The sequence below is a fragment of the Candidatus Ozemobacteraceae bacterium genome (assembly GCA_035373905.1).
Classification (GTDB): Bacteria; Muiribacteriota; Ozemobacteria; order Ozemobacterales; family Ozemobacteraceae; genus MWAR01.
The window spans coordinates 1-57,671 of record DAOSOK010000034.1 but is presented as its reverse complement, the minus strand read 5'-3'; the positions used below and the strand labels follow the sequence as shown (position 1 = coordinate 57,671).

The following is a 57,671-nucleotide window of genomic DNA, read 5'->3' as shown; positions in this document are numbered from 1 at the left end:
CTCGAGCAGGAATACGGGATGCGCCGCGGCGAGCTCGAGGCCGCCGAAGCGGCCCTCGCCGATCTCCTCGCCGGCTCGCGTCCGGAAGAGATCGCCCAGGCCGAAGCGGCCCACCTGAGGGCGCGGGCCGTGCTGGACGAACTGTGCGCGGGCTCGAGGGCCGCCGACATCTCGGTCGCCGAAGCCGCCGCCCGACGCGCGCGCGCCGACCGGGAGCAGGCCGAACGCGATCTCGCCAGGATCAGAACCCTTCACGCAAAACAGACCGTCACCAACCAGGATCTCGAACGAGCCGAAACGGCCGAACGGACCGCCGCAGAGCGCCAGAACGAAGCCGAAGCCCGACTGAGGCTCGTCCGGGAAGGCCCCCGCGCCGAGCAGATCGAGCAGGCACGACAGGCCGAAGCCGAAGCATCGCAACGGCTCGCCCTTCTCCGACGAGGCCCTCGGACGGACCTGGTCGCACAGGCCCAGGCGCGCGTCCGCATCGCAAGCCACGCCGTTTCCCTCGCCCGCATCCGGCTCGACAACGGCACCCTCGTCTCCCCCGTCGCGGGCACGGTTCTCGCGCACCACGCGGAGCCGGGCGAGTTCCTTGCGGCCGGCACGCCGGTCGTCACCGTCGCCCCGCTCGACCGCCTCTGGATGCGCGCCTATCTTCCCGAAACCGATCTCGGGCGGGTCGTCCTGGGTCAGGCGGCGTCGGTCACGATCGACACCTGGCCGGACAGATCGTACCCCGGCACGCTGTCGTTCATCTCGCAGCAGACCGAATTCACCCCGAAAACGATCCAGACCGACAAGGAGCGGATCACACTCGTCTACCGCGTGAAGATCCGGCTCGACAATCCTGCCGGCGAGCTCAAGCCCGGCATGCCGGCCGTCGTGACCCTGCAGGCACGCTGATGCCGTCGACGCCGGCCGTCGCGATCCGTCTCGATGGCCTGACCAAATCGTTCGGCACCGTCACGGCGGTGGACCGGCTCACGCTGACCGTCGACGCGGGGGAAATTTTCGGTCTCGTCGGCCCGGACGGGGCCGGCAAGACGACCTGCCTCCGCATGCTGGCCGCCATCGTCTCACCCACTTTGGGTTCGGCCCATGTCAACGGCCGCCATATCGTCGACGAGGGCGATCGGTTGAAACACGAAATCGGCTACATGAGCCAAAAGTTCGGTCTTTACACCGACCTGACAGTTCTCGAAAACCTCGATTTCTACGCCGACCTGTACGGCGTTCCCTCATCCGCCCGCCCCGCGGCATACGATCGGCTGCTGGGCTTCAGCCGGCTTCTGCCGTTCAAGGACCGACGGGCAGGCCATCTTTCGGGAGGCATGAAGCAGAAACTGGGCCTGGCCTGCGCGCTGGTTCACACGCCGCGCGTCCTCCTGCTCGACGAGCCGACGAACGGCATCGACCCTGTCTCGCGCCGCGATTTCTGGCGCATTCTCACGGGGCTTCGCCGGGAGGGCGTCACCATTCTCGTCTCGACGGCCTATCTCGACGAGGCCGAGCGATGCCACCGGCTCGCCATGCTCCATGAAGGGCGCCTTCTGGCCCTTGGCACGCCGGCCGAGATGAGGGCCCTGATGCCGGGCACGCTCCTGGAACTGGTCGTTCCCTCTGCCCGAAGGGCGGCGGCCGTATTGAAACCGCATTTTCCCGCCGGCCGCGTCAACGCGTTCGGGGACCGGATCCACCTCGTCACGAGCGATCCCGGCAACGACGTTCGGGCAGCGTATGACAGGCTTTTCGGGGCAGGCCTGCCGGTCAGGGAGCATCGGGAGATCTCCCCCACCCTGGAAGACGTGTTCGTCGCCCTCGTCACGAGCAACGGCCGCGAAGGGAGCGCAGCTCATGCCGTCTGACGTCTTGCGCCCAGCCGTCGAAGTCGAATCGCTTTCGAAGCGGTTCGGCGAGTTCGTGGCGGTGAACCGCCTCAGTTTTTCGGTGGCGCCGGGCGAGGTCTTCGGGTTTCTCGGGCCGAACGGTGCCGGGAAGAGCACGACGATCCGCATGCTGTGCGGCCTGCTCGAGCCCGACGAAGGCCGCGGCACCGTCGGCGGCCTCGATATCGCCACACAGCCCGAGGCGATCAAGGCAGCCATCGGCTACATGAGCCAGCGATTCTCGCTGTACGAAGACCTGACGGTCGAGGAGAATCTCGATCTATATTCTGGAATATATGGTGTTCCCGTCTCACAGCGGAGCGCCCGGAAAACCCGGGCGATCGAGATGGCCGGGCTCGGCCGGCACCGGCGCAGCATGACCCGCGACCTGGCGGGAGGCTGGAAGCAGCGGCTCGCGCTGGGGTGTGCGATCATGCACGAGCCCCGCATCCTGTTCCTCGACGAGCCCACATCCGGGGTTGATCCCCTGAGCCGTCGCCGGTTCTGGGACCTCATCGCCGAGCTTGCCGCCGACGGCGTGACGGTTTTCGTGACGACCCATTTCATGGACGAGGCCGAATACTGCGACCGTCTGGCGCTGATCTATCACGGCGACATGATCGCCCACGGCTCCCCGGCCGACCTGAAGCGGGATCACGTGGCGGGCCTGTATGAACTCAGGTGCGGCGCACTCGAAGTGGCGCTGGAACTGGTTTCCTCGTTTCCGGAGGTGCGCGATGCGGCGCCGTTCGGGGCGACGCTGCATTTCACGCCCCGCCCGGCGGCGGACGTCTCGGCCGTCGGCGCCAGACTGCGCTCGGCGGGCATCGCCGATGCCGTCATCACGCCGATCCGACCGTCGCTCGAGGACGTGTTCGTCGAGTTGATCGAAGCCGACAATCGAGCCCGGGCGGGCCGGGACTGAAGCGATGATCAGCCTGATGCGGCTCCGGGCCGTCGCGCGAAAGGAATTCCTGCACATCGTGCGCGACCCGCGAAGCCTCGGCCTCGCTCTCGCCCTGCCTATGGTCTTGATGCTGCTGTTCGGGTATGCTCTCTCGCTCGACGTCGACCGGGTGGGACTACTCGTTCTCGACCAGTGCGATACCAATCTCAGTCGCGACTTCGTCTCGAGGTTCACCGGCTCGCGATACTTTCAACTCGCCAGGTATATATCATCATATATAGATATAGAGCGGGCGTTCGACCGCCGGGAGGCCGTCCTCGCGCTCATCATTCCGCAGGCGTTCCATCGCGATCTCGGCGCCGGCCGTTCGGTGACGGTCCAGATCGTCGCCGACGGCAGCGACGCCAACACCGCGACGATCGCCCTCGGCTACGCCGAGGCCGTCATCGCCGCCTTTTCGGGCGACATTCTCCTCGAGCAACTCCGCCGCCAGGGCCGCAAACCGCCCGATACTCCCGTCGAGATGCGACCCCGTGCCTGGTACAACCCCGACATGGAGTCCCGGCTGTTCATCATCCCCGGCGTCATGGCCGTCGTGCTGATGATCATCGCCGGTCTCCTGACGCCGCTGAGCGTCGCGCGCGAATGGGAGACCGGCACGATGGAGCAACTGATCTCGACGCCCGTTTCCCGGGCCGAACTCGTCCTGGGAAAACTCTCGCCGTATTTCGCCATCGGCATGCTCGACGTCGTGCTGACGCTGTTCGCCAGCCGGTTCCTGTTCGCGGTGCCGATGCGCGGCAACCCCCTCCTGCTGCTGACGATCGCCGCGGTGTATCTCGCCGCAGGCCTCGGCCTGGGCATCTTTCTCAGCATCGTGACGCGCAACCAGCTTTTGGCGAGCCAGGCGGCGATGGTCGCAACGTTCCTTCCCGCCATGCTGCTTTCCGGTTTCATCTCGCCGATCAGCCAGATGCCGGGCTTCGTGCAAGCGGTCACTCGGGCGTTCCCGGCCCGGTATTTCGTCACCGTGCTCAAGGGGATCCAGCTCAAGGGCCTCGGCATCCAGGCCCTGCAAGACGAGATCCTCCTTCTGCTGTTGTTCGCCTCTTGTTTTATATTACTATCTATTTTTTTCTTCCGGAAGAATCTCGAATGAGCGCCGCCACGCAGGGCTTGTCCCGGCGCATCGAACGCGTGCGCCGCCTCGTCGTCAAGGAGTTCATCCAGATTCTCCGCGACAACCGGATGAAGGGCGTCATCTTCGCCCTCCCGTTCATCCAGTTGTTCGTCTTCAGCTACGCCATGGCGACCGACGTTCGCCACATTCCGACGGCCGTCTGCGACCGCGACGGAACGCCCCAGAGCCGCGAGCTTGCGGCGAGGTTCCTCGGGAGCGGCGTTTTCGCGGCCGCCGCCTCTCCCCGCACCGACGCCGAACTTCGGAACGTCCTCGACCTCGGAAAAGCCCTGGTCATCCTGCGCTTCGAGCCAGGCTTCGGAGCCGGCATCGCCGCCGGCCGGACGATGCCGCTCCAGATTCTCACGGACGGCACCGACTCGAACACGGCCGGCATCGCCCTCCAGTATGCGACCCGCATCATCCGCTCGTTCAACGGAGACCTCCGGCGCGACCGAGCACGGCGGACGGCGGGCGCGCTTCCGCGGGTCGGCGAGGTGACGCTCGAAAGCCGTTCCTGGTATAACCCGAACCGGGAGGCCGTCTTCTTCTTTGTCCCCGGCGTCGTCGCCCTGATCGTGACGCTCGTCTCGCTGATGCTGACCGGCATGGCGATCGTGCGCGAGAAGGAGATCGGCACGATCGAGCAGATCATGGTCTCGCCCATCACGCCGTTCGAGTTCATCCTCGGCAAAACCATTCCGTTCGCGTTGATCTGCGTCGGCGAGATCGTCCTCGTCATGAGCGTAGCGGTGTTCTGGTTCGGCATTCCCGTCAGGGGCTCGATCGCGCTGCTGTTCGCCGCCGCCGGGCTGTACATGCTGACGACCCTGGGCGTCGGACTCCTCATCTCGACGCTATGCGAAACCCAGCAGCAGGCGATGATGAGCACCTTTTTCTTCTTCACGCCGGCGATGTTGCTTTCCGGCTTCGCCTTCCCGATCGCCAACATGCCGGAGGCGATTCAGGCGCTGACGCTGATCAATCCGATGCGGTATTTCCTCGTGATCATCCGGAGCATCTTTCTGAAGGGAACCGGACTCGCCGTCCTCTGGCCCCAGTTCGGGGCTCTCGCCCTGATCGGGTTCACGACGTTCTTCCTCTCGGCCCGACGGTTCAAAAAAAACTTCTCGTAAGGATCAGAAGATCGGCATGCCGCACTTGGTGCAGAACTTGGTCTGCATCTCGTTCTCGGTGCCGCAGTTGTGGCATTCGATGACCTTTGGCTTCCCGTCGATCTGCACGTTCTGCTTCAACTCTTCACCCGCCATCCCGGGAGGAAGCATGCCCGGCCGGGCCGAGGCGGCCGCCGCGGCATGCGGCGCCGGTTCGCTCCCGGCCAGCGTCAACGAACCGATTCCCTGGCCGATGATCTCCCCCAGATCGACGCCGGGCCGGATGCCTTTCACCAGATATATGTCGATCGGCATGGATTTTCCCTTCACCATGATCGGCTCGAGCGGCGTCGTGACGAAATACTCCTTCACGAAATCGTAGACGCTTTTCGTGATCAGCAGCTCCATCGGCTTGGCGTTCGCCATGACGCGCGCCGCAAGGTTGACGTTGTCGCCGATGACCGTGTAGGAGAGTTGTTTTTCCGAACCCATGTAGCCGGCCGTGACTTCGCCGGTGTTGATGCCGATGCCGATCTGAATGATCGGCCTGCCTTCCCGCTCCCAGGTTTTCTGGAGCTCTTCGAGGGCGGCGAGCATCTTCACGCCGCACAGGACGGCGCGGATCGGGTCGTCGGGCCGCGACACGGGGGCGCCGAACAGGGCCATCAACTCGTCGCCGACGTATTTGTCGAGGGTTCCGTCCAGTTCCATCAGGATGTCGGTCATGCGGGTAAAATACACGTTCAGCTGCTCGACGATCGCGGTCGGATCCATCTTTTCCGACATCTTGGTGAAGCCGCGGATATCGGAGAAGAACATGGTGCATTCGCACTTGCTGCCGCCGAGCTTGAGGGCCGACGGGTCGCGCATGATCATGTCGGCAACGCTCGGGGAGACGATGCGCGAGAGGCTTCCCTTGAGCTCCTCGTTCCGGCGGAGCTGTTCCTCGCTGATCTTCTTCGTCGAAACGAGGTCCTCCATCGTCGCGGAGTAGAGCTTGGCGTTCTTCATGACAAGGCCGGCCACGTCGGCGCAGGTTGCGAGCAGGTTCTGATCGTCGCGCGTGTAGTCGGGGTTCTGCATCTTCTCGACGTTCAGCACGCCGAACACCTTGTTCTCGACGTAAATGGGCGCGGCGATGACCGATTTGAGCACGCCCTGGCCAACCAGCCCCTTCGTCTTCGGGTCGATCTCGCACTCCTTGACCCCGAGGGCGCCCCCCTGGGCCTTCTCGCTTCCGCCGCTTCTCGCCAGGAACGCGATGATGCTGTTCTCCTCGTGGGGAATGACGAGGTCCTTGTATTCCTTGGCCGACATGCCCTCTGCCCTGACGACGCGGAGCTTGCCTTCGGCCTCGTCGTTCAGGAGCAACTGGACCCGGCTCGCGTCGAGACCCTTGCTCACGATCTCGAGCATCGTCGTGAAGATCTCGTCGCGGTCGAGACTCTTCGAGAGGTTCTTGATCCGCAGCAGGGTCGTCGAGAGCTTCATCGACTTCTTGCTGAAATCGTCCTTGATCTGTCGGATCTCGCGCTCCATGCGCTGTTCGGCGGTTTCGTTCGGGTCGACCTGCTCCGCAACGGCCTTTTCCCGGGCCCCCTTCAACTTCTTCTCCTCTTTCTCGACCTTCCCGGCAAGGCCGCCCAGGTCGCCCTCTTTCGCGGCCTCTTTCCGGGCCTGATCGTCACGATACCGGGCGGCGGCGTTCGGATCGACGCGGGCTTTGAGACTTCCCTGATCCCCCCCCTTCAGCTTCTTCACCGCTTCCCATTTGAAAAACAGGTAATACAGGAAGCCGGCGCTGAACAGGACCAGCACGGAATACGCTTCCCACCAGTCCTCGATCGGGAACCGGTCGGGTCTGTATTTCAACGCCAGAGTCGCCCCCCCCACCAGCAGAGGCAGGAAAAAGGCCAGAAAGGCCGTGGCGATCCGTTCCCCCATCACCCCGAGGACGCCCACGATCGCCAACACATAGAAATAATTATACACATATCCATATAATTTCGGTATCTTGTTGGTGAAAACGAGGTAGGCGAGGGCCCCGATACCGATACTCCCGAGAAACGCGAGAATATCCGTTATCCGGGAAGGAACCTTCGTCTCATTGCCGATCTCGTCCGCCATACACGCTCATTATACCCTCTCTGAAGCGTCATTGCCATGGGCGCGCGCGGACTCATCCGAGGCTGGTAATCTCCTCCATCAGGCGGTTTCCGGCGGCCATTCCGGGAGTCATCTTCTCGAGGAGGGCCTGGGCTTCGGCAAACCGTCCCATGACGCAGAGCAGATGGCCATACCAGGCGAAGGCGGGGCCGCATCGGGGAAATGCCAGACACGCCTGGGTGGCCGCCTGTTGGGCGTCATCGAGGCGATCCGCGATGAAAAAATCGATCGACCGGATCATGTGCGCGTATGCTGCCGTCTTGGCTCCCCCGCCGATGACCTTCGCCGCCGCCGACCATGTTTCCCGCCCGTCCTGCCGGTTGTCCGACACATCCTGAAGGGCCAACTCGGCAAGAATGGAAGCCCGGGCGAGCGGCAGTTTCGCGTATTCGAGGGCCCGCGTCCAGTCCTGGCGCGCCTGCTGGGGATTCCCGAGCGCGGCATGGCATCGTCCCGTGACGAGAAGGCTCAGGGCCGTATCGTCTCCCCCGAACGACGCCGCGCGCGACTCAGGAATCGTATTGATCGTCTTCAGCGCACCGGCGAAGTCTCCGGTGACGCTTTTCAGCAAGGCCTCCATCAGGATGCCGTACACCGCCTGCCGGGAATCGGCAAACCGGGACTGAAACTCGAACAGCAGCTTCCGGCACTCATAGATGTCTTCCTGCTCGAGATAGGCCCTGATCATGGAGAGATGCATCACCGGAAAGGAGGCGCGATCGTGGAGGGCGAACAGCCGCTTTCCCGCGAGGATGACCGCGTCGAACTCCTCTTCCTCGAGCCTGCTGACCGCCTGCGCCTCGTGAAGCTTCGCATCGGAGAAGCTCTCCCCGTCGCCCATGCTGACAGTGGGCATCATCCGACTCAGGCCCGTCACTTTCGCGGCCTGATACATCATGAACCTTCCGAGCGGCATCCAGAACGCCGCCAGCGTGGCGCAGACGAGCGAAGTCAGCATGGCCGGCAGCCGAACCGTGATATCGAGCCTGCTCTGGAACGCCAGCACGAACGCCATGAACCACCAGCAGAAGAACCAGACGGCATACAACTCGCTGCGCCTGGGCCGTTTCCGTTCAGGAGTGAGAAAAAGCAGCGGAAAGCCGATGATAAGCACGAGCGTGACGGCGTGCATCGCGATCAGCAGTCGCGGAACGATCCAGACCGAGTCGTAGATCGAGAACGCATCGACGAGCAAAGCCGCTCGGGCGTCCGGAAGACCGAGCCACCCGGCGACGGCGACATGAAGCACGGCGAGGAGGCCGAAGACCAGACTGCTCCAGACCGGCGCCGCCGGCGCAAGGCGCACCGCCATGACGATCAGGGTGCCGATCAGGATGAGGGAATACAGAATGCCGATGTCGGGGGCCAGCCCGAGCGGAATGGCGCTCAGGTAATTGACGAGCGGAAACGTCTGGAGCCACAGGCTCCAGGCTGCGCTCCCGTCGCCTGATTTCAGAAACGAGGCGAGAGCGTCCGACAGCTGGACGGCGGAATCTGCCGCATCGACCAATCGCAGGGAGTCGAGCTCGAGAAGGAACAGAAGAACGCGGTCCCGGTATGACAGGTGGTCACGTCCTCTCCTGTCGCGCAGGAGTTCGAGTTTCCGGCTCTCGAAGCCAAACATCCGGTTCAGATGAGCGAGCCTGACCCGGGCACCGGAGTTCGAGGGCTGATACTTCAATATTTCACTATATAATATCGCCGCCCGTTCGAGGTCTCCCTGGGCGACGGCGATCCGGGCGAACAGCAGGTTCACCCTTGCTTGCCCGGCCGGGGACAATTGGCCGACCGGAATACGCTTCAGGACGGCCATGGAATGGTCGAACTGACCGAGGCGGCACAGCAGATCCCCCCAGCCGAGCAGGGGCGTCACGTTGCCGGGAAATGCCTCGTAGGCATCCTCGTATGCTTCCACCGCCTCGGCGTATTCGCCTGCTCGCTCGGCCTTCAGGGCCTTTTCGACGAGAAGCCTCGCCCTCTCCCGGAGAAGGCGATCGACGTGTTCTCGTTCGGGCGGGGTTCCGGCGACCTGCTGACCGGAAAACCCCGCCGTACAGACGAAGAGGACGCAAAGGCTGAACAGAACTGCCTTTGCGACCGATGCTCCGCGGGCGCCGATCGTTCCTCTCATCACCGGTGCAAAAAGAACCCGCCCCCGTTTAGGAGCGGGCATTCCGCGGTTTTCTCACGCCTGGCGCGCGGCCATCAGTTCCTTCTGGCGCTTCGTCGCATCGGCATCGAGGCTGAAGGACACCTTCAGCACGTCTCCCTCGGCAACCCCTTCCGGAAGCATCTCGCGATGGATGGTCAGCAGGTCGCCGTTCTCGACGAGACACCGAAAATACGCACCCTTGCTCGAATCGATCACTGCACGCATATATATTTCTCCTTATAGATATCGTACGCCGACTTCAGAACCCAAGCTGGGAAAGGGCCCCCTCGACGAACAAACGGATCTCCTCGGTCGCCCCGCTGTCGAGAGACACTTCAACGAAGCCTATCCGGTTTCCGCGCATATCACCGCTTTTCGTCTTGTAGATCTCGATCCGGTATACGTTCTCGTTCATGAAGTTGCGGTGAGGAAACATCTTGATCAGCAGAGTGCTGGTATCTGGCAGTCGAAGGAAGAGACTTTCCTGCAGGGCGCTCGAGGTGGACGTTACGACGACGCCCGGATCGGCGCTTTTGCGGAACAGAAACCGCTGCATGACGCGGAAGACGATGTCTCCCACGTCGACCAGGGTCAGATCGCTTCCTTTTTCCATTCCTGCTCCGCAACGAACGTCTCGAGGGAAATCCCGGTCAGGTTCTCTCCCGTCCGCTTGCGGATCGTGATCTTCCCGCTCGAGGCTTCCTCTTCGCCAAGGATAGCCATGAAGGGGATTTTCTGCAACTGCGCCTGCCGGATCTTGTACCCGATCTTGTCGTTGCCGGAGTCGAGCCAGACGCGCACGCCGCGCTTCCGGAACTCTTCGGTCACCTTCTTCGCATACTCGAGATGCTTCTCCGAGATGGACAGGACGGCGACCTGGACCGGCGCGAGCCAGAGGGGCATGGCGCCGCCGTGGTGCTCGATCAGCACGCCGAAGAACCGCTCGATCGAGCCGAGCAGGGCGCGGTGCACCATGTAGGGACGGTGCTCCTGCCCGTCGGCGCCGACGAAGGTCATGTCGAACCGCTCGGGAAGGTTGAAGTCGAACTGGATCGTGGTCATCTGCCACTCGCGGCCCAGCGCATCCTTGATTTTCAGATCGATCTTCGGGCCGTAGAAGGCGCCGCCACCTTCGTCGAGTTCGCACTCGAGGTTTTCCTTCGCGACCGCGCGCTTCAGGGCTTCGAGAGCCGTGTCCCAACGGGACTGCTCCCCGACCGCCTTCTCAGGGCGGGTGGCAAGATACGCCTTGATCTTCTCGAAGCCGAAGGTACGCCAGAGAGAGAGGCTGAACCGCAGCACTTCGGCGATCTCGTCCTCGATCTGCTCGGGGGTGCAGATGATGTGCGCGTCGTCCTGCGTGAAGCCGCGCACGCGGAGAAGCCCATGGAGAACGCCGCTCTTCTCGTAGCGGTACACCGTGCCGAGTTCGGCCCAGCGGAGGGGCAGGTCGCGGTATGAGCGTTTTTGGCTTTTATAGATCATGATATGGAACGGGCAGTTCATCGGCTTGATGTAATAGTCGTTTTCGTCGATGTTCATCGGGCTGTACATCGAGTCTTTATAGAAGCCGAGGTGGCCGCTGGTTTCCCACAGCCAGCTGCGTCCCATGTGGGGCGTGTTGATCAACTCGTACCCGTTCCGATAATGCATCTCTTTCCAGTAGCTTTCGATGACATGCCGGATACGTGCGCCGTTCGGATGCCAGAAGACCAAGCCAGGGCCGACGTCTTCGTGGACCGAGAACAGATCGAGATCCTTGCCGAGTTTTCGGTGGTCGCGCTTCTTCGCCTCTTCGAGCATGGTGATGTAACCGTCGAGTTCTTCCTTCGAGGCGAAGCAGGTGCCGTAGATGCGCTGGAGCATCGGCCGCTTCTCGTCGCCGCGCCAGTAGGCGCCGGCCACGCTGAGGAGCTTGAAATGCTTGACTGTGCCTGTGTCGGGCAGATGCGGGCCGCGGCAGAGATCGACGAACGCGCCGTGGCGGAACACCGAGATCCGTTCGGACTCGGGTAGCTCGTTGATCAGCTCGACCTTGAAGGGTTGGTTCAGCTTTTTGAACAGCTCGAGGGCCCCGGCGCGGTCGAACTCCTCGCGGGTAAACGGCGCCTTCGCCGCAATCGAGGCGTGCATCTCTTTCTCGATATGCGCCAGGTCGTCCACGGTGAGGGCGCGGGGGAGCTGGAAATCATAGTAGAAGCCGTTCTCGATCGAGGGGCCGATGCCGAACTGGGCTTCGGGAAACAGCTTGAGGACCGCTTCGGCCATGATGTGCGCCATCGAGTGGCGGTAGACTTCGGCCGCGTCGGCAGATTTCATGGTGACGACTTCAAACTTGCCGCCCTTGAGGAGAGGCATGCGAATGTCGACGAACTCGCCGTCGATCTTGCCGGCAATGGCCGCCTGGGCCAGCTTGGGGCCGATTTTCGCGGCCGCGTCGCGCACGGTGGCGCCGGCGGGGACTTCGAGCGCTTTGCCATCGGGGAGTGTGAGTGTAAGATTCTGTGACATGGTTGCCTCCTTGCGGGGCGCCACGCGCCCCTGAAACACGCATCGCATGGGGTCCGCCTGGTCTGCGCCGTTCCGGCTTCGAGAACCGGAATGGACCTCAAGGTCGGCTCATGCGGTGAGAATGATACGTCTGAAACTGCGCTTCCCGGCCTGGAGCACGAATGAGTCGCCGGCCTTGAACGGGCGGCCGGGATCGGTGCACTTTTCCTGCTCGACGCGCACGCCGCCCTGCTGGATGAGGCGTTTCGCCTCGCCGCCGCTCGGTGCCAGCCCTGACTGGACAAGCACTTTCACCAGGGTGATGCCGTCGGCGCCGCAGGCGATGGTCGTCTCGTCGATCTGGTCGGGAAGGCCGTCGCCGGTTTTCCCGAACAGCTTTTCGAAGCCCTCTTCGGCCTTCGCGCCGGCTTCCTCGCCGTGGTACATCGCGGTGATGCGGCGCGCCAGGCGCATTTTCACGGCCTTCGGCTCGCGCGGCGCCTGTTCCCGGACTTCCTTGAGCTGGGCCGGGGTGAGGTCGGTGAGCAGCTCGAAATATTTGATCATCAATTCATCGGGAATCGACATCAGCTTGCCGTAGATCTGGCCAGGCTCTTCGTTGATGCCGACGTAGTTGCCGAGGCTCTTGGACATCTTGTCCTTGCCGTCGAGGCCTTCGAGGATCGGCATGGTGAGCGTGATCTGCGGCTCCACGCCGTAGGCCCGCTGCAATTCGCGACCGACGAGCAGGTTGAACGTCTGGTCGAGGCCGCCCAGCTCGACGTCGGACTTGAGCGCGACCGAGTCGTAGCCCTGCATCAGCGGGTACATGAATTCGACGATGCTGATCGGCGTCTGGTTCTTGTATCTGGTGCTGAAATCGTCGCGTTCGAGCATGCGCGCGACGGTGTATTGCGAGGTGAGCTTGAGCACGTCGGCGAAGGTCAGCGAGCCGAGCCAGCTGCTGTTGAACACGATGCGGGTGCGCTCGAGATCGAGGATCTTGGCGATCTGGTGCTTGTAGGTCTCGGCATTCGCCTTCACTTCGTCTTCGGTGAGCGCCGGCCGGGTCTTCTTCTTGCCGGTCGGGTCGCCGATGCGGCCGGTGAAGTCGCCGATCAGGAACACGACCTCGTGGCCGAGCTGCTGGAACTGGCGCATCTTCTGAAGCACAACGGTATGGCCGAGATGGATGTCGGGCGCCGACGGATCGGCCCCGAGTTTGATCACCAGCGGTTTGCCGGTGGCGTATGATTTCTCGAACTTTTTCAGCAGCTCGTCACGGGTGACGATGTCGACCGTTCCGGTCGCGACGATCTCGAGCTGCTCCTTGGGTGTAGCCTGGAATTTCACGGTGTCAGATCTTCCCCAGTTCCGTCAGGTATTCGTTGAGCTTGGCCTTCTGCAGCCCGTAGGCGTCGATCCCGGAGCGAATATGCTCGACGACCTCGGGCGGAGCCTTGGAAACGAAGTTCTGGTCTTCGAGCTTGCCCGCGATCTTCGCGAGCTCCTTCTCGACCTTGGCGATCTCCTGCGCGACGCGCTTCTTCTCTGCTTCGACATCGACCATGCCGGCCAGATCGAGGCAGATCTCGGAAGCGCCCATCAGGCCGACGAGATGTCCGGACGGCTTCGCCGTGACGACGTCGAGCCGTTCGGCATTGGACAGCGCCTTGATCATGTCGGCGTGACGCTCGATGACGGGGCTGAGAGCCTCGTTTCGCAAGGCTCGCACGGTGACGCGCTTCCCGGGAGCGATGTTGGCGGAAGCGCGCAGGTTGCGGATCACGCGGACCGCTTCCATCACCTCGCCAACCTCGGCTTCGAGCGGCGTGTTTACGAACTCGGGCCGGACGACCGGATATGAGGCCTGCATCAGGTTTCCCTTCGCGCCGGGCAGCTTGCGCCAGATCTCTTCGGTGACGAACGGCATGAACGGATGCAGCAGGCGCAGGGCGCCGTCAAGCACGTGCAGCAGAACGCGGCGCACGCGGTCCTTGTCGGGGCCGTCGGGACCCATGAGGGTCGACTTGCTCATCTCGATGTACCAGTCGCACAGCTCGTTCCATATGAACTCGTATACACCCTTGAGGGCTTCGTTGAACTTGTACTGGCCGTCGGCGAGCTCGCGCCGAACGGTTTCGACCGCGCCGTTGAACCGCGAGAGGAGCCAGCGGTCCCAGATCGAGAGCTGTTCCACGGGGGGCAGCGGGTCGGCAATCGTGCAGGCCGCGCCGGTCATGTTCATCAGGGTGAAGCGCGAGGCGTTCCACAGCTTGTTCGCGAAGTTGCGGCCGATCTCGACCTTGTCGGCGGCGAACCGGATGTCCTGGCCGACAGGGGCGAGCCAAACGATCGTGAACCGCAGGGCGTCGGCGCCGTAGGTGGCGATGATGTCGAGCGGGTCGGGCGAGTTGCCGAGCGATTTGCTCATCTTGCGGCCCTTCATATCGCGGACGATGCTGGTGAAGTAGACATCGTGGAAGGGGCAGCGATCCATGAAGTAGTAGCCGGCCATGACCATGCGGGCGACCCAGAAGAAGATGATGTCGGGGCCGGTCACCAGCGTGTCGGTCGGATAGAAGGAGTCGAGGGTTCTGGTTTTTTCAGGCCAGCCCATCGTCGAGAAAGGCCACAGCCAGGAGCTGAACCACGTGTCGAGCACGTCTTCGTCCTGCGTGATGCGGTCTGTTTTGCCGCATTTGGAGCAGGTCATCGGGGCTTCCATCTCGACCATGACGTTCTTGCAGTGGCCGCAGGTGTAGGCGGGTATGCGATGGCCCCACCAGAGCTGGCGGCTGATGCACCAGTCGCGGATGTTTTCCATCCAGTGCAGGTAGACGCCCACCCAGCGGTTCGGGGTGAACCGGAGCGTGCCATCCTTCACGGCGGCGATGGCCTTCTCGGCCAGGGGCTTCATGCGGACGAACCACTGGTCGGACAGGTAGGGCTCGATGACGGTGTTGCACCGCTCGCAGTGGCCGACGGCAAGTGTATGGTCTTCTATTTTTTCGAGCAGTCCCTGCTCCTGGAGGTCGGCGACGATCTTCTCGCGCGCGGCAAACCGGTCGAGTCCCTTGTAGGAACCGGCCCGTTCGTTCATCACGCCGCCTTCGTCCATCACGATGATCTGCTCGAGACTGTGGCGCCGCCCCATCTCGAAGTCGTTGGGGTCATGCGCCGGCGTGACCTTGACGGCACCGGTGCCGAACTTCGGATCGACATAGTCGTCAGCGATGATGGGGATCTCGCGGTTCATCAGGGGCAGGACCAGCGACTGTCCGACGAGGTCGCGGAACCGGTCGTCGTCCGGGTTCACCGCGACGGCCGTGTCGCCGAGCATCGTTTCGGGACGGGTCGTGGCGACGATGACATGTCCTTTTCCGCTCTTGAGCGGATACCTGATGTACCAGAGGCTGCCCTTTTTCTCTTCGGGGATTTTCTCTTCATCGGAAAGGGCGGTGCGGCAGCGCGGGCACCAGTTGATGATATACTTTCCTTTATATATCAAGCCATCTTTATAAAGGCGGACGAACGATTCGCGCACGGCCCGAGACAGGCCGTCGTCCATCGTGAACCGCTCGCGCTCCCAGTCGCAGGAGCAGCCGAGCTTCTTGAGCTGGCTGATGATGATGCCGCCGTATTTTTCCTTCCAGGCCCAGACCTTCTCGAGGAACTTCTCGCGGCCGAGGTCGTGGCGCGAGGTTTTCTCCTTCGCGAGGGCTTTTTCGACGACGTTCTGGGTCGCGATGCCGGCGTGGTCGGTGCCGGGCAGCCACAGCGTCTCCTTCCCCGACATGCGGTGAAGGCGGATGAGGATGTCCTGGAGGGTGTTGTTCAGCACGTGGCCCATCGTGAGCATCCCCGTGACATTCGGCGGGGGGATGACGATGGTGAAGCGGGGGCCTGGGGCGGACTCGTCTGCATGGAAGCATTTCTGCCGTTCCCATGATCCGTAGATCCGGTCTTCCACATCGGCGGGGTTATAGGCCTTTGCGAGCGTATCCGAGGAGGTCGAAACGTTCTTTTCTGCGTCGGCTGCTGTATTCATATCGGTGTATATATAGTTTATTTCTGGATGAGGTTGACCAGCTTATCGAACTCTTCGGGGCTCAGATTGAGGCTGCGCGCCTGTTCGTAGATCGTGATCTTGACCTCGAGCTGCTTGATGCGATCGGCGATTCTCGGATCTTCCTTGACCGCCTGAGCCTGCTTGAGCAGGACGAGCGATTCGGAGAATTCGGAGGCCTGCGCGTAGACGTCGGCGAGCCTGAGCAGGATCGGCACCGACTGCGGATCGATCGAGAGGCCTTCCTTCAGGTATTCACGGGCCTTGTCAAACTGCTTGGTCTCGATCATGCGCTCGGCGAACCGCAGATACGTGGTCGCGGTCGGCTCGAAGGTCGGCAGGCTGTCGACGGGAAGCCCGTTCGGAGCCGTGATTTTCTTGCCGCACAGGTGGCAGAACCGGCTGTCGGGATTGCCCTGGAGGGCATCGCAGCTGGCACAGTGATACAGGTTCTGGACGACCCATACCTTCGACTTTTTAATGACCGAGTCGCCTTTGCGGTAGCCCTTTTCGACCTCGAACACGATGCATTTCTCGGGGAATTTGTCGGAGCGGAAATAATCGGTCGCGACGTGCCGCTGGGGATCGTAGATCTCGGAGACGACCGGCATATACTGGATCTTGTTCGGGATAATGAGCCGGTCGAGCAGCTTGCGATGCAGGCTCTGGAGTTCGGGGTTCTGGTTCTTCGACAGGAACGCGTCGAGGCCGTCGAAGAAGTCGATGAAGCCGGAAATGATCTGGTTGTCGGAGTCGGCCGAGATGACGGAGGTGGAGTCCTCGGCCGCCGCGAGCTTCTGTTTCAGGGTTGCGATCTCCTCGTCCTTCGTGATGAGGTCTCGCTTCTGCTGCGTCAGCAGACCTTCGAGCTTCTGAATTGCCACCAACTGGTCGGCGACCTGTCCCGTCAACTGCTCGATCTCGATGCGCACGTTCGGATCATGCACCGTGGTGTCGTGCTGCATGTTGAGGTTCATGCGCAAGTCGAGGATCTCCTGGCGGAGTTTCGTCTTTTCCTCCTCGCTCTGGGCGAGTCTGCGCCCGAACTCCTCGTTGAGGCGGCTCAGCTTCGCAAGATCGTCCAGCGAGGCGGACGGTCTCGCCTTCAGGGCGAGGACTTCCTCCTGGAGGGCCTGACGCTCGGCTTCGAGAGCCGCATATTTGAGAGGCATCTCGTCGAGGCCGGCGCTGCTGTTTTCGAGCATCGCGACTTTGCGGCGCAACTCGGGCAGTTCGGCGACCTGGTTTTCAAGTTCGGGAATCAGCTTTTCGAGCTCGTCGGCGCGCATCGCGCGGGCCATCGCCTCCTGGAGCGCCTGCTTCGTCGAATTGATTTCGAGCTTCAGAGCCTGGAGATCAACCTCGGATATCACGGCGCCGCCCGGAGCCAGCAGGGTCGAGAGCTGTTCGTCCTTCTCGGCAATGAGCCCCTTGAGAGTGGCCACGTCCTGTTCGAGTTCGGAGATTCGGGTCGATTCCTCGGGAGAGGAGGTCAGCACGAGCTCTGCGCCCTTCGCCTTTGCGTCGGCAAGTTCGCGTTCGAGGTCGGCTATGGTTTCCAGCAGTTTTTCCCGTTCGGCCGCCATCGCCTGGGCGACCTCGAGATCGGCCTTGAGCTTCTGGACTTCTTCTCCGGCGGCCCGGGCGGCCTCGAGTTCGGCTTTGAGCTTCTGGAGCTCTTCGTCGGCAGCCTGCCCCGCGGCTTCGACGGCGGCGCGCGCCTGTTTTTCGTGTTCGATCCGGCCTTCAAGTTCGGTTATCCGCGATTCGAGTTCCGGAATCCGGGCTTCCGCGGCAGAAGCGGCCAAGGCTTCCTGCTGGTCCTGCTGGTGTTGTTCCAGGAGCTGCTGGAGGGAGCGGATCTGCTCTTCTTTCTCGCGAAGACGGGAATCGAGTTCGGCTTTTCCCTCGGCCAGACTGGCTTCGAGACGCCTCACTTCGGTTTCCTTCGCCTCAAGAGCCTTTTCCAGATCGGCCTTCTTCGGCCCCTCGGCGGCTTCATCAGCCTGGGATTTCAGCGTCTTGATCTGCAATTGCAGCAGCTTGATGAGGTTGTCCTTCTGGACGATCTGCTGATTGAGTTTTTTGAAAAACTCGTTACTGATTTCGCCTTTTTCCTCACCAGGAATCATCTGCTTTCTCTCCGTGTCGGGCAAGGCCCAGGATTTGCCGCAAGATACGCCGCGCAGCCACACTGCAGCGGCCTGGCGCGGTTACGAACCACACAACCCGCACCGGAAGCCAGTATAGAGGCACAAACAATGAAGTCTAGCACAGCACCATATCCAATTCAACTACTCAGATCTTCTGGTTTTACTGGAGTGGAACCCGCCGTCGGAGGAGTCGTCCCGCTTCGGCTTCGGCGGCTCACGCGTGCGGGTCACCTCGTCCCTCAACTGCTGAAGATGCATTTTCAGGTCTTTCTTGCATTCCGGGCAGATGATGCCCGAGGAAATCTGCTTGTGGCAGGTCTGGCAGGCGTGCTCGACGACGACGCCAAGCCGTTCGAGGCGGCCACTCGAGACAAATTTCTCGATCAGACTCTCGGCAACTCCGGTTCCGACAGCGACTTCCTTCATCGAGGCGCCGGGGTGGTCGCGAAGGTAGTCCTTCACCTTATTGAAATCCTCTTCCTCTTCGAGGTGGCATTTCTGGCAGATGTCTCGCGACAACCTCATCATGATGACGCCGCACCGTCGGCATGCGATGAGCCGCGGATCGAAATCGGGCATTCCCGCCTCCTGGGTGAAACCACGGAACCGCGGCGCCTTCGGCGTACCCTGAAACCGTGTTCACCGACATTTCATTTCCGGTATACCCATCTTTCATACAATAGGGAGGATCATTTTGACAAGGCCCCAAGAAACCCAATATACTTAAGAGTGACATGGGGATTTGCTTTTGAGGAGGCTTTCGACAATGCACGCACGAGACGTCGCTCCAGCCCTTCTGTTGATCGTCGCCCTGTTTGCCGCTGTACCGGCGCAGGCGGAGGATCCCAGGCCGTGGGAATCGCCCTCCAGCGGTTTCACCTCGGGATCCGGCGGTACAGCGGGCAGCCCTGAAAAAATCGAGACGATCATCACGACCACCGGCGGCACCAGGAAAGACGGCTCACAGGTGTCGAATACCGGCACTTCCGACCAGCAGGGCTTCGTGAACGGCTTTCTCAACGATGCGGCCACCAAGATCAAGGAGGCCGGCGGCGGCTCCGGCTGGGCCTGGACATGGGAGAAAAAGTGGAAAATCGGGCCCGACGGCAAACCCTACGAAGTGAAGGAAACCTGGGCCGAAGGCAATATCGGCGTCGAGTCGAAACCTGAAACGGCGCCGGCAGCGCCTTCGCCGGCACCCGGTTCGACCGGAACGTCCGGCACCCCGGGAGCTCCGACGGCATCCGCACAGCCCTCGACCCCATCGGCTCCTTCCGCGCCTTCAGCGCCTTCAGCCTCCTCCGCGCCGACGAAGCCTTCGTCCCCGTCGACACCCTCCACGACGGCCTCCGCGAAGCCGGGCGCTTCTCCCGCATCGGCCACGCCGGCCGCGGCGCCCAAGGGAATCGACGCAGCCCCCGCGAAGATCCCCGAGCCTCCCGTCATCCTTTCTATATTTGATCCTATATCACAGCAGGAATGCCGCTACGCGGCCGCGATCAATCCGTCCCAACCAGGCCGGGTGCCCGTCGTCGCGTCGATCACCAGGCCCATCTATGAAGACACCCGCGTCAAGATCGCCCTCGACCTCGGCGCCGGGATAGATCGCAACGATCTGAGCGTCACCATCCGGGACAACGAGGGGGATCACGCTTTCGAGCACGGCTCGTTCCCCGCCAATTACCGCCACATTTTCCGAGTTCCGAACCAGAAGGATTACACCGCGCGCGTCGTCTACAGGCATCCCGTGTCGAAGGACAGCCAGGAGATCATCAACGTGCAGATTCCGGTTCTGAAGATGTCCTTCGCGAACCGTACCGTCGAAACATCCGGCGCTCGCACGGATGACCCGGACCTCTCGGGCCGCGCGGGCGACGCCGGCAGTTCGGGCGGCAGGGACTCTTCCTCTGCAGCCGCGACGGGCTGGGGAGCTCGCACCGGCAGCATCAGACATGACGCCGACGCCGGTGGTGAAGGCGCGACCTACGACATGAGCGACCTGTACACCGATCCGGCGAACCCGCCCGAGGTTGCCGGCGACCGGAGTGGCGCTGCCGACGAAAGCTCATCCCGTGCGACTGAAACCGGACATGGAGTCGGCGAGGCGCCGCAGACGGGCGGCACCTCGCCCACAGACGCCAAAACCGCATTCGGCGACGTTCAGTCCGGTTCTTCCGGCCGCACGGCCGATACCGGCAGGGCGGGAGCACGGAAAACCACGCGCGCCGGCACGACCGACTCCGAAGCGGCAGGCGCCGGGACGTCCCAAGACGGCTCGGGCGGAAGCTCGGTCGCAGGTTCGTCCGACGGCTCCGCTCAGGCCGGCGAGTCGGGTTCCTCCGGAGCGAGCGCCGGCCAACGGCAGGGGGGCGACGGAAGCGCCGGAACGGAGTCTCCCGCCCTCGCCGACACCGCTGCGGCGCAGGATACCTCCTACGCCATGGCTCAGGAAGGCGACGTCGACGGAAGCACATCCACCAGCCCCGTGGCAGGGGCTGATCGCGCGAAGAATGCGGGCGGAGTCACCACCGCATCCGGCCGTCAGGAAGAAAAACCTTACCTGCTCAGCGTCTCGATCCAAAACCGGGCGACAAACGGGGCCCAGTCGTTCGATTTCAACATCGATCCGGCGCCGACCGCCCAGTCGATTTCGCCCCAGACCCCGCTTGCGATCAGCGTCGATTTCGCGCAAAGCGTCCTGCGCGATTCGGTGAAAATCGAAATTTTCGACGGCCGCGACCGGATCACCACCTCCCCCGTCGAGATGAAAACCGGGGTCGTGGAGCACATCTTCGAGAACCAGACGACCGAGGCCTACGTCTGGGTGTATGGGCGCACCGATCAGGGGCCGTTCTCCTACAAGATCCTGATTCCCGTCACTGGCCTCTGACCCGGATCACTCCCCGACGAGAAAAAGTCGACGGGCATCGGTGACGAGCCGATGCCCGCCGTTTTTTTCGAGGATTTCGAGCGCCCCGCGAGCGGCCAGAGACATCGCCCGCCCTTCCACGATTTCGCCGTCGCCCAGGGCGATGCGCACGTTCCGCCCCCAGAACGGCCGGGCGGCTTCGACATAGGCCGCTCTCAACGCCTCCCCCCCCGAACGGGCAAGGTCCATCTGATCGGCCCAGGAACGGACGAACGCTCCGAGAACGGTCCAGCGGTCGGCGGCGCGGGCCGATTCCCCGCACTCGTCGAGAGCCGCCGGTCTCATCCGCGTTCCGGGCTCGTCGTCATCAAGCCTTCCCGGGTCGCGCAGGTTGATGCCGATGCCGATCACAAGATGCAGACCGTCCTCCCTGAGGGTCGATTCGACGAGAATTCCGCCAAGTTTTCCGTCGTCGAGACAGATGTCATTCGGCCATTTCAGCCAGATCCGGTCTTCAGCCTCCGCGAAGGGGAGGAGGGCGGATCGGACGGAAAGTCCCGTTCTGATCGGAATTTCCCATGCCGTATCGACGTCCGGCCAGATCCACGTGAAGGAAAACAGCAGCCCCGCGCCGGGAGCGGCCGTCCACGTTCTTCCGCGCTGCCCGCGGCCCGCGGTCTGGTGCCCGGCAACCAGAAGGCGCATATCGCCGGCGACGTTGAGATCCCCGTTCGTCGAGCCGGTAGACTCGACCCATTCGAGACGATGGCCCCTCCATGCGGGAATCCGATCCATGCAGACGCGAAGCTGGCGCACTCCCCCCGGGGCACCGTCGGCGCGCGCTCCACTCACTCGAACCCTCCCGCCATGGCCCGGCGGAATCGACACCGGTCAGGGCCGTCGAATCCCTTGGGCGAAGCCCGCTTCGGACATTTTCTGAAACAGGCCGAAGTCCGTCATCTCGGCACGGATGGGAGTGACGGAAACGTATCCCTCGCGCACGGCGACGATGTCGCATTCCGGGCTCTGATCGAGGATCTCGGGATCGCCGCACAGCCAGTAGTATGGCTTGCCGTTCGGATCTTTGCGGCACTCGAACGACTCGCGATATCGCACGTGCCCCATTCGCGTGACGCGGACCCCTTTTACGTCGCGTTCGGGAAGCGCCGGCATATTTATATTATACATGATATTTTTTTCAGGCCCGTGTTCCATGACGTATTTCAGGCATGCAGCAGCCCATTTGGCGGCGCAGGTGAAGTCGCTGGCGGGGTCGTAGCTGGCCAGGGAAAAGGCGAACGCGGGGAAACCGGCGAACGCGCCTTCCATCGCCGCGGCAGCGGTTCCGGAGTAGAACACGTCGACGCTCAGGTTGGCCCCCTTGTTGATGCCGGACACGACGACGTCCGGGGGTTCCCTGAGGAGCTGGCCGATCGCGAGTTTCACGCAGTCCGACGGCGTTCCGCTGATGGCCCATGCGTCGTGTACCGGCACCGGGAAATGCACCGATGTCGCGCGCAAGGGGTGTTCGAGCGTGAGCGAGTGGCTGCAGGCGCTTCGCTCGCGGTTGGGGGCGGCGACGCTGACGCGGCCCAGCGGGAGAAGTGCCTCGGCGAGGGCAACGATCCCCTTCGCCATGATTCCATCGTCGTTGCTGATCAGGATGCGCATGATACGTTGCTCCGCTCTTGGTCTGCGTTCACATTCAGTTGCCCGTCGAGAGGGTTCATGATATGATGGCCGGAATCGAATTGCAAGGGTCGTCCATGCTCAAGGGTCTTGCCATTTCACCGGGGTACGCGCTTGGCCGCGCGCACTGCCTGCAACATCTTCAGCTCGACAACGTTCCCGCGACGCCCGTTGCGGCAGACGGAATCGAGGCTGAGGTTGCGCGTTTCCAGAACGCTCTGCGGCAGTCCCGTCTCGAAATTTCCCAGCTTCTCGAACTTCCGCAGATCAAGAGCAGTCTCGAGATCGCCAACATTTTCCAGGCGCATCAAACGCTGATCGACGACCCCGACCTCAGCAAGGAGGTCGTCAAGCGGATCCGGGACCGCAGGCTCTGTCTCGAGTCGGTGCTGTCGGCTGTCATCAAGGACTACAGCGAGTTCTTCCGCAAACTGCCCGACCCCCAGTTTCAGGGCAAGGCGATCGACATCATGGATATCGGCCGCCGCATTCTTCGCAACTGCCAGGCAAACTCCCCGATCTCGACGCAGTTTCAGTCGCAGGACGGGATCATCATCATCGCCGAAGACCTCACCCCCTCGGACATCGTCGGCTTCGATCCCAAAATCATCCGAGGCATCGCGATGTCGGAGGGCACGGCGACGTCGCACGCCTCGATTCTGGCGCGTTCGCTCGGCATTCCCGCGCTGATCCAGGTCAAGCACCTGCTGTGCGAGGTCAAGCCCGGCTCGTTCCTCATCGTGGACGGCAACTCGGGAAGCCTCGTCGTCGACCCGCCGGCGAACGTCGTCGAGGAGTATCAGCAGGCATTCATACAGTTCGAGCAGCAGAAACGCTCAATGCAGGACATCCTCACACAGCCCGCGACGACCCGCGACGGCACCCGGCTGCGCCTGTATGCGAACATCGGCCAGTCGCAGGACGTCGATGCCGTCCTGGCCAACCAGGCCGACGGCATCGGGCTGTACCGCACCGAATTCACGTATCTCATCCGTCGCCGGTTCCCTACCGAGGAGGAGCTGCTGGACATCTACTGGTCGGTCGTGGAGCGACTCGGTAACGCCGACGTCGTCATCCGCACCATCGATCTCGGCGGCGACAAGATTCCCTACCTCGTCGGCCAGTCGATCGAGAAAAACCCCGAACTGGGCTGGCGCGCCGTCCGAATGGCCCTCGACCTGACCGACATGTTCAAAACCCAGCTTCGGGCGATTCTTCGCACCTGCGCCAGGAGCGGGCGCGGGAACGTCCGCGTCCTGTTCCCGATGATCTCAAACCTGAGCGAACTGCGCAGGGCCAAGGCGCTCCTGCAGGAAACCGCCGCGGAGCTGAAGCAGGACGGCGTCCCGGTTCCCGAGAAGATTCCCGTGGGAACGATGATCGAAGTGCCCTCCGCTGCCCTCATGGCGGGGCGCCTGGTGCGAGAGGTCGATTTTCTCTCGATCGGAAGCAACGATCTGATCCAGTACACCCTCGCCGTCGACCGTACCAACTCGAAGGTCGCCCACCTGTACCAACCGGCGAACCCGGCAGTGCTGCGGCTGATACACGAAGTCGTCGAGGCGGGCGCCGCCGCGGGAAAAGACGTGAGTCTCTGCGGCGAACTCGCCGGCGACAGCAGGTATACGACTCTGCTGCTTGGGCTAGGGCTTCGCGTTTTCTCGATGAACGCCGTTTTCATCCCCCGCGTCAAGCAAATCGTCAGGTCGGTCTCGCTGCCGGAGCTTCGATCACGCGTTCTGCCGTTGCTCGATCTCGACACGGCCGACGAAATCGAGGAAGGGATCGCCACCATCAACGCCGAGCTGGGAATCCTGTGAACATTCCCGCCGGGCGCATCTCGATCGTCTGCCTCTTCCTTCTGTTTCTCTGTCTCTCGACGTCCTGCATGGCGCGCCCAGGCTCCCCTGAAAACGGTGCGATTTCAGCAACCACGGAGGCACCTATGCACGGGCAACCCCAGGAACTTCCCTTCGTTCAAGCCACTCTCGCCGGCCGCCCCGTCCGCCTGATGCTGGCGAAAACGGCGCAACAGCAGATGTACGGACTGATGTTCCGGACCACGCTGGGCGCCGACGAAGGCATGCTCTTCTGCTACGATGCGCCCCGTCGGATGTCGTTCTGGATGAAAAACACCATCCTGCCTCTCGACCTGATTTTCTTCGACGCCGACCTGCGCATCGCCGAGTTCATCAAAGGGATGAAACCCGGCATCGGCATCGGCGACGCACTTCTGCCGCGGTATACATCGGCAGGCCTCGTCCAGTATGGGCTTGAAATGGCATCGGGAACCGTCGATGCTTGGAGTCTGCGCCCTGGCGACAGGCTCGAGATTCCCCTGCCGCTTCTCGGCACGGAATAGCTGATGCTGCCGCAGGTCCTCCAGACGCTCCTCCGGGCGACCGGCCTGGTCGTCGCCGTCACGCTCGCCATTTCCCCGTGGATCATCGCCGTCGACGTCAACGACCCCTTTCTCAATCAGTCCTGGCTCATGTTCGGTCTGGCAAGCGTCTGTCTCGCCGTTCTCGCCGCCGTCAGGATACGGTTCCAGCCGCGACGGCCCCAGTTTCCGCTTCTCTCGGCGGGCATCGTCGCCTGGATCGCGATTGCGGCAGCCGCCCTGCACTCGTCGTATCTCGTCGCCCTGAGAATCAGCCTGCTCTGGGGGGGCCTGCTCCTGATCCTGTTCGCGCTCCGGGCAATGCTCCGCGATCGGGACGCCGTCCCCCTGCTCATGCTCGTATCGGCCTCGGGGCTTCTGATGGCCGTCTACGCGCTGTTCCAGGCGTTCGGATACGACGTTCTCACCTGGCCGGGATCGCTCTACCGGGTCGTCGGCACCCTTTCGAACCCGCAGTATCTCAGCGCCTACCTGTTGTCCACCAGCCTGGTGACGATCGGCCTCTGCCTCGACCCAGCCCTCTGGTCACCTGCCGGACGGTTTGCCCTGTTCGTTTCGGCGATCGTCCAGGCCGCGGGCATGTATGCCACGCAGATGGTCGCCTGCCGGCTCAGCCTCGTCTTCGGCCTTATCCTCTATCTCACCACCTTCTGGGAAACCCGTCCGGGGAAGCTGCTTCGCACAACGCCGCTCCTCGCCGGCTCGATCACCACGATTATTTTGATAACAATATATGGCACCGTATCAATAGGCGTCTCGTCCTATCCGTGGCACAGTCTGTCGAGCGCCTCGAGCGCGAACATCCCGGCGATCACCCGCCTGTTCGAGTGGAGCATGGGGTTCAAGGTGTTTGCCCGCCAACCGCTGACGGGCATTGGACCGGGAGCGGCCGCGTATCAGTTGTCCTCGTTCCGGCCCCAGTTGGGCACCGTACTCGGCCTGTCCCGCTACAACGACGACCCGCACGCCTGGCCGGTCCATCTTCTGGCCGAAACGGGGCTGGGCGGTCTGTTCGCCGCCTGTTCCCTTCTCGCCGCGATTTTCGGCGTTCATGCGCGTCGACGCCAGGCGCCGCCCCCCGAAGACGACGACGGAACCGTCTCGCCAGCTGCTCATCCGGCCAACCCGGCTCCGGCGAACGTCTCTCCGCCCGTCCGGCCCTCCTCGACGACGGGAATGAAGCATTCGATCGCCCGCGCCGCCATCGTTCCGGCCGCCGCTCTTTTATACTATGGTCTTTTTAACAATGCGCTCTCGGTCACGCCCCTGCTGACTCAGCTGGTTCTGCTCGTCGGCCTACACCAGGCCCTCTGCCTCCGCAATGTCCGGTGGCGGCGGGGATTTTCCTTCACCGCGATCGCCTGGTTCCTCCTCCTTCCGGTGTTCGCCGTCAGCGCCTGGGTATGCCAGTCGTCGCACCACGTCGTCGAGAGCCACATGTTTTCGGGGCTCCGTCTGCTCGAAGCGGAGAAACCGGACGCCGCCGAACGGGCGTTCGCGGCCGCCTTGCAGCAGAATCCGCAGCATCTGCAGGCCCTCTGGGGACTGGCTCTCTCCTGCGAACGCCAAGGCCGGACGCAGCGAACCATGGAAACGCTCGCACGTCTGGATTCCCTTAGCCCGAACGCGTTTTCCGCGAAATACGAGATTGCGCGCCTCGCCCTGGAAAACCGGCTTCTGCTCGAAGCCCATCGCGCCGCCCTGCAGAACCTGAACGGCAATCATAACCCGCTCAGCTACGAACTCCTCGGCAGAATTCTCCTTCTCGAGGGCAGACGAACCGAGGCGGCCCGAATTTTCGAGGAGGGCCTGCGGCTCGTTCCCCCCTGGCAACAAGAGGAAATCGACGCGGCAGCCCGCATCCGGCTCCACCTCGCCGAATTTCACACCGAGAACGGCGACTGGAAGGATGCCGAGCCTCTTCTTGCCAATCTTCCCCAGAACCTCGCCTCGTCCCCGGCCGTCCAGTATATGCGCGGACTTGCAGCCTATAAGGCCGGGAACGCGACCGCCGCCCTTGCCCTGTTCGAGCAGGCCGTCGCGGCGGATACGGCCAGCGAGCCCAAGTATCTGAACGCCGCCGGGTTCCTGCTCGCCGAGACGAACGGCGATCTCGACCGGGCACAGCAGATGCTCGAGGACGCCTACCGGATCTACCGGTCCAAGCAGCCTCCCCTGCTAAGCGAGATTCTCCAGGTGACGCACAGTCTCGGCATCGTCGCCTGGAAGAAGGGCCAGATGAAGCGCGCCGGCGAACTTCTCCAGATCGTCGCCGAGCAATCACCCGCTGAATGGGGCCCTCTGACCGAAGAGAGGCAGGCCGACCTGCGCAGGTTCATCGCGGGGGGCCCACCCGACCGCAACGCTCCGATGCCCGCATCGGCAACGGCGGTCCCCGCGACCGGAACCGTGACGGCATCCGAGACGGTCATCGCGTCCGGAACGCCCAACGCATCGGACACCCGATGAGCGCTCTTCCCGCCCCCTTTTCCTGGCCATCCCTGGCGCTTTCCGGCGTCCTGTTGGTCCTGCTCCTGATCAGCCTGCTGCGCTGGCGCTACTGGTATCACGCTGCCGACTCCCTGCGGCATGCTCTGCACCAGCCGTATCACGGTATCGCCCTGATCGACCCCGAAGGGGGGGTCCTCTTCTGGAACCGCTGGATGGCGGAGTTGACGGGGATTTCCGAGCGCCAGGCGCTCCATCGGCTTCTGACGGACCTGCCGGCCTTCCCACCGGATCATCCGATCGTCCGCATGCTGTTCGGCGTCATGCCGCATCCGACGGACCGGCCGCTGATTTTCCGCACGCAGATCCAGCGGGTCGGGGCGACCGGCACGACCCCCGTGATCATCAACCTGAGCCGGTTCGCCGCTTCCTCGCCGGGGGGGTTCCTGATCATGCTCTCGGTCACGGACGTCACAGAGGCGGAAGACCTGCGCCACCGCCTTCAGAGCGCGGTTGAAAACGCCGAATCGAGCGTGCGGCGCATGGCCGAGCTGGATCGACTCAAATCGGAGTTTCTCGCCATCTGCGGCCACGAGCTCAAAACCCCACTCGTCTCGATCACCGGGTATCTCGACCTGATGGCGTCGGAGCGGCTCGGCCCCCTGACGGATAAACAGACCAACGCCGTGACGATCTCCCTCAAGAACGCTTCGCGATTGAACGAATTGCTTTCCCAGCTCCTCGATTTCGCCCGCATGGAAGCCGGAACCATGCGATTCGACTTCATCCCACAGCGCATCGGCACCGTCCTCGAAGAGATGATCCAGGTGGTCATGCCGATGGCGAGCGCCAAGCAGATCACCATCGTCCAGGAGATCCAGGCGGAACTGCCGCGCGCCCTCTTCGACGCCGGCCTGATTCATCGCGTCATCCTGAACCTTCTGGACAACGCGGTGAAGTTCACGCCTCAGGGCGGCACCATCACGGTGAAGGCCACCGCCGACGAGCGGTATGTGACGGTCGAGATCGTCGACACCGGCATCGGGATCGACGGAAGGCATATCGAGCGCGTGAAAGAACCGTTTTTCCAGACCGACACCTCCGACACCCGCCGAACGGGGGGCATGGGCCTCGGCCTGGCGATCGTCGAGAAGATCCTTCACGGGCACGGTTCCCGGCTCGAGTTGTCGAGCGAGGACCGCCACGGCACCACGGCGCGATTCAGTCTCAGGATCGCTCAGAAGAAATCCTCGGCGAAGCTCTCCGCGATTTCCAATCCGCAGGAGTAGACGGGAGAAAGGCCCGCTCAGAAAGCCGGCGGATCGCGGTCCGGTTCGTTCGCCGGAAGGTCGGCGTCGTCGTGTTCGTCTGTATGCTCCGATGCGTCGCCCGGTCGGACGAGTTCGAGCTCCTTCAGCTTGAGATACAGGTTCTTTCGGTGCATCTGCGCCAGGCGGGCGGCCTGCGAGACGTTTCCCCTGGCCTTCGCGAGAAGATTTTCGAAAAAGCGTTTCTCGAAGCTCCTGAGGATGATCTCCTTGGCCTCCTTGTAGGGCATGGCGAGAATACTATCATTTATATAACTGTCGTTATCTAGCTTCGCGCGCATCGGCACGAGGGTCGAGTTGTTTTGGAACATGCTCTCGTCTTCGAGGATGATGACACGTTCGACCAGGTTCTGGAGTTCCCGGACGTTGCCCGGCCAGGCATACTGGACCAGGCGGGCCATGAACGCATCCGAGAACGTCATCGGCTTCTTGTTGAACTTTTTCAGGATGCGGGCGGCGAAGTGCTGAACCAGCATCGTGATATCGCTGCGGCGTTCCCGCAGCGGGGGAAGATGGATGTTCACGACGTTGAGGCGGTAGAAGAGATCCTCGCGGAAGTGATTCTCCCGGATCGCCTTGGTGAGGTCGCGATTCGTGGCGGCCAGCACCCGCACGTTCACCTTGATGACGCTCTGTCCGCCGAGGCGCTCGAACTCCTGCTCCTGGAGGATGCGAAGGATCTTCGTCTGGGTCGTCAGCGACATGTCGCCGATTTCGTCGAGGAAAATCGTGCCGTTGTCGGCCAGTTCGAATTTGCCGATGCGGCGGGCGACGGCGCCGCTGAACGCGCCGCGCTCGTAGCCGAACAATTCGCTTTCGATGAGGGTTTCGGGCAGAGCGGCGCAGTTCACGCGGATGAACGGCCCGTCCCTGCGCGAACTGAGCGAGTGAATCGCGTCGGCGACGAGTTCCTTGCCCGTTCCGGACTCGCCGGTGATGAGGACGGTGACGTCGTTTGGCGCGACGCGCTCGATGAGATCGTAGACGCGCTGCATGCTCTCGTGGGCGCCGATGATCGTGGCAAGGCCCTCGCGCTCATGGAGCCTCTGACGCAGGATCAGGTTTTCCCGGCGGAGACGACACCGTTCGAGCGCCCTGCGGACCGTGAGCTTGAGCTCGTCGTTCGCGAATGGCTTGGCCAGGTAGTCGTAGGCGCCGCGCTTCATCGCGTCGACGGCGAGCGCCTCGGAGCCGTAGGCGGTGATGAGGATCACGAGGGCTTCGGCATCGCGCTTTTTGACGGCGTCGAGCAGTTCGAGCCCAGAGGCGCCCGGCATGTTCATGTCGGAGATGATGAGGTCGAACGACTCGCCGGCGATGCGGTCGAGGGCCTCGGCGACGGAACGGGCCGCCGCGATCGTGTATCCCTCGGGCTTGAGGACCGCCTCCAGGGTATACCGGACCGACTCCTCGTCGTCGACGACGAGAATGGCGGGCTGGCGCGGCCAAGCCTGTTTGGAATCGCGAGGTTCGCTCATGCCGGCAGCACCGCGTCAGGAGAGGGCTTCGAGGTCACGGGCAGTTCGATGCGCACACATGTTCCCCTGCCGGGTTCGGAATCGACGGAGATGCTCCCCTGGTGGAGGTCCACGATTTTCTTCGTGATCGCAAGGCCGAGGCCCGTTCCGTTGGGGCGCGTCGTGAAAAAGGGATCGAAGATGCGCTTCGCGCACTCGGGGGGGATTCCGGCGCCTTCGTCCCGAAGTTCGATGACGATTTCATCGGCCTGGGGAAGGACATTCACCGTGAGGGTTCCTCCGTGTTCCATAGACTGGATCGCATTGAGCATGACGTTCAACAGGGCCTGCTTGATCTTCTCACGGTCGATTGTAGCATAAATCGGCGTCTCAGGCCAGTTCCGAACGATATTCGCGCCGCATCTTCCCGCCTCATGCCGCACGAGCAGGAGGAGTTCCTCGACGACCTCTTTCAGATCCGCCTCGCGCAGATTCGCCTTTTCCGGCTTGGAGAAGTGCAGGAGTTGTTCGACGACCTTGTTCAGGCGATGGACTTCGCCGAGCACGACTTTGACGTGATTCAGCGAATCCCCGCTGACTTCCTCGCCAATGATCTCAACCAGGCTTCTCACGGCAACGAGCGGGTTGCGTATTTCGTGAGCGACGGAGGCCGCCAGCTTTCCGAGAACAGCCCACTTCTCGATGTCGAACGCCCTACGCTCGAGGGCCTTCATCTCGGTAACGTCGTCAAGAACCAGCACGCGCCCGATGATCGCATCCCCGGCAACCAGGGGGTTCACCCTGACCTGGAGTTCGCACTCCTCGCCCCCCGGCCGCCGGAGGGTGATCTGGCTCCAGGGCGCGCTTCCATAGCCCGATTCGGCAGCTCCCCCTCCCCTGCCGCCGGGGATCGGTTCCCCGAGCACATGGCTCAGCGCGGCTGAGAACTCGGGATCGCCGGCCCTGTCGACCACCTCGCTCCAGGGAGCATTCACGGGTTCGCCCGACTTCAATCCGAGAATCCGCATGAAGCTGGCGTTGACGGTGACGAGCGTGCCGCTTCCGTCGAGGGTCGCGACGCCGGAATCGACGCTGTTCAGGACGTTTCTGACGTATTCCTTCATCTCGAGAACGTCCATGTACAGCTGGGCGTTCTCGATCAACGTGCCGCCGAGCGGCGCCAGCGTTTCGAGAAACCGCCTGACTCCTTCCGAATACGCTCGGTTCCCGTGTTTTGCGAGGAACAGCACGCCCTGGATCTGCCGCCCGGTCACGAGAGGAACCACCAGCAGGGTGTGGCGGGCCGTCATGCACTCGACCGGTTCGCTCTTCGCGAGGCAGGTTTTCAGGCTGTTCTCGTATTCTTCGCGAAGGATGCGTGGAAACGACGGGGTTTCGACCTGCATCTCCAGGTGCCCCGCCGGACCCCGCCTCAGCAGCAGCTGGCCGTAGGAGGAAAACGACAGGGTGACGGCCCGCTCCAGGAACCCCTTGAGCACGTCGTTGAGATCGAGAGAAAACCCCATGTCCTTGGCGAGGGAGTAAATTTCCCACAGTTCCTGCACCTTCTCGTCGAGGGCGCGCGTCCGCTCGAGGTTTTCGCGGATTTTGTCCTGGAGGGACGAGGCCATCATGTTGAACGTCTCGCCGACCATCGTCAACTCGTTGCCGCCGATGACGTGGAGCCGCTGGCCGAAATCGCCCTCTCTGATCGCATGGAGACCCTCGACGACCTGGTATATCGGTCGCAATACGATCTGCGCGATGAACACGGCGAGGATCAGGCCGAGACAGACGTTGACCCCGAGCGTCAGGAACACCTGAAACGCGGCCTCTCCCGTGTTTCTCGCCCCGAAGTCCGGCACGCCGAGGCCGATGGCCCCAATGGGGGCGCCGCCGGAAGATATCGGAAGATATATTTCTCTCGCCGTCACGCCGGCGACGCCTTCCTGAATGAGGCCGTCACGCAGGCTTTTGACCGGCGGGAAGCCGCGGTCGGAAATTCTCTCCTTGTCGCCCCATCTGCGCCACCAGTTCTGATCGTAGATCGTTACGAGGATGTTCTTCATGTTCTCCTCGCGGGCGGCCGCGATGGCTTCCAGGCGCGAGGCGTCGCCCTCGGCAAGGAACTGAAACGCCGGCTCCTGCAGGATCTTTCCGAGGAACAAGGCGTTCCCCGTGGCATCGCCGAGATACGTCAGATTCTCACGGGAGATGGTCGTGATCGCAAAAAAGCAGTTGGTGAACAGGATGATTCCCGCGACGTAGAAAATGAGGGCGCTCTGAAGCCGCCGCGGCGGGAACCAGTTCATGGACGGAATGCGAGATTCACAGGGGGACCCAGAAGGAAACGACGGTTCCCTCGCCCGGGTTCGAAACGATGTCGAAGTCGCCGCCGGCGAGCAGGATGCGCTCTTCCATGCTCAGGAGGCCGAGTTTCTTGAGCGACGCGTAATTTTTTCGGATCGCCTTGGCGTCGAAGCCCTTGCCGTCGTCCTTCACGACCCCGCTCAGCCTGTTGAGAGACGGATTGAAGCTCAGGAACGCATGGATCGACTTGGCCGAGGCGTGACGATGAGCGTTGTTGACCGCCTCCTGAATGACCCGAAAGATCGCCAGCTCGGTATCAGGAGCGAGCGGAGCCCTCTCCCCTTCGATGTCGATGAAGACGTTGATGCCCGACCGCCCCTTGAAGCCGGCCAGGAACTGCTCCAGGGTCGGAATGAGCCCCAGGTCGTCCAGCGCCATGGGTCTCAGGTCAAATATAAAGCGTCTGATATCTTTCAAACTCCGTCCGACGGCATCCTTCAGATCGAGAAGTTCCTTCTGAAGAATCTCGCGGTCGGCGAGATGCTCGAGACAGAAGTTGATGCGCATCGTCAGGCTCGCGAGGCTCTGTGCAGGCCCGTCGTGAATCTCGCGAGAGATCCGGCGGCGTTCCTCCTCCTGGGCTCGGACGACGCCGATCGTCGGCGGGGCCACGCCGTCGCTCTTTTGGGTGTCGAGAAATTTTCCCACCTGTTTGAGAAGCGTGTCCAGCCTTGTCTGGAGCCACTCCGTGCGTTCCTTGAACATCGCCTGCAGCTTCAGTCGGTATCCCACCGAGGAGATCATCTGAGTGTCGCTGCTCCCGAGAATGGCGCCCAGATGGGCGAGACAAGTGTCGCGGTCAGCCCCTGAGAGGCCGGAGCCGCGTTCGCGGATGATGAGCGCGACTTCCTCGAGACGCTGCCGCCGCTCTTTTTCCCCGGTCAGGGACAGAATCCAGTTGTCGACCAACTCGGCGATTTCACCGAGACCGCTCTTGATCGCGATCATTTCCTTGGAGAGCGTATTCTTCACGGTATCAGACACGGCAGGAGGCCTCCGGTTCGAGTAGTCATCACCAGCGGGTCGGAGCTCCGGCGTCCGGCGGGGCCGCAAGCGAGTCCCCGGTGCCGGATGCCGCCCCGATCGGCTTGCCAAACGAGAGAGGTTTCTGGAACAGGACGGTACCCAGGGCGGATCCCGCCGCGTCGCTCCGAAAGAGGATCTTCTTCGCAGGAGCAGTCTGCGGACGCGCGGCAGGCGAGGATACGTTCGGCGCGGCGACGCTTACCGCCGGTTTCGGCACCGCAGGCTTCACAGGGACGGATACCGGGCGGTCACCGGCCGATTGCTTCGAGACGGATATCGGGCGGTCACCGGCCGGCTGTTTGGACGCGACCGGCTTTCCCGGTTCGTTCGCCGGAACAATGCCGGACGGCGCCTTCGCCGCGGAAGGGCCTGGCGGGGCGGAACCGGAAGGATTCCTCGACGCTGCCGGTTTTGCCGGCGTCTTCGGCTCGGCGTCTTTGCCGGAATCCCGTGGTTCTGGCGCCTTATTCCCGGGCCCGACGGGATGGATGCGTATGCCGAGCTGCTCCATTTCCTGTTCCGCCCGGCGCCGGATGGCATACGTCTGGTTCGGCTCGTTCAGCACCTTCCCGAGTTCGATCCGCGCGGCGTCCGTATCGCCGCTGTTCCGCAGACATCGCGCCAGATGCAATCTGAGGTCGATCCGGTGCGGAAGCTTCTGGAGAGCATCGCTGAGATACCTGGTCCCGTCCTCCCATTTTCCGAGACCGGCGGCCATCAGTCCGAGCCGTGCGATGAAGGCCGGCTCGCGCATTCCGAGCTGAGAGGCTCGTTTACTGGCTTCATAGGCATCGTCGTGCGAGCCCAGTTTCTGGAAAATCAGGCCGACCATCTCATAGACGTCGGGGTCTTCTTTCTTTTTGAGATACCCCAGCAGCTCGGGGAGAGCCGCTTCCCAACGGCCTCGCAGATAGGCGTTCACCCCCCGGATCCGCTGTTTTTCGAGCGGGGAAACCTCCACGGCTTCCTTCTGGGAAACGGCCGCCGGCATCTTCGCGGCCTCGCCGGAAGCCGTCTGCGACGGGGACTTCGGCGAGGCGGCATCCGGCACGGCTTCGGCGTTCGCGAGCAGGTCCTCCTGGGTCTTCTTCGGCTCGGGCACGGTTTTTTTCTGGGGTTCCGGCGAAACGGCGACGCGTTCGGGCGTTTTCGGCTCGGCCCGGGGCGTCTCTTTCGCCGCCTCAGGGGGGGGCTCTGCCGCGGCGTGCGAAGCGATCGCCGGCTCTGGAACCGTCGTGGCTGATGCGGCCACGGGAGATGCTGCCGCATCTGCCCGCGGTTCGGAGGCGGGTGGGGTCTTCCGGAACAGTTCCGGAGAAGGATTCGAAAGCCCCGCAAACACCGGATTCGCCGGAGGTTCGTCGGGCCCCCGAACCGGGCCAGACGTTCCCGTCTTCAGGAGCGTATCGGGGAGGTCGGGAAGTGCCTGCCCACCCTTCAGACCGGGAGCGACGTACAGCACCACGCCTCGTCCGCGCGGACCGCCATCGTCCTGCGGCGTTATCGTCGTTCTGGCGGGAATCGTCTGCTGGGAAGGCGCGGGCGCCGCGGAAACTGCCGGAGCGGCATCCTGCGCCGGGACGATGGCCGGAGGCAGCGACTGTTCCATGCCGGCTCCGGGGGAGAACGGGGCAGCTGCGACCCAGGGAGTTCCGCCGTATCCGACGCCACCGGAAATCCCAGCGCCGGTCCGCCGCTCCTCGGCATCGACGTCTTCGAGCAGTCGCTGGGCGACCTCGTCCTGCTGGTCGATGCTGAGAGCCTTTTCCAGATGACGTCTGGCGTTTTTGAGGTCGTGCGCCTCCAGGAACGCCGCCCCCAGTTCGCGATTGAACTCGGGGTTCAGGGGATCGCCCGATTGCGCCTTGCGCAGGTGGGGAATGGCGTCCTCGGCGAGGCCGAGCTCGCGATATATAGCACCCATCATATAATTACCGCGAAGATGCGCCGGATCTTTTGCGAGACATTTCAGCATCGATCTGGACGCCTCGACGTACGCCCGCCGGTCGTATTGGAGTTTTCCAAGCGTCACCCACTCGTCGGCGTCGTCGGGGAACGCTTTCAGATACCGAACGAGAGCGTCCTCGTAGGCCCCCATCCGCTCGTCACGGTGATAGGCGCGAAGAAGCCCCTTCCACGCTTCGACCGGAGCATCCGGCCTCTTCACGATCTCCTCGAACGCACCGATCGCCGCGGTTACGGAACCGGTTTCGAGGAAACCAACTGCACGGCGCATCGCCATGCGCTGGTCCATGCCGGCGCGTATCACCCCGCTTCCGGTTGCCGATTCGGCGTCGGTGCTGATGGAGAAAAGGGTCGAAGACGGTCGGAGATCCTCGAAATTCCAGTGTTGCCTGTTGAACATCCAGACGCCGACGAGAAGAAAAATGACGAGAAGCCCGAGGGTGAAGCGCCAGTTCCGCCCCACGCCGGTCGCCTCTTCGAGGGCATCGGCCATGGCGGCGGCCGGTTTGTCGGACGTCCGCCTGGACCGTTTTTTCTTCGACTGCTCCTTCGGCGAAACGACCTCGCCGGCATCGTCGGACGTCGTTCCGGCCGACCGGGCCACGGTCGCGTTTTCCTGCCGCGCGACCTCGATCACCGTCGCTTCGTCGGCCTCTTCGGCGGCTTCCGTCCTCGCGGCGGATGGTCCCGTAAGCCGCGCCCGGGGCGGCACCGGAGCGCCCAGCAGATGGCTCGCGCCGCCGTCCTTGAGATGCGGGATGAGCACGCGTTCCACCTCGAACCAGTCGCGAAGGCCCGAGAACAGCGACCGGTAATAGGCATCCTTTATATTATATATCCATGCCAATATTATAACGACGCCGGCGACATACGCCACGGCGACGATGGCGGCCGGCCCGAAATGGGGCGCCACCATATCGTAGAGGAACCCCCTCGTATACAGGCTGTAGCCGCTGATGGCCGTCGCCAGATGCATCATCATCAGGATGATGCCGCGGTCGATATGTCCCGCGTAGATCTGCCCCAGGCCCATGACGCAGAACGACATCAGCGCGGCGAGGCCCGGGTTTCTCACGGAACGCCGCAACCGCTCCCGGCGCAGCGTATCGACCCACCCGTCGTCCCTCGACTCGGTGCCGGGCATCTCCTCCCCCGTCATGCGGCGGGCGCTCCGCGGGTCATTCGATGACATCGATCACGCACCCGCTCGTCACGACGCACAGTTTGATGCCGTTCTGGAGGCATCTCTCGACGAGTTCCGGCTTCTCACGGTTGGTGACGACCATGCCGCGTATCGACGTAGCCTTCATCTTGCCCCCCGTCAACTCGTTTCCGAAACTCGCGATATTGCCTTTGAGCCATTCAAGCAACCTGAGCGTCTCCTCGAGATCCTCGACCGAGGGATTGAACACGACCTCGACCGCCACCAGCACGCCTTTGCGATCCTGGCACAGCAGGTCGATCCGGCGCTTCTTCCCTTCCTTCACGATGACGGCGTAGTCGCGATGAATCAGCCGGATCCCCTTTTCAAACAAGCTCATGTGGCCGGCGACCCACTCCTCGAAATCGCGCTTGCAGCTGAAAAACGTGTTCCTCGTGAACTGCTCGAAAACGGACTCGATCGTCGAGATCTGCTCCTTGAGCTTCTCGTTCTCCTCCTTGACCTGGGAATAACGCTCCCACAGGTTCTTGTTCTCGTCGAGCAGAAGGATCAGCCCCTTCACGTCGCCCTCGTTGAATTCGCTGAGGGGGCGGGCAATCAACCGGGTGACCATGAGGCGCAGCGACATCATCGCGTCACGCGCGAGACTGCACGGAATCTCCTCCCTGCTGATCGACAGCACCCGTTCGTCGTTATCGCGGCTCCAGCGCACGAGCAGGTTGTCGCCCGGCTGGAACAGACGGATGGCCTCGCCGATGATCAGTTGCCGTTTTTCGAAGTCGGGGGCATGGCCCGGAACGCGCCGGCCGCCAATCTCGATGACGAACGGCTCGGTTTCCGGAAACAGCCGGCGGTACAATTCGTCTTCGCGGGCGTACCATTTCAGATACCGGTGTTTGTGCTCGTTCATCGAGAGGCGTTTCCGCACGACCATCGCATCGCCGGGCGCCGTCACGCGGCAGATGACCGTGGTACCACGATCGGAAGCCGGATACAGGACGATTTCGGAACCGGCGGCGATCTTCGTCAGCGGCTCTCCGATCGCGAGTTCCCGCCGTTCCCAGGCGGCCGCAAGGTGTTCGACCTTTCGGCCGTCGAACACCATATCGAACATCAGACTCGCCGGCAGAACCCGGCGCAGATCGGCGTCATGCTCTTCATCCCAGACGAGGTTTCCGGTGCGGACTTCCTCGGGGGTCACGAATTTTCTGTATTCTGCCATCTCAAAAACCCCATTCGCTGAACGACTTTTTTATCTCACCTATCCAACTGCCGATGTGGTCGATCACATACTGCTTGCCGTCATCGAGCTTGTCGATGAGGACCTTCGAAATCGGTATCTGGACGACGCCGGAGGCGGGCTCGTAGACGAACCGTTCCTTCGGAAGCTGTTCGTTGAACGTATAGTCGAGGACATCGAGCGTCCCCCGCTCCGTGCCGTCGGGCGCGTATTCGATGACCTTCGTCGGCAGGCAGGTGCCGGAGGCGAAATCCATGCCGTAGGTGCCGACCTCGAAGATCCGGCGCCAGATGCCGCCAGCCCGCGGATTGAACGTCATGTGCCATCCGCCCGAAGCGAGCGGAGCACCCATCTCGATATCGAAAAAGGTGAACATCGTCCGACGCGTGATTTTCGTGACGATCTCCCGGGGATTCACCCACTGCCGCAGAGCCTCGGACACGAATCCTCCGCTTCCGGCGGTGTCCAGCGTCATCACTTCGTTGAGCCGGGAAATGTAGACCCAGAGGCGTTCGCCGTCGAACAGGACGCGGAATTCGCCGTCGTCGATGTCCATCTCGAACTTGTCCGGGCTCTGGATCGACAGGCGGGCGAGCACCGTCCCCCGGGCGGAGGAAAGGCGGACATGCGCGACGAGGGAAAACACCTGCTCCGTCCGTTCCTCCAACTGGCTGAACAGAAGATCGGGCGTCATGTCGACGGCGCCGGCCGGAGCCCCGGCAAGCAAAATGATGATTATTATATATATATGCCTATAGAAACCGCGGCTCATCGAAGGACCGCCTCCTTCGCCCCGCGCTGCGCGAGCGCCGGGGAGTCCGGCCGCGGAACGCTCTGGACGAGCCGGCGGCACATCGTCTTCAGCGCGCCCTCGCATGCCTGCCGGAAACCGTCGAGGGCGGGTCCCGCAACGGCGGCCTCAGAAAGAAGCGACGTTCCCTCGAGCAGAGGAACGAAAGCGTCGAGCCAGCGGTTTCCAGCAAGCGCCGCTTCGCCTACCGCGCGGATTCGTTCCCAGCGGGCCTGGGCGATCCTGAGCGGCGTTTCGGGGCCCCCGTCGAAACAGATACCGGAAAACCGCCAGGCAACGATGTCCGACGTCATGACCGCGCCATCCCAACAGACGGTGTCGAGCGATGGATCTCCCTTCCAGACGGCCGCGATCGATTCGAGATTCAGTACGGCGACGCCCGCAGGAGGATCCGCTCGCACCCCCGCAACCTGCGAAATGACGCGAACCTCCCCGATCCGGCATCCTTTCCAGAGGACGTCCCAGGCGCAGCCGCCCTCGCCCCAAACCCCTGGCTGGACGGTTCGGCCGATCGTTTCGTAGCCGGCGGTTGCGGGGGTGTCCCCGCCGGGCTGCAAAGCCGCGAGAAGCTCCGGAAGGCGCGAGATCCAGGCCGCCGAAAAAGGCCGGCGCCACCAGACGAGCGTTCCGACCGCCCCGCCTTTCCGACGGCAACCACAGCCGCCCTCGATGACGGGTTGCATGGTGAAAAACTGGCCGTCCTTCCCGGCGATCTGCCTCGAAAAGAGGTCCGGGTGCAGCCACCCGCTCGGAAGAATCCCGGGATACGGCGGCAGCTCGACGGCCCCCCACCCCGCAAGGGTTTCCCGGGCGGCCGTCAGCATCTTTCGCAATTCCACGTTTTCAGGTTCCTCCAGAGCCTCTGCTCAGATATACGCGTGTGGTATTATACCGGAAGTCGCATCACGCGACAAATCGCATCCGAAACGGCGGCCTTCTCATGAAACGTTTTACCTCCGGTGATTTCGACGCAACCGCTCTCGATCCCCAATCCGTGGCCGTCGTCGGCTTCGTCGCCGGCTGGTGCAGGCCGTCCATGCTCCAGGCGGCCCTGCTCGAAAAACTCGCCGCCGACTACGCCGGAAAAGCGACGATCGGAACGGTCGACGTCGACACCGACGAGATCCTCGCAGACCGTTTTGAGGTCCGGACGCTTCCGGGGGTCCTGCTGTTCGCCCGGGGCGAGCTCATCGAAGCGCTTCCCGGCTACCAGCCCGAGGACTTCCTGCGCGCCTGCATCGAGCAACTGCTCCAGCCGCCCGAGGCCTGAGGCGCGGGGCAATTCCATTCCCGACTCATCCATCGCCGTCATCGGCAGCGGTCGCCGCGGGACCGGTTTCGCGCAGCCGGCGGATCGAGACGGCTTTCCCGTCGGAACCGATCTCGATCACGACGCCCTCGAGAACGACCTCGCCGAGCGCCGGCCGGAACTTGTCGCTGAATCCCCGGCAGAACCGGTCTATCACCAGTTGTCTGTCCACGCCGAGTATGCCGTCGCGCGGCCCCGTCATTCCGAGATCCGTGATATAGGCCGTGCCGCCGGGCAGGATTCGCTCGTCCGAGGTCTGGACGTGGGTGTGCGACCCGACGACGGCCGCCGCCCGACCGTCGAGATACCAGCCCAGGGCGATTTTCTCGGATGTGGCTTCGGCGTGAATGTCGACCAGCGCGGGTATTCCCGGGGGGAGCAGCCCCAGCAGCCTGTCGGCCGTCCTGAACGGGCATTCGCCGGGTTCCATGAACACGCGCCCCGCAAGATTGATGATGCCCAGAGCCAGCGGCGTACCGGCGCCCAGGACGGCCCATCCCTTTCCGGGCAAGGCATCGCCTCCCAGGTTGTGCGGCCGAAGAACCTTGTCGCCGTCGCCTTTCAGCAGATCGGCCCAGTCGGGCCGGGCGAAGATGTGATTGCCGCTCGTGAGCAGGTCGATCCCGGCCGCCAGAAGGCCGTTCCGGTGACGCGTGGAAAGGCCGGCGCCTGCCGTCGCGTTCTCGCCGTTCGCGACGACCCAGTCCGCTCCCCATCGTTCCCGCAGTATTCCGGCCAGCTCGCATGCGGCGCGGCGCCCCGGCTTCCCATATATATCACCTAGTATAAGTACACGCATCGACCCTCACCGCCCTCATTCCGGCCCGCCTGCCCACGCCGAGTCTCGTCGAAAGAAAACGGCGCCGGGGAACGGATCTCCGCTTCCCGGCGCCGGACGATGACGCAATCCCCGTCAGTGCGCGACTTCCACGGTGCGCACCTCGCGGATGAGGACCACTTTGACCTGTCCGGGATATTCGAGATCGCTCTCGATCTTCTTCGTGATGTCCCGGCACAGTTTGGGCGCCGCACCGTCGTCGACCCGCTCGGGGTTGACGATGATGCGGATTTCGCGGCCGGCCTGGATGGCGTATGCCGAGCTGACGCCGTCGAAGCCCTTTGCGATCGCCTCGAGGTTCTCGAGCCGCTTGACGTAGGCATCGAGCGACTCGTTCCGGGCGCCGCGGCGGGAGGCCGAGATGGCGTCGGCGGCGGCGACGAGAACGGCCTCGACGGACTCGAACGGCTGGTCCTCGTGGTGCGCGCCGATCGCATTGACGACTTTGGGCGACTCCTGGAATTTGCGCGCGAAGTCGGCTCCGAGCGAGGCGTGGTTTCCCTCGTCGCTCTCGATGACCTTGCCGATGTCGTGGAGCAGGCCGGCGCGCTTCGCGAGCGGGATGTTCGCGCCGATCTCGGCGGCCAGGTTGCTGGCCAGGTGCGCCACTTCGATCGAATGCTGAAGCACGTTCTGGCCGTACGAGGTGCGGTAGTTCAGGCGGCCGACGATCTCGACCAACTCGGGATGCAGGGCGGGAATGCCGAGCGCGAGCATCGCCTGCTCACCGGCTTCCTTGATCCGGAGCTGGATCTCCTTCTTCGCCTTCTCGTACATCTCCTCGATCTTCGCCGGATGGATGCGGCCGTCGAGCGTGAGCATCTCGAGAGTGACGCGCGCCGTTTCCCGCTTGATCGGGTCGAAGCCCGAGAGGACGACGGCTTCGGGGGTGTCGTCGATGATGACGTCGACACCGGTGATGTTCTCGAAGGTGCGGATGTTGCGGCCTTCGCGGCCGATGATGCGGCCTTTCATCTCTTCGCTCGGCAGCTCGACGACCGAGACGATCGGGTCAACGGTATGGTCGGTCGCGCACCGCTGTATAGCAGTGGCTATAACTTCACGAGACTTCTTGTCGGCCGTTTCCTTGATCCGTTGTTCGGCATCCTTGATCTTGACGGCGATGTCGTATTGCAGGTCTTCCTCGACCTTCTTCAGCAACTGCTCGCGCGCCTGCTCGGGGCTGAGCCCTGCGACCCGCTCGAGTTCGCGGCGCTGGGCCTCGAGCAGCTTGTCGATCTCCTGGCGCTGGATTTCGAGCGCCTGTTCCCGCTGTCGGAACTCGTCGCTGCGCTTCTCGAGCAGATCGGCCTTGGCGTCGACCTTCTCCATCTTGCCGAGAAGCTGGGCCTCGATCTTGTCGAGCTCGTGCTTGCGCTTTTTCGCTTCCTTTTCGGTGTTTTTCCGGAGAAGAAGCTCCTTTTCTTTGATTTCCCTGGCCCGTTTCTGAGCCTGTTCGAGTTCGGTCTGCGCGGCGATCTTGGCGTCGTCGAGAATCTTCTTTCCGTCCGCCTGCGCTTTCGCCAGAAGATCTTCGTCCTGGCGGCGGCGCATCATGCCGGAAATGAGATATCCCACGAAGCCCGCCACCACCGTCAAGATGACATACGTTATGGCATTTGACATGGCAGGTCTTCGAGAACCTCCTGAATCTTTGGTTGTTGAAGCGGGCGACAGTTTCAACCCGCTCCTTGCGATCTGATCAATCATTCGATTTCAGCCGTGTACGGTTTTGTTTCTTGAACAATCCGGCTCCCCGCAGGATCGGACTGCACGGTGTGAATTACAGCTTGTCGGCGAATTCCTGGATGGGATGCGCCTTTTTCAGGTCGGCGACATACTGCTCGAGGGCCGTCTTCTGCTTTTCGGGAAGCAACTGGTTACGGATCTGCTCTTTCACTTCCTCGAGGGGGCGGGAGCCGGCAGGGCGTCGCTCGTCGACGCGGATGACGTGCCAGCCGAACTGGGTCTTGACCGGCCCGACGATCTTGCCGATTTCGGCCTTGTTCACGGCCTCGTCAAACTCGGGGACCATCTGGCCCTTGCCGAAAAAGCCGAGGTCTCCGCCTTCCTTGCCAGACGGGCATTTTGACTCGGCGCCGGCGATGTCTTCGAACTTTGCGCCCTTCGCAAGCTGATCGATGATGTTTTTGGCCTTCTCCTCGGCATCGACGAGGATGTGGTGGGCGCGGGACTGCTCGGGCGTTGAGAACTGCGCGAGGTTCTTCTCGTAGAAGCCCTTGACCTCGTCATCGGTAACGCTGATCTTGCCGGCAACCTGATCTTTCAGGAGCGCATCGAGAGAGACACGGCGCTTCGCGTTCCGAATGGCTTCGGGATACTGTTTTTCAAGCTCGGCACGGTTTTTCTGGACGTACCGTTTCACGAGTTCACGGTAGCAGAACTGCTTGACGAAATCGTTGAGCCCGTCCCCCTCAAGAAGTTGGGGGCGGATGAACGGCGGAATGCGCTCGAGATCGGGAGCTATCGCGGAAACCTTGATCGCCTCGTCGCCGATCGTGCAAAGGGTCTTCTCGAGGTCGGCCGGCTTCATTTCATCCTGACGAAGGACCGCCACGCCATCGGATGCCACGACAAGCTTGAATTCCTTTTCCATTTCTCCGAGGCGGGCCTCGTAGGTTTCACGTCTTTTGGAATCGGTGAGTTCGCGCTTGATCTGGCTCGAGACATCGCTCAGCGGCCTGGCCTGGCCGTCCTGCTTCTCCGAATACTTCACGAGGAGCCAGTTGCCGTCGTCACCCCGGACGGGGTCGGAAAGCTGGTTTTCCTTCATCGTCGCGAGAGACTGGGCGATGACGGGGGAAACCTCACCGAGGGTGATGAAGCCGCGATCGCCGCCGCTGTCCTTGGAGGCATCGGTGGAGGAAGCCTTCGCGATGTCGGCGAACGACTTGCCGCCGTCGATGTCGCCTTTCAGCTTCTTCGCAGCCGCTTCATCAGCGACGCTGATCTGGTGCAGATGGAACTTGGTCGGATCGACGAACTGATCCTTGTGTTCTTTGTAAAACTTTTCGATATCGGCGGCCGGAACATCGATTTTATCGAGAAGTCCGCGGATGTAATACTGGGAAAGCATGTTGACGGCGGCGTCCTCGATGTCCCCCTTCAACTCGGGCCGATCGGCAATGCCGAGTTTCTCGGCTTCTCGCTCGATGAGCGTGATCTCGACCAGTTGTTTGAGGAACTGCTTGCGTCCGTCGGCGGTTTCGAAATGGGCCTTGACCTGCGGATTCACGGAGTTCATGAACTGCTCGAACTCGCGGTTGTATTCTTCGCGGGTAATGGTGTAGGAGCCGATCGTGGCGAGGACATCGCCGGGCGCGCCGGCGGCAGGAGCGGCAGCCGCAGGGACCGGAGCGACGGAACCGGGTTCGGCGGCATCGAGAGATCCCGCGAATCCGAACAGGGCGACAAAAAACAGAACAAAGGCGCCGAAGCGCCTGTCATGCGATGACATGAGTGCCTCCCGAAAAAATTTGAACGACGGAAAAGTATACACGCCCCTCCAGGCAAATGCAATGCGCCTGTCTTCCCCGGCACGCACAGAATCGCCCCGGTCCGGCGAACCGGATCGGGGCGATGGTTGAGCGATCGAACGTCGAGGTCAGGGCACGCGCACGAACACCAGGCCGTCGAAGAACAGGTTGGCGCCGCCGCCGGCGCCGGCATTGATCGCCGTCATCCTGATGGCGACCCCTTCGACACCGGAGTTGAGGATGATCTGCCCGAGGGCGATCTGGGTTCTTCCCTTGTTGATCGAAGAATACCCGCTGACGTCCTTTTCGAGAAGCGAGGTCGTGAGAACGCCGTTCTCTCGGATCTGGATCCGCCAGTTCCCGCCGGTGGTATGCGGATAGATATAGGCGTAGACGTTATATCGATAGGAACCGCTGGTCGGAGACGGCAACTTGTAATACAGGGTCGAGAAAAGGCTGGTGTTCCCGAACATATACTCGTCGCCGTTTCCCTGCGTCCCGACCGTGTCGGCCAGGAGAAGCGCCACGCCGGCGCCCGAGTAGTAATCGATATGGGTGTAATCCTTCGAGTTGAAGACAAGGTAGCTATTGGCAATCGTCCCGGCTGTGCCGTTGTTATCGAACTCCCAGAGCGTGTCCTCGCCCTCGAGGAGGCCGACCCACAGACCGCCCGGATACGCCTTCACGTAATTGCTCAACTCGCTTTCCTTGCCGGACGAGCTCACCGCGGAGATCTTGAAGAAGTAGGGGACGCCGAACTCGAGCTTCTGCCCCTTCTTCTCGGGATTCTGCATGAAACTGCTCGGATAGGTGTTGATGACGTAGGCCGAAGTCTCGGTCCACTGGGGCTGGCCCGTCACGAAGCGCGTATAGCCACCGTCGGCGACGGTCGAGAAGTAAATATTATAGCTCACGGCATTTTTCGAGGCGCTCCAGGCCAGTTTGATGCCGGCCTCGGTGCTGGTCGACGACCAGGCTTTCACTCCCGACGGAACCGCGGGAATGTCGGCGTCGGAAGACTGGGTCACGATCGAGCTCATGTCGCTGATCATGCCGTTGCGGTCGATCGCCCGAACCGCGAAGAGATTGTAGGGGGTTCCGTTGATGTCCTTGAAGGTCTGTGTCAGATTCGCCGAGCCGTTGTCCTCGACGATGCCGATCAGCGAGAAAAGGCGGTCGTTCTGGTTCGCCCGGAAGATGAGGTAGGCGTCCATGTCGAGCGTCGGGTTGTTCCCTTCGAAAATCGGGGTGCCGTTCTGGTTGAACATCGGCTTGTGGAACGAGATCACCGGGTCGGTGTCATTGCTGACAGCCACGTCGTAAGGCGCCTGGGGAATCGTGTCGTCGCCCGAGCGCAAGGTGACCTGGACCGGATCCGAGTTTTCGCTTTCGGTATACTGCTCGTTGAACGAGCGGATCACGTACGTGTACTGTTCGGCGGACGTTTTCACAACCGAGGTGTCGATGAAGCCGGGAGTGTCCTGGGGAACCGACGATACCCACTGCACGCCGCCCGCGCTGGTCGAGAGGCCGCGATAGATATTGTAGCCCTTGATCCGGGCGCCGGTCACCTTGTCCCAGGCGATGTAGACGCTGTCACGGCTGGAACGAACCTTGATGTTGACCACGCGGGGCGGCCGTTCCTCGACGGGAAGACCGGCACGGGCCTGAATGGCGTTGGTCTTCGACAGGTCGGACTCCTTGCCCTGCGTGTCGAACGCGGAAATCTTGTAATAGTAATACTGGTCGTTCACCAGGCCGTTCTGGTTGTCGTTGTCCAGATACGTCGGTGCCGCGAGTTTTCCGACCGTGGCAATGAATGTGAACGGCCCGCCCGAGTTCGTCGACCGATAAATCTGGTATCCGACCAGATCAGCTTCGGTGTTCGAGCTCCAGGTGAGCAAAACGGCCTTTTCCTTGCCGATTCCAACGACGTTCTGAGGAATCGTCGGGGCCTCGTAATCGGTGAGTCCCGGATCCTTCTTGACGCCGGTGGTGCACCCAAACAGGGTGAACATCATCATCAGCATGACGCCGGCCATGAAGCTCCGTCTGTATCGTGCTGACATCACCGTTCTCAGCATAGGGTTCTCCTTTTTCCTGCACAGCTTGGCAAATACTACGGATGATTCATCGGCAGCCGGGGACGAAGAATTAACAGTTTCCGCACAAAATGAACGGGGGCGGCGTCAAGTCCGGTCAGGAAGCTCCGCCTCGCGAATCGCATGCTTCATGTCGGAAACGGCCCTCCCGAGACCGACGAGAACGGCGCGGGAAATGATGCTGTGACCGATGTTGAACTCCTCGAGTCCCGGCATGCCTACTAGGTCATGAACGTTCCAGTAGGTGATGCCGTGACCGGCGTTGACGCGAAGCCCAAGCTTTTTCGCCCGTGCCGCCATGTCGTACAGCTTCTGTCGTTCGCCCTCGTGTTCGGCTTCGCTCATCGCATCCGCATATCGCCCGGTATGGAGTTCGACAAACGTCGCCCCGGTTTTCGCCGACGCCTCGACCTGCGCCTCGTTCGGATCGACGAACAGGCTCACGGTGATGCCGACTTTCTGTAGCCGCTCGACGGCGGATTTCACGAGGTCGAAGTGTCCGGCCACGTCGAGGCCGCCTTCGGTCGTCACTTCCAGTCGCCGTTCGGGAACGAGCGTCGCCATGTCGGGCTTGAGTTCCGTCGCAAACCTGACGATCTCCTCGTTCACGGCCATCTCGAGGTTGAGTCGCGTCCGGACGGTCTGGCGAAGAATTTTCGCGTCCCGGTCCTGGATGTGGCGCCGATCTTCGCGCAGATGAACCGTAATGCCGTCCGCGCCCGCCAGTTCGGCAAGGGCAGCAGCCCCGACGGGGTCGGGTTCACGCCCCAGCCGCGCCTGGCGGATGGTGGCAACGTGATCGATATTGACTCCAAGCTTTATCATCGCATTCCTCCGGACATGGTTCTGATCGTTATCGCTTCTTCCTACGAACGCATCACGAACGAGAAGAGGCTCCCCTGGCGGCCCTTCTGACCGCGATAGGAAAAATACGTTCCCGGCAGACACAGCGTGCAGTCGTTCACATGCCTGATCCGGCCAAGGGACACGCCCCGGCGCAGGCACTGGGCCACGTTCAACCCGCGCAGATCCAGATGCCACCTGACTCCGCGAGTGAAGAAACCCAGATAGCCCTCATCCGCCTCTCGAAACGACGGCGGAACCTCGTCGCCGAGTTCGAGACAGCAATTGCCGATGCAGGGGCCCATCGCGACATGCAACGATGCGGGAGCCACGCCGAACCGCTCGGCAAGCAGGTCGATCGTATGCCCCACGATGTCGCTGCGCGCGCCTTTCCAGCCCGCGTGAACGGCCGCCACGGCTTTATCGCTCCAGATCAGCACGGGGAGGCAGTCGGCCGTGAACACGCCGATTGCAACCCCGCGTTCGGCGGTCATGAGAGCGTCCCCGTCGCCCTGGTTTCCCGGCATCGCCCCGGCGCCCACGCCGTGAACGGACGTTCCATGAACCTGTGTCGCCCAGAACGGAGCGGACAGACCGCGGTCGCGAACGACCGGAAGCGCCTGCCAGGCCTTTTCCGCGACATCGGGAGCCTGCCGGTAAAACCCCAGGTCTCCGTCGGAACGCTCGGAGAAAGCGGCAAGAACGCCGCCGTCCTCGATGAGGTGCATGGTCAGGAACCGGCCGTCAGCGAGGCGATCATCCGCTCGGCGAGATCGTCGACGGCATCGCGCTTCATCGAAACCTCGCGAACGCGCTTCAGCGTTCTGACCGCATCGTCGACGCGCCCCTTCTTCGAATACAGGGAACCAAGCACGATGTAAGCTTCCTTCAGGCCGCGGTCGAGAGCGATCGCCCGCTTGCACTCCTCGTAGGCGTCCCTCAGGCGGCCCTGGTTGTAATGAAGGAGGGCGAGGTCCTTGATCGCCTCGGCGTTTTCGGGATGGAGTTCGAGAGTCTTACGAAACTCGCTCTCTGCCATGTCGTATTTCCCGGCACGGAAGAAATCCTTCCCCATGTCGAGGTGGGTCCGGGCGGACTCGAGATTCTTCTCATCGAGTTCCTTCCGCGCTTTCAGAAGCAGACTTCGCGCCTGGCGACCGATGCCGGAGTCGCCGGCGACGGAAACGATTTTTTCGAGTTCGGCCGCGGCTTCGTTGATCAGGCCGCGGTCGAGATACGACTGGCACAGGGCGTATCGCTTTTCGAGCGAGCGTTCCTGGTTCACGGACAACTCTGCGGTTCTCATCGGGGCGCTCTGTCGGAAAGACGGCGCAGGAGCGGCCCGCTGGACCGCGGGGGCCCGGGATGCCATGGCGGAAGTCCCGAAATCGACCTCCGAACCTCTGGGCAAGGCAGCCAGGGTGTCGGCACCGGGGGTTGCGCTGACCGGCGTGAACGACGTCGAGGACTCCATCGCTTCGGTTTTCGCGTCGTAATCGCCGAGCCGGCCGCCTTTTCCCTTGCGCCGCAGAAACTCGTTCAGCTTCGAACTTCCCTGGATCGACTTGACGTTCGCGAAATAATAGGATCTGCTATTGTTGTTGAGCTGCTTGAGCTTGCGCTCGACGTGCCGTTTCACGGGAGAGCCGTCGGGAGTCTTGGTGAGCGCCTGCTGGTAGACGTTGATCGCCTTGTTGTTCTGTCCGGTTCGTTCGTAGCACTCGGCGAGCGGGAGGTAGGCCCGGATGTAACCGGGGTTGAGCTTCAGGGCCGCGATGAAGTTGCGGCCGGCCTCGGCATAGTTTTTCCGGGTGAATTCGCACAGGCCGAGATTGAAATAGGACTTGAAGAAGTTCCCGTCGATGCGGATAGCGGCCTGAAAGTGCCTGATCGCCTCGTCGTGGCGGCCGGCTTTGTAACAGGCCCATCCGAGCGAGTCGCGGAAGTTCGCCGAGTCGGGCTCGAGTTCGACGGCCCGTTGGCACAGCTGAATGGCGCGCTGGGCGTCGGCTTCGAGCGTCGCGAGCAGGAAGCCGAGGTTGTTCAGGGCCGAGGCGTAGTTCGGATTGAGCGCCAGCGCCCGTTCGTAGGCGGCGGCGGCGGTTTTCATGTCGCCGGTCTTCTCGAGCGCGAAGCCGAGGTTGTGGAACGCTTCGGCCATGTCGGGGCGGGCGCGCACGGCCTGGCGCAGGTCATCGGCGGCACCGACGTAGTCACGCTCCTGAAGTTTCTGCGTGCCGCTGACGTACAGGCGCATCCCGGCATCCTGGTAGTTGGGCAGCGTGTCGAGCGTGAGCGCGACGCCGGGCGCCGCTGCCGACAGCCACGCCAGCATGAGCCCCAATCCCAGCCTTTTCATGTCGTCGCCTCCCGCGGATGATATTGTCCCATCCGCCTTCATCGGCAGATTCGGGAAAAGCGTGAAGAGGGAAGTTCCAACTCCCCGCTTGCAGGGGCGTCCGTCGTCGGCTATGCTTGCGACGAACCGACACCACGTGGGAGGAACTGAACATGCAGAAGCGAACGAAGATCGTCGCAACCCTCGGCCCGGCCTCGTCGTCTCCGGATATCATCGGCAAGCTTATCGAAGCCGGCGTGAACATTTTCCGTCTGAACTTTTCCCACGGCTCGCACGACAGCCACAGGCAACTCATCGAGATCGTGCGTGGCGAAGCGAAACGCCTCGGAAGGCATATCGGGCTTCTCGGCGATCTCTGCGGCCCGAAAATCCGCATCGGCACGTTTCCCAACGGCTCGGTCACGTTGCAGGCGGGGCAGACGTTCACCCTGAGCCAGAACCCCGACATGCCCGGCTCGGAAAGCGGCATCGGGACTTCCTATCCGTACCTCGTCAAAGACCTGAATCCCGGCGACACCATCCTGCTCGACGACGGCAACCTCACGTTGCGCGTCGCATCGAAGAGCCCGGACGCCGTCGCCTGCACCGTCGTCGATGGCGGCGTCCTCAAGACGAAGAAGGGCATGAACATGCCGGGGGCGAAGTTGTCTGTCGAGACGATCACCGCGAAAGACCGCGAAGACCTGAAGTTCATGATCGCCCAGGAACTCGACTTCGTGGCCCTCTCGTTCGTCCGGCGCGGCGAGGATCTGCGTGAGCTCCGGCAGCTGATCGGCCCTTCCCCCATCCGGGTCGTTTCGAAGATCGAAAAACCCGAGGCGATCGACGATCTCGAGGCGATCCTGGCCGAAACCGACGCAGTCATGATCGCGCGAGGCGATCTGGGCGTCGAGATGCCGATCGAGAAGGTGCCGGCCATCCAGAAGCACATCATCACCCGCTGCACGCGACGCGGCATCGAGGTCATCACGGCGACCCAGATGCTCGAGTCGATGATGTCCAACCCCCGCCCGACCCGGGCCGAGACGACCGACGTGTTCAACGCCGTCATGGACGGCACGGACGCGATCATGCTGTCGGGCGAAACGGCGGCCGGGGCCTACCCGGTCGAAGCCGTCCGGACGATGGCGGCGATCGCGGCAGAGGCCGAGCGTCTCTCCAGGAACACCACCGAAGCGCTCCTTCCCGAAGTGAAGCATGATATAGAGGACATTATAGCCCATGCCGCGTGCGAATCCGCCGTCGATATCGGCGCGACGGCAATCGTTCCGTTCACCCACAGCGGGAATACCGCCCGCAACGTTTCGAAATACCACCCGTCCGTCCCGATCTACGCCCTCACTCCGAAGCCGGAAACCTGCCGGCGTCTCTCGCTCTCCTGGGGGGTCAGCTCGATCCTGATCGAGGATTTGCGCGACACCGACGCCATGATCGTCTGCGCCGAAACGACGGTGCGCGACCGAGGCCTGGCCAAACCGGGCGACACGATCGTGATCGTCGCCGGCGTCCCCCTCGGCGTCAAGGGGAACACGAACATGATCAAAGTTCACCGTATCCGGTGACCAGTGAAGGGGTAAAACACAAGAAGGAGAACGACGCCCGGCAGAAGAGCCTGCCGGGCGTCGTTGTATATCGGTAGATATTATCTGTCTTCGTTTTCGTCTTTCACGAAGTAGTAGCCGCATTTGCCGACCGTGTGGGGAAAGACGTCCTGCTCGTTGAAGGGGTAGGTCTTGCAGACTTCGGGCTTGGTCTCGTGAATCTGGCAGAGAAGCATTTCGCCGTGCCTATACAGGAACGGGCAGTTGAAGGAGGCCTTGCAGCACTCGCCGCACCCCTTGCACTCGCCCCGGCGCCGTCTCAGGCCGTCGGCCACCGCGTCCTTTTTCAGAAGCATGAGATATCGCCGTTTCACCTGCATCGTGAAGGACGTGATGAACTTCTTGTACAGCCTCGTCATACAATGCTCCAACTCCGGAATGCCCGTCGCAACCGACGGATGTCGTGAATTATACTTTTTCCAGCCCCGCTCGTCAAACGATCAGGAGAGCCGGAAAAACCGCTTGATCCGGTCGAAGATCTCGACGCTCGCCTCTTCGGCGCTCCGTTTCAACCGTTCCCTTGCCGGGCCGTCCGCCGTTTCCTGCGCGACTCTGGCTCCCGCTTCCTTGTTGTAGGCCATCCGCTCGGCGAGCGACTCGCTCAGACGCTTCGCCACGGCGGCGTTTTCGTGCAATAAATGGCTCATCGTCTCGCGAGTCAGGGTCAGTAGCAGGGTTTCCTCTTCGGCCACGATCGTGGCGGATCTCGGTTCTCCCGTCATCAGGGACATCTCCCCGAAGAAATCCCCATGCCGCAACGTTGCGACACTCTTCCCGGATTTTTCCCCGAGATACACGCCGACGGCCCCACGGTCGATGATGTAGAAATCCGTTCCGGCATCGCCCTTGCGGACGATCTCTTCCCCGCTTTCATACCATTGTTCCCTGATATGTTCCGCGATAAACGACTTGTCCGTTCGTTCCAGATCGGCGAGGAAATCGACGTTCTGGATCAACCCGAGTCTCCGCTCGATCATCTCGCCTGCGAGATCCTTTTCCGGGTGCGTGTACACTTCGCGGATCGGGAAGGGAATCGTTATTCCGTCGCGTTTGAGGCGATACCAGATTCTCGAGAGCAGCTGGTCCTGGATCGTCGGCGGGTAGTCGGCATCGCTGATCCAGTATCGGATGCGGTACGAGATGGAAAAGTCCCCGAACTGTTCCATGAAGATCTGCGGGGGCGGGGACTTCAGGATGCCGCCTACCTGCGAACACGCCCCGATCAGCGATTTCCTGACCTGGTCGGGCGATGCTTCATAGGCGAGGCCGATCGTGAAATCGCGATACAGCAACCCCGGCCGGAGCATGAGATTGTGAATTTCCTTCTTGGCGATGTCGTTGTTCGGAAGGGTGATCAGGTCACGCGTCGTCATGCGGATCGTCGTGGCGCGCCAGTTCGATTCGACGACTTTCCCCATGTAGCCGGCCACCTTGATCCAGTCACCGATCTTGAACGGGGGCGAGAAGTGAACGGAGAGTCCCGAGAACAGGTTTCCGAGCACATCCTGAAGGGCAAGGCCGATCACCATGGTGAAGACGGCCGACGTCGTCAGCAGCGGGGTGATATCGACCCGGTAGGCCGTCGAGAGGATCGAAAGGCCGACGATCACGTAGGCAACGACCTTCACCAGTTGTTCGAAGATACTCGGCACTTCCGTGGCGCGTCGTTCCCGGAGGTAATAGCCGATGCCGGCCGCAAACAGCGCTTCGCCGATCAGAAGGACGGCGTTCAATTGCAGCAGAAGCTCACATGTCGATATCCAGGCTGTTCGACTTTTGAACAACGGCGACAGGTGCAAACCACTATCGACCGCCAGAAGGCCGATGAGGAGATGCCCCGGCCACCGGACGGCGCCGGCCAGCTTGGCCAGCAATCCCTTCCCATCGGGAGAATATTTCATCATTCTCCTGAGAAGACCATTCCAGGTCAGTTCCCCAACAAGCAAGACGACAAGCCCGACAACGATAGCCGCGAGGCTGTCATCCATCAAACCGCTCATCGATTGTCGCAACCAGTTCATTTCGCCTCCGTGCGGCTGATTTTTCATCACCCGTCATGCCGGTTTTTTGACATGCCGGAACGTTTTTGCTGTCAAACTATCGGTAGATTGCCGATTTATGTGAAGGCTGAACCTGGTACATGAATTGCTTTGATTAGGCACATCAAGTTCCGAAGTTCAACATCAGCACAACGAAAAAATTAACAGGAGGAATCTCATCGTGAAGAAGAACCTGATCCTTTCGGCCCTGGTCATCGGCGCCCTCACCATCGCCCCCGTCGCTTTCGCCGGCAATTCCAGCCAGAGCGGCCAGTCCGGCCAGTGCGGACAGCACGACCAGAGCGGCCAGGCGGGGCAAGTCGGTCAGAGCGGTCAGTCCGGTCAGAGCGACCAGTGCGGCCAGCACCAGGGCGGGTGCCATCAGAAACCCGGCTTCTTCAAGAAAGTTGGCGATGCCTTCAAGAAAGGCTTCGAGAATGGCAAGAAGGCCGGCACCAAGGCGTTCGACGCGGCCCAAAACAAGGTCATGGATGCGGGCGTCGCCGTGAAGAAGGCCGTCACCGGCAAGAAGTGCAAGACCTTCGTGAAGGGTCACTACAACAGCGACGGTTCCCACACCAAGGGTCACTTCCGCAAGGTCTGCAAGAGCAGCTGCAAGAAGTAAGCGAACATCAGATCAACCGCTTCCGAAGGATTCTTCGGAAGCGGTTTTTTGATGTTCGACGTTTGAAGGATGAGGTTTGAAAGGAAGCGGGAACCCTTGAACGGACGAGGGGTTTCCGCTAGTATGGGCGCATGATGATGGATCTCATACGTCGGTTCGAGTTCAGGGCTATTTCCTACGAGGAAGACGCCTCTTCGCTGGTGGACATGCATCGCTGTTTCGAGCAGCTGGAAGGTGGCTGGTTCGACGACGAAGCCACCTGCCGCATGCACCAGAAAATCGTCGGCCGTTCCCCGGGGTCATCCTGGGTTTTGAGTTGCGAACGGATGATTTTCGGGTATGCGGATCTGATCCAGAAATGCAGCGGCGTGGGCAGCGTCCCCCGATGGCGCATCCACCCGGACTTCAGGCAGCCTGCCGTGGCGAGAAAAATGTTCGACGGTCTGTGCCAGGAAGCCCGCCGACGTGAATGGCACGGACTTGAGCTGTTCGCCGACTCGGAAGACGTACGCCAGGATCTGAGCAGTATCGGGCTGAAACCCGATCGATGCTATTTCTGGACGAACCCTGCCGAAGTGACGTCCGACAACGGCGTCGAAACCCGTGAAGAGGTTCACGGCGACGGTGACGCTCTCATCCGGGAAGGCTGGCAGTCGTTTCTCGGGTCGCCTCTTCCCCTCAGGTTCATCCTCACGAGAGCGTTTCTCGCGGCCCAGTATCAGCAGTTCCATTACCGGGCGCCGAAATTCTGGCGTATCGCGGCCAGAGGCAACGAGTATCTCGCTTGCCACGACGGGCGGGAGTGGCACGTCTTCAGGCGCGGGAAAAGCGACTCCGACGCCGAGGCAGTGCAACCGGTCATCGCGGTGCTCGACGAGCTTCACCCCGGCAGACTGATGATCAGCGAGAAAGCCGGTGACATTTCGGGCGCCCCGCCGGCATCCGATCAGCGTTTCTGGGACTTCTACGTCGACCGGATCGGTTGACAGGCGGCCAAAGCACCACTATGATGCGGAGCATTCCCGCATGAGGGCGACAACACTATCTGGAGGGCAAACATGCGTTTTTCCATCGTATCGACGATCCTGCTGCTGGCTGTAATGCTTCTGACGGCTCTTCCGTCTTCTGCCATCCGGGTAATCTGTCCTCAGTGCGGAACGCTCGCCGAACTGACGGACATTACGTGTAAAAAATGCGGTTACGCCCTGAACAAATGCCTCAAATGCGGCACCCTGAACCCTGTCAGCGCCGATTTCTGCGAAGGTGAGGATTGCGCCGAACCTCTGGCCGAAATGCGCGTTCTCGGGCGAATCGACGAGGAAACCCGCAACGAACTGCGCCTTGGCCAGTCCGAACGCGCCCAGCTGGATCGCGAACTGCAGTCGATCGATTATCTGCTCGAAAAAGATCCGTCGAAAGCCGCCAAGCTCCTGTTCCGCCGTGCCCGCATCTACCAGCAGATGGACTTCCCGGCGAAGGAAGCCGTGGCCTGGCAGGAGTATCTCCGGCAATTCCCGGATACGAAGAAGAAATCGATCATCACCGTGTTCCTCTCCGAAGCCCTCCGAAAATGGGGGTATCTGTTCTACAGCCAGGGGAACAAGGAGATGGCTCTCGCCAAGTTCGAGGCCGCGACGGCTGCCAATCCGGCGAATGCCGAGGCATGGCAGTGGGTCGGCCGGATGAAGAGCGAGGCGAAGGACAACGCAGCCGCCGCCGATGCGTATATGAAGGCTCTCGAAGCCGAGCCGGGCAACAAGACGGCGATCCATTTCCTCAGAAAATTCAAACGCCAGATTCCGGCGAACCTCCTGACCCCGGTGAAGAAAGACGTCATTCCGGCGGTTCGGAAGCCGGCCACCGCCGTTGCTTCGGCGCCGGCGCAGGCTCCTGCGGCTGCGACGACTCCGGATGTTCCCGTCATCTCGCCCGACATGCCGGCCGTCGAAGAGCCCGCAGCCCAGCCTGCCGCCGCCGGAACGCACTGAGGCCGGTCATCGATGGACGACGCCCGGCGGCTGAAAGATATCGCGACGCAGTTCTTTTCCGATATCGCGCCTCGCGACGTCAAGGAACTGGACAGGCTGTTCGAGCACTGGAAGTGCGGACTTCCGAAGAAACAGGAAGTCAATTTCGGCATCGCCATGCCGCCCTCGATGCGGGAACGCCTGCTGAGCGACATCGGTCTGGCCGAAGCGCGAACCGAGCCGACGCAACAACGATACATCGGCTGGCTGAACGTTCTGAACCGGTTGATGGAGAAAAACATCGAGGATCTCCTCGATATGAGTCCCGAAGACCTGACCGCCCTGATCTGGAAGGAAGGCCGTCGGCTCGGCATGCGCGACGCCGAGATCCAGGAACTGGCCAGCGTGCTCCCGCATTGGGTGCAAAAGATCTCCAGCAAGGTCATTTTCGAGTTTTCCCCGGTCAACGTCTACGAGGTGAGCGGAGCCGGCTCGGGAGGTGCGGAAAAGGCAGCATCGCCAGAATCCGGAGCCGTCTTCACCGGCATGATCGGCCGGTCGGAAAAGATGCAGTCGATCTTTTCCTGCGTCGAGCGCATCAGTTCGAGCACCCTCTCGGTTCTTATCCAAGGGGAAAGCGGGACCGGCAAGGAACTCGTCGCCCACGCGATTCACATGAATTCGCCTCGGGCAAACGAACCGTTCATCGCCGTCAACTGCGGGGCCCTTCCCGACTCGATCATCGAGAGCGAGTTGTTCGGCTACGAAAAGGGCGCCTTCACCGGCGCGGTCGGCCAGAAAACGGGATATTTCGAAATCGCCAACCGCGGAACGATCTTCCTTGACGAGATCTCGGAAACCTCGCTTCACACGCAGGTCAAGCTGTTGCGCGTATTGCAGGAGCGGAAGATCCGAAGGGTGGGCGGCGTGAAACCCATCGACATCGATATCCGGGTCATCGCCGCCTGCAACCGCGATCTTCCGGCCCTGGTGCGCGAAGGACGATTCCGCCACGACCTGTATTACCGCATCAACGAGATGACGATCACGCTTCCGCCCCTGCGCGAGCGCCAGGGCGACCTGCCGCTGCTGATCGACTACTTTCTCGACAAGTTCGCCCGCGAAAACGGGAAAGCCCAGCCCACCATCGACGCGTCGGCCCGCCGGTTGCTCTTCGGATATTCCTGGCCCGGCAACATCCGCGAGCTCGAAAACGTCCTCAAACGGGCCGTGGTCCTCGCCGACAAGGTGGTCATGCCGGCCCATCTGCCGTCCAATCTCGCCGACCGCCCCTGCGGCCCGGATGCGGCTGGCCAGGGACTTCCGGTCGCCGGCAGTCTCGAGGATCAGTTGATGGCGGCGGAGCGCATCATCATCACGCAGGCGCTGGAGAATAACGGTCGGAACGTATCCATGACCGCGAAAGTGCTCCGAATCTCCCGGCGCACCCTCCAGCGGAAGATGAAACTCCTCGGCATCGACCGCGGCATCGATACAGACGGTGACGACGAAGAGTCGTAACCCTGACCGGCGTAATCCTGCTCAATAAACGACTCGTCTTGTATGTTCAGTTGGGGGTGTTAACGTAGATGTTGAATTTGGGT

The 57,671-nt window shown here is 62.2% G+C and carries 43 protein-coding genes (1 of these 43 running past the window's edge); 16 read left to right on the top strand and 27 right to left on the bottom strand.

What is annotated here, in order from left to right; translation table 11 throughout:
- The 5 genes in view from PLU72_15745 to PLU72_15725 are tightly spaced (at most 4 nt apart) and all read left to right on the top strand, a layout consistent with a single transcriptional unit that may run on beyond the window.
- On the top strand, positions 1 to 906 hold the 3' portion of the coding sequence (locus PLU72_15745; GenBank protein ID HOT29628.1) for an HlyD family efflux transporter periplasmic adaptor subunit. Its footprint begins 132 nt before the window's first position; the window shows 906 of its 1,038 coding nt (coding positions 133-1,038); its start codon lies off the left edge, out of view; the stop codon is at positions 904 to 906.
- Positions 906 to 1,868: an ABC transporter ATP-binding protein gene (locus PLU72_15740; GenBank protein ID HOT29627.1), complete on the top strand. Its 963-nt coding sequence runs from the start codon at positions 906 to 908 to the stop codon at positions 1,866 to 1,868. The genes PLU72_15745 and PLU72_15740 overlap by 1 nt, the downstream gene beginning before the upstream one ends.
- Positions 1,858 to 2,814, top strand: coding sequence for an ABC transporter ATP-binding protein (locus PLU72_15735; GenBank protein ID HOT29626.1), 957 nt, complete (start codon positions 1,858 to 1,860; stop codon positions 2,812 to 2,814). Before PLU72_15740 ends, PLU72_15735 begins: the two co-directional genes overlap by 11 nt.
- A 4-nt stretch (positions 2,815 to 2,818) precedes the next feature.
- Complete coding sequence (locus tag PLU72_15730) at positions 2,819 to 3,955, top strand: ABC transporter permease (protein HOT29625.1); 1,137 nt, start codon at positions 2,819 to 2,821, stop codon at positions 3,953 to 3,955.
- Positions 3,952 to 5,112, top strand: coding sequence for an ABC transporter permease (locus PLU72_15725; GenBank protein HOT29624.1), 1,161 nt, complete (start codon positions 3,952 to 3,954; stop codon positions 5,110 to 5,112). The genes PLU72_15730 and PLU72_15725 overlap by 4 nt, the downstream gene beginning before the upstream one ends.
- A 3-nt stretch (positions 5,113 to 5,115) precedes the next feature.
- On the opposite strand, the gene PLU72_15720 is transcribed toward PLU72_15725, so the two are convergent.
- The 9 genes from PLU72_15720 to PLU72_15680 form a co-directional block, all read right to left on the bottom strand.
- Positions 5,116 to 7,218 (bottom strand): adenylate/guanylate cyclase domain-containing protein, encoded by a 2,103-nt coding sequence (locus tag PLU72_15720; protein HOT29623.1) that lies wholly within the window; start codon positions 7,216 to 7,218, stop codon positions 5,116 to 5,118.
- A 52-nt stretch (positions 7,219 to 7,270) separates the two neighbouring features.
- Complete coding sequence (locus PLU72_15715) at positions 7,271 to 9,430, bottom strand: tetratricopeptide repeat protein (GenBank protein ID HOT29622.1); 2,160 nt, start codon at positions 9,428 to 9,430, stop codon at positions 7,271 to 7,273.
- Positions 9,431 to 9,442: 12 nt separating this feature from the next.
- A complete protein-coding gene (locus PLU72_15710) occupies positions 9,443 to 9,634 on the bottom strand; it encodes a DUF3006 domain-containing protein (protein ID HOT29621.1) in 192 nt (63 codons plus the stop codon).
- Between the two features lie 34 nt (positions 9,635 to 9,668).
- Positions 9,669 to 10,022, bottom strand: a complete 354-nt coding sequence (locus tag PLU72_15705) for a hypothetical protein (protein HOT29620.1) — start codon at positions 10,020 to 10,022, stop codon at positions 9,669 to 9,671.
- Positions 10,001 to 11,920 (bottom strand): threonine--tRNA ligase, encoded by a 1,920-nt coding sequence (gene thrS, locus PLU72_15700; GenBank protein ID HOT29619.1) that lies wholly within the window; start codon positions 11,918 to 11,920, stop codon positions 10,001 to 10,003. Before thrS ends, PLU72_15705 begins: the two co-directional genes overlap by 22 nt.
- A 108-nt stretch (positions 11,921 to 12,028) precedes the next feature.
- Entirely contained in the window at positions 12,029 to 13,252 is a 1,224-nt protein-coding gene (gene tyrS / locus PLU72_15695; GenBank protein HOT29618.1) for a tyrosine--tRNA ligase, read from the bottom strand.
- A 4-nt stretch (positions 13,253 to 13,256) separates the two neighbouring features.
- The gene (locus tag PLU72_15690; protein ID HOT29617.1) at positions 13,257 to 15,950 is read right to left on the bottom strand and encodes a valine--tRNA ligase; all 2,694 of its coding nucleotides are present in this window, start codon (positions 15,948 to 15,950) and stop codon (positions 13,257 to 13,259) included.
- Positions 15,951 to 15,967: 17 nt separating this feature from the next.
- Positions 15,968 to 18,100, bottom strand: coding sequence for a nucleotide exchange factor GrpE (gene grpE, locus PLU72_15685; GenBank protein ID HOT29616.1), 2,133 nt, complete (start codon positions 18,098 to 18,100; stop codon positions 15,968 to 15,970).
- Positions 18,101 to 18,262: 162 nt separating this feature from the next.
- Positions 18,263 to 18,700 (bottom strand): hypothetical protein, encoded by a 438-nt coding sequence (locus PLU72_15680; GenBank protein ID HOT29615.1) that lies wholly within the window; start codon positions 18,698 to 18,700, stop codon positions 18,263 to 18,265.
- A gap of 187 nt (positions 18,701 to 18,887) precedes the next feature.
- Here PLU72_15680 and PLU72_15675 point away from each other — a divergent pair, with 187 nt between their 5' ends.
- Positions 18,888 to 21,011, top strand: coding sequence for a hypothetical protein (locus PLU72_15675; GenBank protein ID HOT29614.1), 2,124 nt, complete (start codon positions 18,888 to 18,890; stop codon positions 21,009 to 21,011).
- Between the two features lie 6 nt (positions 21,012 to 21,017).
- Here the strand turns inward: PLU72_15675 and PLU72_15670 are convergent, their stop codons facing one another.
- Positions 21,018 to 21,842 carry a biotin--[acetyl-CoA-carboxylase] ligase gene (locus PLU72_15670; GenBank protein ID HOT29613.1) on the bottom strand — a complete coding sequence of 275 codons (825 nt, stop codon included), beginning with the start codon at positions 21,840 to 21,842 and terminating at the stop codon, positions 21,018 to 21,020.
- Positions 21,843 to 21,881: 39 nt separating this feature from the next.
- Entirely contained in the window at positions 21,882 to 22,661 is a 780-nt protein-coding gene (gene surE, locus PLU72_15665; GenBank protein HOT29612.1) for a 5'/3'-nucleotidase SurE, read from the bottom strand.
- A gap of 62 nt (positions 22,662 to 22,723) precedes the next feature.
- Here surE and ptsP point away from each other — a divergent pair, with 62 nt between their 5' ends.
- From ptsP to PLU72_15645, 4 genes are all read left to right on the top strand, one after another.
- Complete coding sequence (gene ptsP, locus PLU72_15660) at positions 22,724 to 24,499, top strand: phosphoenolpyruvate--protein phosphotransferase (protein HOT29611.1); 1,776 nt, start codon at positions 22,724 to 22,726, stop codon at positions 24,497 to 24,499.
- A 125-nt stretch (positions 24,500 to 24,624) separates the two neighbouring features.
- Positions 24,625 to 25,041, top strand: coding sequence for a DUF192 domain-containing protein (locus PLU72_15655; protein ID HOT29610.1), 417 nt, complete (start codon positions 24,625 to 24,627; stop codon positions 25,039 to 25,041).
- Between the two features lie 3 nt (positions 25,042 to 25,044).
- Positions 25,045 to 27,549 (top strand): tetratricopeptide repeat protein, encoded by a 2,505-nt coding sequence (locus tag PLU72_15650; protein HOT29609.1) that lies wholly within the window; start codon positions 25,045 to 25,047, stop codon positions 27,547 to 27,549.
- Positions 27,546 to 28,817: a PAS domain-containing sensor histidine kinase gene (locus PLU72_15645; GenBank protein ID HOT29608.1), complete on the top strand. Its 1,272-nt coding sequence runs from the start codon at positions 27,546 to 27,548 to the stop codon at positions 28,815 to 28,817. Before PLU72_15650 ends, PLU72_15645 begins: the two co-directional genes overlap by 4 nt.
- Positions 28,818 to 28,834: 17 nt before the next feature.
- On the opposite strand, the gene PLU72_15640 is transcribed toward PLU72_15645, so the two are convergent.
- Genes PLU72_15640 through PLU72_15610 form a run of 7 tightly spaced genes read right to left on the bottom strand, consistent with a single transcriptional unit; the run spans position 28,835 to position 39,726 of the window.
- Entirely contained in the window at positions 28,835 to 30,334 is a 1,500-nt protein-coding gene (locus tag PLU72_15640; protein ID HOT29607.1) for a sigma-54 dependent transcriptional regulator, read from the bottom strand.
- Positions 30,331 to 32,625, bottom strand: a complete 2,295-nt coding sequence (locus tag PLU72_15635) for an ATP-binding protein (GenBank protein HOT29606.1) — start codon at positions 32,623 to 32,625, stop codon at positions 30,331 to 30,333. Before PLU72_15635 ends, PLU72_15640 begins: the two co-directional genes overlap by 4 nt.
- A gap of 16 nt (positions 32,626 to 32,641) precedes the next feature.
- A complete protein-coding gene (locus tag PLU72_15630) occupies positions 32,642 to 33,667 on the bottom strand; it encodes a sensor histidine kinase (GenBank protein ID HOT29605.1) in 1,026 nt (341 codons plus the stop codon).
- Positions 33,668 to 33,695: 28 nt separating this feature from the next.
- On the bottom strand, positions 33,696 to 36,866 hold the full coding sequence (locus PLU72_15625) for a tetratricopeptide repeat protein (GenBank protein ID HOT29604.1): 3,171 nt from the start codon (positions 36,864 to 36,866) through the stop codon (positions 33,696 to 33,698).
- Positions 36,853 to 38,058, bottom strand: coding sequence for an endonuclease NucS (locus PLU72_15620; protein HOT29603.1), 1,206 nt, complete (start codon positions 38,056 to 38,058; stop codon positions 36,853 to 36,855). Before PLU72_15620 ends, PLU72_15625 begins: the two co-directional genes overlap by 14 nt.
- Position 38,059: 1 nt before the next feature.
- Entirely contained in the window at positions 38,060 to 38,848 is a 789-nt protein-coding gene (locus PLU72_15615; protein HOT29602.1) for a hypothetical protein, read from the bottom strand.
- Positions 38,845 to 39,726: a hypothetical protein gene (locus PLU72_15610; protein HOT29601.1), complete on the bottom strand. Its 882-nt coding sequence runs from the start codon at positions 39,724 to 39,726 to the stop codon at positions 38,845 to 38,847. Before PLU72_15610 ends, PLU72_15615 begins: the two co-directional genes overlap by 4 nt.
- Before the next feature lie 101 nt (positions 39,727 to 39,827).
- Here PLU72_15610 and PLU72_15605 point away from each other — a divergent pair, with 101 nt between their 5' ends.
- Positions 39,828 to 40,157 (top strand): thioredoxin domain-containing protein, encoded by a 330-nt coding sequence (locus PLU72_15605; protein HOT29600.1) that lies wholly within the window; start codon positions 39,828 to 39,830, stop codon positions 40,155 to 40,157.
- A 25-nt stretch (positions 40,158 to 40,182) separates the two neighbouring features.
- On the opposite strand, the gene PLU72_15600 is transcribed toward PLU72_15605, so the two are convergent.
- From PLU72_15600 to PLU72_15570, 7 genes are all read right to left on the bottom strand, one after another.
- Positions 40,183 to 40,995: a TIGR00282 family metallophosphoesterase gene (locus PLU72_15600; GenBank protein HOT29599.1), complete on the bottom strand. Its 813-nt coding sequence runs from the start codon at positions 40,993 to 40,995 to the stop codon at positions 40,183 to 40,185.
- Between the two features lie 114 nt (positions 40,996 to 41,109).
- Positions 41,110 to 42,660, bottom strand: coding sequence for a ribonuclease Y (gene rny, locus PLU72_15595; GenBank protein ID HOT29598.1), 1,551 nt, complete (start codon positions 42,658 to 42,660; stop codon positions 41,110 to 41,112).
- Between the two features lie 157 nt (positions 42,661 to 42,817).
- Entirely contained in the window at positions 42,818 to 44,512 is a 1,695-nt protein-coding gene (locus PLU72_15590; protein ID HOT29597.1) for a peptidyl-prolyl cis-trans isomerase, read from the bottom strand.
- A gap of 147 nt (positions 44,513 to 44,659) precedes the next feature.
- Positions 44,660 to 46,600: a hypothetical protein gene (locus PLU72_15585; protein HOT29596.1), complete on the bottom strand. Its 1,941-nt coding sequence runs from the start codon at positions 46,598 to 46,600 to the stop codon at positions 44,660 to 44,662.
- Between the two features lie 120 nt (positions 46,601 to 46,720).
- Complete coding sequence (locus PLU72_15580; GenBank protein ID HOT29595.1) at positions 46,721 to 47,458, bottom strand: pyridoxine 5'-phosphate synthase; 738 nt, start codon at positions 47,456 to 47,458, stop codon at positions 46,721 to 46,723.
- A 41-nt stretch (positions 47,459 to 47,499) separates the two neighbouring features.
- Positions 47,500 to 48,204, bottom strand: coding sequence for a polyphenol oxidase family protein (locus PLU72_15575; protein HOT29594.1), 705 nt, complete (start codon positions 48,202 to 48,204; stop codon positions 47,500 to 47,502).
- Between the two features lie 2 nt (positions 48,205 to 48,206).
- Positions 48,207 to 49,835 (bottom strand): tetratricopeptide repeat protein, encoded by a 1,629-nt coding sequence (locus PLU72_15570; GenBank protein HOT29593.1) that lies wholly within the window; start codon positions 49,833 to 49,835, stop codon positions 48,207 to 48,209.
- A gap of 152 nt (positions 49,836 to 49,987) precedes the next feature.
- On the opposite strand from PLU72_15570, the gene pyk reads away from it, so the two are divergent.
- Positions 49,988 to 51,397, top strand: a complete 1,410-nt coding sequence (pyk, locus tag PLU72_15565) for a pyruvate kinase (GenBank protein ID HOT29592.1) — start codon at positions 49,988 to 49,990, stop codon at positions 51,395 to 51,397.
- Positions 51,398 to 51,477: 80 nt separating this feature from the next.
- On the opposite strand, the gene PLU72_15560 is transcribed toward pyk, so the two are convergent.
- Both PLU72_15560 and PLU72_15555 read right to left on the bottom strand, forming a co-directional pair.
- Positions 51,478 to 51,795, bottom strand: coding sequence for a YkgJ family cysteine cluster protein (locus PLU72_15560; GenBank protein ID HOT29591.1), 318 nt, complete (start codon positions 51,793 to 51,795; stop codon positions 51,478 to 51,480).
- A gap of 81 nt (positions 51,796 to 51,876) precedes the next feature.
- Complete coding sequence (locus PLU72_15555) at positions 51,877 to 53,457, bottom strand: mechanosensitive ion channel (protein ID HOT29590.1); 1,581 nt, start codon at positions 53,455 to 53,457, stop codon at positions 51,877 to 51,879.
- A gap of 199 nt (positions 53,458 to 53,656) precedes the next feature.
- Between PLU72_15555 and PLU72_15550 the strand changes: the two genes are divergently transcribed.
- The 4 genes from PLU72_15550 to PLU72_15535 all read left to right on the top strand — a co-directional run bounded on the left by PLU72_15550 (position 53,657) and on the right by PLU72_15535 (position 57,588).
- On the top strand, positions 53,657 to 54,100 hold the full coding sequence (locus tag PLU72_15550; GenBank protein ID HOT29589.1) for a hypothetical protein: 444 nt from the start codon (positions 53,657 to 53,659) through the stop codon (positions 54,098 to 54,100).
- Positions 54,101 to 54,231: 131 nt separating this feature from the next.
- Positions 54,232 to 55,086, top strand: a complete 855-nt coding sequence (locus tag PLU72_15545) for a hypothetical protein (protein ID HOT29588.1) — start codon at positions 54,232 to 54,234, stop codon at positions 55,084 to 55,086.
- A gap of 72 nt (positions 55,087 to 55,158) precedes the next feature.
- Positions 55,159 to 56,088 carry a zinc ribbon domain-containing protein gene (locus PLU72_15540; protein HOT29587.1) on the top strand — a complete coding sequence of 310 codons (930 nt, stop codon included), beginning with the start codon at positions 55,159 to 55,161 and terminating at the stop codon, positions 56,086 to 56,088.
- Between the two features lie 12 nt (positions 56,089 to 56,100).
- Positions 56,101 to 57,588 carry a sigma 54-interacting transcriptional regulator gene (locus PLU72_15535; GenBank protein ID HOT29586.1) on the top strand — a complete coding sequence of 496 codons (1,488 nt, stop codon included), beginning with the start codon at positions 56,101 to 56,103 and terminating at the stop codon, positions 57,586 to 57,588.
- The last annotated feature ends 83 nt before the right edge of the window (positions 57,589 to 57,671 follow it).

Bases quoted from the DNA above. Each gene is read 5' to 3' on its own strand.
- PLU72_15605 (HOT29600.1), top strand. From the start codon at position 39,828: ATGAAACGTTTTACCTCCGGTGATTTCGACGCAACCGCTCTCGATCCC.
- PLU72_15625 (HOT29604.1), bottom strand. From the start codon at position 36,866: ATGTCATCGAATGACCCGCGGAGCGCCCGCCGCATGACGGGGGAGGAG.
- PLU72_15715 (HOT29622.1), bottom strand. From the start codon at position 9,430: ATGCCCGCTCCTAAACGGGGGCGGGTTCTTTTTGCACCGGTGATGAGA.
- PLU72_15640 (HOT29607.1), bottom strand. From the start codon at position 30,334: ATGAGCGAACCTCGCGATTCCAAACAGGCTTGGCCGCGCCAGCCCGCC.
- PLU72_15635 (HOT29606.1), bottom strand. From the start codon at position 32,625: ATGAACTGGTTCCCGCCGCGGCGGCTTCAGAGCGCCCTCATTTTCTAC.
- PLU72_15725 (HOT29624.1), top strand. From the start codon at position 3,952: ATGAGCGCCGCCACGCAGGGCTTGTCCCGGCGCATCGAACGCGTGCGC.
- PLU72_15575 (HOT29594.1), bottom strand. From the start codon at position 48,204: ATGCACCTCATCGAGGACGGCGGCGTTCTTGCCGCTTTCTCCGAGCGT.
- PLU72_15650 (HOT29609.1), top strand. From the start codon at position 25,045: ATGCTGCCGCAGGTCCTCCAGACGCTCCTCCGGGCGACCGGCCTGGTC.
- PLU72_15540 (HOT29587.1), top strand. From the start codon at position 55,159: ATGCGTTTTTCCATCGTATCGACGATCCTGCTGCTGGCTGTAATGCTT.
- PLU72_15680 (HOT29615.1), bottom strand. From the start codon at position 18,700: ATGCCCGATTTCGATCCGCGGCTCATCGCATGCCGACGGTGCGGCGTC.
- PLU72_15705 (HOT29620.1), bottom strand. From the start codon at position 10,022: ATGGAAAAAGGAAGCGATCTGACCCTGGTCGACGTGGGAGACATCGTC.
- PLU72_15735 (HOT29626.1), top strand. From the start codon at position 1,858: ATGCCGTCTGACGTCTTGCGCCCAGCCGTCGAAGTCGAATCGCTTTCG.
- PLU72_15615 (HOT29602.1), bottom strand. From the start codon at position 38,848: ATGAGCCGCGGTTTCTATAGGCATATATATATAATAATCATCATTTTG.
- thrS (HOT29619.1), bottom strand. From the start codon at position 11,920: ATGTCACAGAATCTTACACTCACACTCCCCGATGGCAAAGCGCTCGAA.
- PLU72_15580 (HOT29595.1), bottom strand. From the start codon at position 47,458: ATGATAAAGCTTGGAGTCAATATCGATCACGTTGCCACCATCCGCCAG.
- PLU72_15560 (HOT29591.1), bottom strand. From the start codon at position 51,795: ATGACGAGGCTGTACAAGAAGTTCATCACGTCCTTCACGATGCAGGTG.
- pyk (HOT29592.1), top strand. From the start codon at position 49,988: ATGCAGAAGCGAACGAAGATCGTCGCAACCCTCGGCCCGGCCTCGTCG.
- rny (HOT29598.1), bottom strand. From the start codon at position 42,660: ATGTCAAATGCCATAACGTATGTCATCTTGACGGTGGTGGCGGGCTTC.
- PLU72_15570 (HOT29593.1), bottom strand. From the start codon at position 49,835: ATGAAAAGGCTGGGATTGGGGCTCATGCTGGCGTGGCTGTCGGCAGCG.
- ptsP (HOT29611.1), top strand. From the start codon at position 22,724: ATGATGGCCGGAATCGAATTGCAAGGGTCGTCCATGCTCAAGGGTCTT.
- PLU72_15535 (HOT29586.1), top strand. From the start codon at position 56,101: ATGGACGACGCCCGGCGGCTGAAAGATATCGCGACGCAGTTCTTTTCC.
- PLU72_15730 (HOT29625.1), top strand. From the start codon at position 2,819: ATGATCAGCCTGATGCGGCTCCGGGCCGTCGCGCGAAAGGAATTCCTG.
- PLU72_15545 (HOT29588.1), top strand. From the start codon at position 54,232: ATGATGATGGATCTCATACGTCGGTTCGAGTTCAGGGCTATTTCCTAC.
- PLU72_15675 (HOT29614.1), top strand. From the start codon at position 18,888: ATGCACGCACGAGACGTCGCTCCAGCCCTTCTGTTGATCGTCGCCCTG.
- PLU72_15740 (HOT29627.1), top strand. From the start codon at position 906: ATGCCGTCGACGCCGGCCGTCGCGATCCGTCTCGATGGCCTGACCAAA.
- PLU72_15690 (HOT29617.1), bottom strand. From the start codon at position 15,950: ATGAATACAGCAGCCGACGCAGAAAAGAACGTTTCGACCTCCTCGGAT.
- PLU72_15710 (HOT29621.1), bottom strand. From the start codon at position 9,634: ATGCGTGCAGTGATCGATTCGAGCAAGGGTGCGTATTTTCGGTGTCTC.
- PLU72_15645 (HOT29608.1), top strand. From the start codon at position 27,546: ATGAGCGCTCTTCCCGCCCCCTTTTCCTGGCCATCCCTGGCGCTTTCC.
- PLU72_15620 (HOT29603.1), bottom strand. From the start codon at position 38,058: ATGGCAGAATACAGAAAATTCGTGACCCCCGAGGAAGTCCGCACCGGA.
- surE (HOT29612.1), bottom strand. From the start codon at position 22,661: ATGCGCATCCTGATCAGCAACGACGATGGAATCATGGCGAAGGGGATC.
- PLU72_15655 (HOT29610.1), top strand. From the start codon at position 24,625: ATGCACGGGCAACCCCAGGAACTTCCCTTCGTTCAAGCCACTCTCGCC.
- PLU72_15555 (HOT29590.1), bottom strand. From the start codon at position 53,457: ATGAACTGGTTGCGACAATCGATGAGCGGTTTGATGGATGACAGCCTC.
- PLU72_15590 (HOT29597.1), bottom strand. From the start codon at position 44,512: ATGTCATCGCATGACAGGCGCTTCGGCGCCTTTGTTCTGTTTTTTGTC.
- PLU72_15600 (HOT29599.1), bottom strand. From the start codon at position 40,995: ATGCGTGTACTTATACTAGGTGATATATATGGGAAGCCGGGGCGCCGC.
- grpE (HOT29616.1), bottom strand. From the start codon at position 18,100: ATGATTCCTGGTGAGGAAAAAGGCGAAATCAGTAACGAGTTTTTCAAA.
- PLU72_15585 (HOT29596.1), bottom strand. From the start codon at position 46,600: ATGTCAGCACGATACAGACGGAGCTTCATGGCCGGCGTCATGCTGATG.
- PLU72_15720 (HOT29623.1), bottom strand. From the start codon at position 7,218: ATGGCGGACGAGATCGGCAATGAGACGAAGGTTCCTTCCCGGATAACG.